55 protein-coding genes (1 of these 55 only partly in view) are annotated in these 55608 nt (G+C 74.4%); 26 read left to right on the top strand and 29 right to left on the bottom strand.

Features of this window, described 5'->3' with window-relative positions; translation table 11 throughout:
• Positions 1–146: 146 nt before the first annotated feature.
• Positions 147–1214, bottom strand: coding sequence for an RNA ligase (ATP) (locus ACGF07_RS12705; protein WP_392897847.1), 1068 nt, complete (start codon positions 1212–1214; stop codon positions 147–149).
• 389 nt (positions 1215–1603) lie between these two features.
• Between ACGF07_RS12705 and modA the strand changes: the two genes are divergently transcribed.
• The 3 genes from modA (at position 1604) to ACGF07_RS12720 (ending at position 4533) form a co-directional block, all read left to right on the top strand.
• The gene (gene modA / locus ACGF07_RS12710; RefSeq protein ID WP_392897849.1) at positions 1604–2458 is read left to right on the top strand and encodes a molybdate ABC transporter substrate-binding protein; all 855 of its coding nucleotides are present in this window, start codon (positions 1604–1606) and stop codon (positions 2456–2458) included.
• 41 nt (positions 2459–2499) lie between these two features.
• Positions 2500–3330 (top strand): ABC transporter permease, encoded by an 831-nt coding sequence (locus ACGF07_RS12715; protein WP_350736545.1) that lies wholly within the window; start codon positions 2500–2502, stop codon positions 3328–3330.
• A 108-nt stretch (positions 3331–3438) separates the two neighbouring features.
• Complete coding sequence (locus ACGF07_RS12720; RefSeq protein ID WP_392897852.1) at positions 3439–4533, top strand: ABC transporter ATP-binding protein; 1095 nt, start codon at positions 3439–3441, stop codon at positions 4531–4533.
• A gap of 10 nt (positions 4534–4543) precedes the next feature.
• On the opposite strand, the gene ACGF07_RS12725 is transcribed toward ACGF07_RS12720, so the two are convergent.
• Together ACGF07_RS12725 and ACGF07_RS12730 are read right to left on the bottom strand one after the other, a co-directional pair.
• A complete protein-coding gene (locus ACGF07_RS12725; RefSeq protein WP_392898250.1) occupies positions 4544–5155 on the bottom strand; it encodes a response regulator in 612 nt (203 codons plus the stop codon).
• An 89-nt stretch (positions 5156–5244) separates the two neighbouring features.
• The gene (locus tag ACGF07_RS12730) at positions 5245–6489 is read right to left on the bottom strand and encodes a sensor histidine kinase (protein WP_392897855.1); all 1245 of its coding nucleotides are present in this window, start codon (positions 6487–6489) and stop codon (positions 5245–5247) included.
• Positions 6490–6664: 175 nt separating this feature from the next.
• On the opposite strand from ACGF07_RS12730, the gene ACGF07_RS12735 reads away from it, so the two are divergent.
• The 3 genes from ACGF07_RS12735 to ACGF07_RS12745 are packed head-to-tail and all read left to right on the top strand — an operon-like array spanning position 6665 to position 9106.
• A complete protein-coding gene (locus tag ACGF07_RS12735; RefSeq protein ID WP_392897858.1) occupies positions 6665–7582 on the top strand; it encodes an ABC transporter ATP-binding protein in 918 nt (305 codons plus the stop codon).
• Positions 7579–8325, top strand: a complete 747-nt coding sequence (locus ACGF07_RS12740; RefSeq protein ID WP_392897861.1) for a hypothetical protein — start codon at positions 7579–7581, stop codon at positions 8323–8325. The genes ACGF07_RS12735 and ACGF07_RS12740 overlap by 4 nt, the downstream gene beginning before the upstream one ends.
• A 34-nt stretch (positions 8326–8359) precedes the next feature.
• On the top strand, positions 8360–9106 hold the full coding sequence (locus ACGF07_RS12745) for a hypothetical protein (protein ID WP_392897864.1): 747 nt from the start codon (positions 8360–8362) through the stop codon (positions 9104–9106).
• A 199-nt stretch (positions 9107–9305) separates the two neighbouring features.
• On the opposite strand, the gene ACGF07_RS12750 is transcribed toward ACGF07_RS12745, so the two are convergent.
• The 3 genes from ACGF07_RS12750 to ACGF07_RS12760 all read right to left on the bottom strand — a co-directional run bounded on the left by ACGF07_RS12750 (position 9306) and on the right by ACGF07_RS12760 (position 11767).
• Complete coding sequence (locus ACGF07_RS12750) at positions 9306–10046, bottom strand: aminoacyl-tRNA hydrolase (RefSeq protein WP_392897867.1); 741 nt, start codon at positions 10044–10046, stop codon at positions 9306–9308.
• A 186-nt stretch (positions 10047–10232) separates the two neighbouring features.
• Complete coding sequence (locus tag ACGF07_RS12755) at positions 10233–10787, bottom strand: hypothetical protein (RefSeq protein ID WP_392897870.1); 555 nt, start codon at positions 10785–10787, stop codon at positions 10233–10235.
• Between the two features lie 50 nt (positions 10788–10837).
• On the bottom strand, positions 10838–11767 hold the full coding sequence (locus ACGF07_RS12760; protein ID WP_350736442.1) for a hypothetical protein: 930 nt from the start codon (positions 11765–11767) through the stop codon (positions 10838–10840).
• A 123-nt stretch (positions 11768–11890) separates the two neighbouring features.
• On the opposite strand from ACGF07_RS12760, the gene ACGF07_RS12765 reads away from it, so the two are divergent.
• Together ACGF07_RS12765 and ACGF07_RS12770 are read left to right on the top strand one after the other, a co-directional pair.
• On the top strand, positions 11891–12262 hold the full coding sequence (locus tag ACGF07_RS12765; RefSeq protein WP_350736439.1) for a YbjQ family protein: 372 nt from the start codon (positions 11891–11893) through the stop codon (positions 12260–12262).
• Between the two features lie 40 nt (positions 12263–12302).
• On the top strand, positions 12303–13490 hold the full coding sequence (locus ACGF07_RS12770; RefSeq protein ID WP_392897873.1) for an NAD(P)-binding domain-containing protein: 1188 nt from the start codon (positions 12303–12305) through the stop codon (positions 13488–13490).
• Positions 13491–13556: 66 nt separating this feature from the next.
• On the opposite strand, the gene paaE is transcribed toward ACGF07_RS12770, so the two are convergent.
• The 8 genes from paaE to ACGF07_RS12810 all read right to left on the bottom strand — a co-directional run bounded on the left by paaE (position 13557) and on the right by ACGF07_RS12810 (position 20844).
• Positions 13557–14795 (bottom strand): 1,2-phenylacetyl-CoA epoxidase subunit PaaE, encoded by a 1239-nt coding sequence (gene paaE / locus ACGF07_RS12775; RefSeq protein ID WP_392897876.1) that lies wholly within the window; start codon positions 14793–14795, stop codon positions 13557–13559.
• Positions 14796–15338: a 1,2-phenylacetyl-CoA epoxidase subunit PaaD gene (paaD, locus tag ACGF07_RS12780; protein WP_392897879.1), complete on the bottom strand. Its 543-nt coding sequence runs from the start codon at positions 15336–15338 to the stop codon at positions 14796–14798. It lies immediately after the preceding gene.
• The gene (gene paaC, locus ACGF07_RS12785; protein ID WP_392897882.1) at positions 15332–16264 is read right to left on the bottom strand and encodes a 1,2-phenylacetyl-CoA epoxidase subunit PaaC; all 933 of its coding nucleotides are present in this window, start codon (positions 16262–16264) and stop codon (positions 15332–15334) included. The genes paaD and paaC overlap by 7 nt, the downstream gene beginning before the upstream one ends.
• The gene (paaB, locus tag ACGF07_RS12790; protein ID WP_217680971.1) at positions 16248–16514 is read right to left on the bottom strand and encodes a 1,2-phenylacetyl-CoA epoxidase subunit PaaB; all 267 of its coding nucleotides are present in this window, start codon (positions 16512–16514) and stop codon (positions 16248–16250) included. The genes paaC and paaB overlap by 17 nt, the downstream gene beginning before the upstream one ends.
• 83 nt (positions 16515–16597) lie before the next feature.
• On the bottom strand, positions 16598–17578 hold the full coding sequence (gene paaA, locus ACGF07_RS12795) for a 1,2-phenylacetyl-CoA epoxidase subunit PaaA (protein WP_392897885.1): 981 nt from the start codon (positions 17576–17578) through the stop codon (positions 16598–16600).
• Positions 17579–17972: 394 nt separating this feature from the next.
• Positions 17973–19346 carry a M20 family metallopeptidase gene (locus ACGF07_RS12800; RefSeq protein WP_350736424.1) on the bottom strand — a complete coding sequence of 458 codons (1374 nt, stop codon included), beginning with the start codon at positions 19344–19346 and terminating at the stop codon, positions 17973–17975.
• Between the two features lie 650 nt (positions 19347–19996).
• Complete coding sequence (locus ACGF07_RS12805; RefSeq protein WP_392897888.1) at positions 19997–20656, bottom strand: response regulator; 660 nt, start codon at positions 20654–20656, stop codon at positions 19997–19999.
• Positions 20653–20844: a hypothetical protein gene (locus ACGF07_RS12810; RefSeq protein ID WP_392897891.1), complete on the bottom strand. Its 192-nt coding sequence runs from the start codon at positions 20842–20844 to the stop codon at positions 20653–20655. Before ACGF07_RS12810 ends, ACGF07_RS12805 begins: the two co-directional genes overlap by 4 nt.
• Positions 20845–21100: 256 nt before the next feature.
• On the opposite strand from ACGF07_RS12810, the gene ACGF07_RS12815 reads away from it, so the two are divergent.
• The 3 genes from ACGF07_RS12815 (at position 21101) to ACGF07_RS12825 (ending at position 23794) form a co-directional block, all read left to right on the top strand.
• Positions 21101–22114, top strand: a complete 1014-nt coding sequence (locus ACGF07_RS12815) for an aldo/keto reductase (protein WP_350736415.1) — start codon at positions 21101–21103, stop codon at positions 22112–22114.
• Between the two features lie 66 nt (positions 22115–22180).
• Positions 22181–22768 carry a TetR family transcriptional regulator gene (locus ACGF07_RS12820; protein WP_392897894.1) on the top strand — a complete coding sequence of 196 codons (588 nt, stop codon included), beginning with the start codon at positions 22181–22183 and terminating at the stop codon, positions 22766–22768.
• A gap of 108 nt (positions 22769–22876) precedes the next feature.
• Positions 22877–23794, top strand: a complete 918-nt coding sequence (locus ACGF07_RS12825; protein ID WP_392897897.1) for an ADP-ribosylglycohydrolase family protein — start codon at positions 22877–22879, stop codon at positions 23792–23794.
• 84 nt (positions 23795–23878) lie between these two features.
• On the opposite strand, the gene ACGF07_RS12830 is transcribed toward ACGF07_RS12825, so the two are convergent.
• Positions 23879–24145, bottom strand: a complete 267-nt coding sequence (locus ACGF07_RS12830; protein WP_350736406.1) for a GlsB/YeaQ/YmgE family stress response membrane protein — start codon at positions 24143–24145, stop codon at positions 23879–23881.
• Between the two features lie 182 nt (positions 24146–24327).
• Here ACGF07_RS12830 and ACGF07_RS12835 point away from each other — a divergent pair, with 182 nt between their 5' ends.
• Complete coding sequence (locus ACGF07_RS12835; protein ID WP_392897900.1) at positions 24328–25578, top strand: glycosyltransferase; 1251 nt, start codon at positions 24328–24330, stop codon at positions 25576–25578.
• Positions 25579–25600: 22 nt separating this feature from the next.
• Here ACGF07_RS12835 and ACGF07_RS12840 read toward each other — a convergent pair whose 3' ends face one another.
• The 4 genes from ACGF07_RS12840 to ACGF07_RS12855 form a co-directional block, all read right to left on the bottom strand.
• The gene (locus ACGF07_RS12840) at positions 25601–27229 is read right to left on the bottom strand and encodes an NCS1 family nucleobase:cation symporter-1 (protein WP_392897903.1); all 1629 of its coding nucleotides are present in this window, start codon (positions 27227–27229) and stop codon (positions 25601–25603) included.
• Between the two features lie 218 nt (positions 27230–27447).
• Positions 27448–28461, bottom strand: a complete 1014-nt coding sequence (locus ACGF07_RS12845) for a TIGR03842 family LLM class F420-dependent oxidoreductase (RefSeq protein ID WP_392897905.1) — start codon at positions 28459–28461, stop codon at positions 27448–27450.
• A gap of 76 nt (positions 28462–28537) precedes the next feature.
• Entirely contained in the window at positions 28538–29968 is a 1431-nt protein-coding gene (hydA, locus tag ACGF07_RS12850) for a dihydropyrimidinase (RefSeq protein ID WP_392897907.1), read from the bottom strand.
• A gap of 11 nt (positions 29969–29979) precedes the next feature.
• A complete protein-coding gene (locus tag ACGF07_RS12855; RefSeq protein WP_350736393.1) occupies positions 29980–30822 on the bottom strand; it encodes a nitrilase-related carbon-nitrogen hydrolase in 843 nt (280 codons plus the stop codon).
• Positions 30823–31227: 405 nt separating this feature from the next.
• On the opposite strand from ACGF07_RS12855, the gene ACGF07_RS12860 reads away from it, so the two are divergent.
• The 9 genes from ACGF07_RS12860 (at position 31228) to ACGF07_RS12900 (ending at position 39180) form a co-directional block, all read left to right on the top strand.
• Positions 31228–31305 (top strand): putative leader peptide, encoded by a 78-nt coding sequence (locus tag ACGF07_RS12860; protein ID WP_350736542.1) that lies wholly within the window; start codon positions 31228–31230, stop codon positions 31303–31305.
• Positions 31306–31538: 233 nt separating this feature from the next.
• Complete coding sequence (locus ACGF07_RS12865; RefSeq protein WP_392897910.1) at positions 31539–32054, top strand: cysteine dioxygenase; 516 nt, start codon at positions 31539–31541, stop codon at positions 32052–32054.
• Positions 32048–32434 carry a rhodanese-like domain-containing protein gene (locus ACGF07_RS12870; protein WP_350736387.1) on the top strand — a complete coding sequence of 129 codons (387 nt, stop codon included), beginning with the start codon at positions 32048–32050 and terminating at the stop codon, positions 32432–32434. The genes ACGF07_RS12865 and ACGF07_RS12870 overlap by 7 nt, the downstream gene beginning before the upstream one ends.
• Before the next feature lie 439 nt (positions 32435–32873).
• A complete protein-coding gene (locus ACGF07_RS12875; RefSeq protein ID WP_392897913.1) occupies positions 32874–33968 on the top strand; it encodes an ABC transporter ATP-binding protein in 1095 nt (364 codons plus the stop codon).
• Positions 33958–34626 carry an ABC transporter permease gene (locus ACGF07_RS12880; protein WP_350736382.1) on the top strand — a complete coding sequence of 223 codons (669 nt, stop codon included), beginning with the start codon at positions 33958–33960 and terminating at the stop codon, positions 34624–34626. The genes ACGF07_RS12875 and ACGF07_RS12880 overlap by 11 nt, the downstream gene beginning before the upstream one ends.
• The gene (locus tag ACGF07_RS12885; RefSeq protein WP_350736379.1) at positions 34623–35300 is read left to right on the top strand and encodes an ABC transporter permease; all 678 of its coding nucleotides are present in this window, start codon (positions 34623–34625) and stop codon (positions 35298–35300) included. Before ACGF07_RS12880 ends, ACGF07_RS12885 begins: the two co-directional genes overlap by 4 nt.
• 49 nt (positions 35301–35349) lie before the next feature.
• A complete protein-coding gene (locus ACGF07_RS12890; protein WP_392897918.1) occupies positions 35350–36294 on the top strand; it encodes an ABC transporter substrate-binding protein in 945 nt (314 codons plus the stop codon).
• A gap of 88 nt (positions 36295–36382) precedes the next feature.
• On the top strand, positions 36383–36973 hold the full coding sequence (locus ACGF07_RS12895) for a hypothetical protein (protein ID WP_392897921.1): 591 nt from the start codon (positions 36383–36385) through the stop codon (positions 36971–36973).
• Positions 36974–37434: 461 nt separating this feature from the next.
• Positions 37435–39180 (top strand): glycosyl hydrolase family 18 protein, encoded by a 1746-nt coding sequence (locus ACGF07_RS12900; RefSeq protein WP_392897924.1) that lies wholly within the window; start codon positions 37435–37437, stop codon positions 39178–39180.
• A gap of 66 nt (positions 39181–39246) precedes the next feature.
• On the opposite strand, the gene ACGF07_RS12905 is transcribed toward ACGF07_RS12900, so the two are convergent.
• From ACGF07_RS12905 to ACGF07_RS12935, 7 genes are all read right to left on the bottom strand, one after another.
• Positions 39247–40584, bottom strand: coding sequence for a multidrug effflux MFS transporter (locus ACGF07_RS12905; RefSeq protein WP_392897927.1), 1338 nt, complete (start codon positions 40582–40584; stop codon positions 39247–39249).
• Positions 40585–40907: 323 nt separating this feature from the next.
• Positions 40908–41390: a hypothetical protein gene (locus tag ACGF07_RS12910; RefSeq protein WP_392897930.1), complete on the bottom strand. Its 483-nt coding sequence runs from the start codon at positions 41388–41390 to the stop codon at positions 40908–40910.
• Positions 41391–41753: 363 nt separating this feature from the next.
• Complete coding sequence (locus tag ACGF07_RS12915; RefSeq protein ID WP_392897933.1) at positions 41754–42632, bottom strand: alkaline phosphatase family protein; 879 nt, start codon at positions 42630–42632, stop codon at positions 41754–41756.
• A gap of 240 nt (positions 42633–42872) precedes the next feature.
• Positions 42873–43247, bottom strand: a complete 375-nt coding sequence (locus tag ACGF07_RS12920; RefSeq protein ID WP_392897936.1) for a hypothetical protein — start codon at positions 43245–43247, stop codon at positions 42873–42875.
• Between the two features lie 73 nt (positions 43248–43320).
• Positions 43321–44508: an acyl-CoA dehydrogenase family protein gene (locus ACGF07_RS12925; RefSeq protein ID WP_350736354.1), complete on the bottom strand. Its 1188-nt coding sequence runs from the start codon at positions 44506–44508 to the stop codon at positions 43321–43323.
• A 126-nt stretch (positions 44509–44634) separates the two neighbouring features.
• Positions 44635–44943, bottom strand: coding sequence for an AzlD domain-containing protein (locus ACGF07_RS12930; protein ID WP_392898252.1), 309 nt, complete (start codon positions 44941–44943; stop codon positions 44635–44637).
• Positions 44943–45767 carry an AzlC family ABC transporter permease gene (locus ACGF07_RS12935; protein ID WP_392897940.1) on the bottom strand — a complete coding sequence of 275 codons (825 nt, stop codon included), beginning with the start codon at positions 45765–45767 and terminating at the stop codon, positions 44943–44945. Before ACGF07_RS12935 ends, ACGF07_RS12930 begins: the two co-directional genes overlap by 1 nt.
• 152 nt (positions 45768–45919) lie before the next feature.
• Between ACGF07_RS12935 and ACGF07_RS12940 the strand changes: the two genes are divergently transcribed.
• Positions 45920–46510: an XRE family transcriptional regulator gene (locus tag ACGF07_RS12940; protein WP_350736346.1), complete on the top strand. Its 591-nt coding sequence runs from the start codon at positions 45920–45922 to the stop codon at positions 46508–46510.
• A gap of 100 nt (positions 46511–46610) precedes the next feature.
• Here the strand turns inward: ACGF07_RS12940 and ACGF07_RS12945 are convergent, their stop codons facing one another.
• Positions 46611–48575, bottom strand: a complete 1965-nt coding sequence (locus tag ACGF07_RS12945; RefSeq protein ID WP_392897943.1) for a cholesterol oxidase substrate-binding domain-containing protein — start codon at positions 48573–48575, stop codon at positions 46611–46613.
• Between the two features lie 397 nt (positions 48576–48972).
• Here ACGF07_RS12945 and ACGF07_RS12950 point away from each other — a divergent pair, with 397 nt between their 5' ends.
• Positions 48973–50379: a class II fumarate hydratase gene (locus tag ACGF07_RS12950; RefSeq protein WP_392897946.1), complete on the top strand. Its 1407-nt coding sequence runs from the start codon at positions 48973–48975 to the stop codon at positions 50377–50379.
• A gap of 87 nt (positions 50380–50466) precedes the next feature.
• Here ACGF07_RS12950 and ACGF07_RS12955 read toward each other — a convergent pair whose 3' ends face one another.
• Positions 50467–50937: an SPW repeat protein gene (locus ACGF07_RS12955; protein ID WP_350736338.1), complete on the bottom strand. Its 471-nt coding sequence runs from the start codon at positions 50935–50937 to the stop codon at positions 50467–50469.
• A gap of 189 nt (positions 50938–51126) precedes the next feature.
• On the opposite strand from ACGF07_RS12955, the gene ACGF07_RS12960 reads away from it, so the two are divergent.
• Together ACGF07_RS12960 and ACGF07_RS12965 are read left to right on the top strand one after the other, a co-directional pair.
• A complete protein-coding gene (locus tag ACGF07_RS12960; RefSeq protein ID WP_350736335.1) occupies positions 51127–51675 on the top strand; it encodes a PadR family transcriptional regulator in 549 nt (182 codons plus the stop codon).
• A 59-nt stretch (positions 51676–51734) separates the two neighbouring features.
• Positions 51735–53471, top strand: a complete 1737-nt coding sequence (locus ACGF07_RS12965) for an acyl-CoA dehydrogenase family protein (protein WP_392897949.1) — start codon at positions 51735–51737, stop codon at positions 53469–53471.
• A 74-nt stretch (positions 53472–53545) separates the two neighbouring features.
• Here ACGF07_RS12965 and ACGF07_RS12970 read toward each other — a convergent pair whose 3' ends face one another.
• On the bottom strand, positions 53546–54241 hold the full coding sequence (locus ACGF07_RS12970) for a response regulator transcription factor (protein ID WP_350736329.1): 696 nt from the start codon (positions 54239–54241) through the stop codon (positions 53546–53548).
• Positions 54242–54544: 303 nt separating this feature from the next.
• Here ACGF07_RS12970 and ACGF07_RS12975 point away from each other — a divergent pair, with 303 nt between their 5' ends.
• Positions 54545–55608: the beginning of an ATP-binding protein gene (locus ACGF07_RS12975; RefSeq protein WP_392897952.1), read on the top strand. It continues 1081 nt past the right edge of the window; 1064 of the gene's 2145 nt are visible here — the first part of the coding sequence; the start codon lies at positions 54545–54547; its stop codon lies beyond the right edge, outside the window.

Genomic DNA, 55608 nt, shown 5'->3' on the forward strand with positions numbered 1-55608 from the left:
ACTTTTTTGGTGGGGTTTGGGGGGGGGGGGGGGGGGGGGGGGGGGGGGGGGGGGGGGCCCCCCCCCCCCCCCCCCCCCCTCCCGTCCCTCGCGCTGACTCGGACCGGGTACCGCCCCCGCTCACTCCAACTCGGCGCCCTCCCCGCTCACTCGAACTCGGTGCCGCCCTTGCGCGTCAGGTAGGCGTCGCTGACCACCTTGGCGATCGCCCGCCCGCCCAGCACCGGGCTCCAGCGCTCCGTCACCGGCCGGATCACCACGCCCTCGCGCAGGTGGAGTCCGCGCCCGGAGTGGGTCTCCTCGCCCTGGGCGTGCTCCAGGACGGTGGCGGTGTCGAACGGCCCGCGCCACAGCTCGGGCACCAACGGAAGTTCGCCCTCCAGCAGTTCGGCGGCCGGCAGCCAGGTCAGCTGTCCGTCGATCACGGCCGACACGTCGAACGCGGCGTACCCGGGCCGCCCGCTGCGCGCGGAGGCCCCGTACGTCAGGTCCTGGACGCCCTCGCCGAACACCTCGCCGAAGATGCCCACCCGCTCGGCGCCCAGTTCCTCGGCCAGCCGGGCCGCCACCGCCGGGATGTCGTACGCGCGCACCGCCCGCCAGTACAGGTTGCGCCCGTCCTCGACCAGGGCCAGCCCCTGGGCGCCGATCCCCTTGGAGGACACCTGCACCTCGCCGGTCGCGGCGGTGTACGTGACCAGGCAGCAACTGCCGTGCAGCTTCTCGGTGAGCACCACGGGCTCCCCCGGCTCGAAGACGTCGGGGTGGCGCTTGAGGTTCTCGACGTCCACCCAGGGCAGCAGGTGCGGTGCGCCGACCACCTCGCCGCTCATCGACGCGGGCACCGGCGGCTGCCACTTGACGATGCCGAGCAGCTCGGCGAAGTCCTCGCCCCGCTCCGCGGCCGCGGCCAGATCGGTGTCACCGAGGGCGGCGGGCCGGCAGACGATGCCCTGGGAGAGCTCCCCGCGCAGCCGTACCGCCTTCACCCGGTCCGCCCGCGAGCCGGCCAGCTTGCCGGTCAGCCCGAGCTCGCCGATCAACTCTGCCGGGAGGACGGCCTGTTCGGGGATGTAGAGGGCGTGGTCACCGCTCCGGTAGGCACCCTTGGCGACCACCGCGCGGTAGAGGCCGACCTGCGCCAGCTCCAGCGCGTCGGCGTTCGGGTGCTCGAGGATGACGAGCCTCTCGGCGGTGACTCGAAGTGTGGACATGCGGGCTCCTCCCCCTTGGCTCGCTCACTGGGCCCGCCCGGCACGACCGCGCTTCGGCCGTACGGCCGGGCTGCGAACACTCTGTCCCCCCGGCCGGCCCCGACGCGACGGGTTTTCCCGGCCGGGCCGAGCCCTGGCACCGCGCCCGACCGCCGCCCGCCGGCGCCTCCGGCCCGAGCCTCCGGCGCCTCCGGCCGAACCGACCGGCCGCCGACGGCCTGCGCCGTTTGAGCCTTCCCACAGCGGCCCCGAGCCCCTCGGTGCAGCCCGTCTGTGCAAAGCGACAGGGGATTTATCACTCGCATTTGCGGCACTATGATCGCCGTAATGGCCGCACCTGCGGCCCGCCCCGCGCCCCTTCCGGCGCGCACCCTGGAGGGGAAGCACCGATGAGCACCCGCACCCACGCCAGCCGCAGACTCGCCGTCGCCGCCGCGGCGGCCCTCGTCCTCGGCCTCGGGGCCACCGCCTGCGGCAGCGGCGGCTCCTCCTCCGCTGCGGGCGGCAGCGCGAGCAGCGCCGGCAGCACGGCTGCCACGGGCAGCGCCACCGGCAGCGTCCCGAAGGCCCACGGCTCCGTCACCGTCTTCGCCGCCGCCTCGCTGAAGGAGACCTTCACCGACCTCGGCAAGAAGTTCGAGGCCGCCAACCCGGGCACCAAGGTCACGTTCAACTTCGGCGGCAGCTCCGCCCTCGCCGCCAGCATCAACTCCGGTGCCCCGGCGGACGTGTTCGCCGCCGCGAGCCCGGCCACCATGAAGACCGTCACCGACGCGGGCGGTGCCGGCGGCGAGCCGAGGACCTTCGTGAAGAACACCCTCACCATCGCCGTGCCCAAGGGCAACCCCAAGCACATCGCGGGCCTGAAGGACCTCACCGCCTCCGGCGTGAAGGTCGCGCTCTGTGCGAAGGAGGTGCCCTGCGGCGCCGCCGCCCAGACCGCGCTGAAGGCCGCGGGCCTCGACCTGACCCCGGTCACCCTGGAGCAGGACGTCAAGGGCGCGCTCACCAAGGTCGAGCTCGGCGAGGTCGACGCCTCGCTCGTGTACCGGACCGATGTGCGCTCCGATGCTGCGAAGATCGACGGCGTGGACTTCCCCGAGGCCGGCAAGGCCGTGAACGACTACCCGATCGCCGCGCTCGCCAAGGCCCCGAACAAGGACGGCGCCGCCGCCTTCGTGGCGTACGTCCAGTCCCCCGAGGCCGAGCAGGTGCTGACCGCGGCGGGCTTCCAGGCACCGTGAGGGAACGCACCACCGCCCGCGACGGCTCCTCGGGCCTGGACGTGCCGGCGACGGCAGGACCCGAACCGGTCCTGCCGCGCCGCCGCCCGGGCGCGCACCGCCTGCCGGTCGCACTGCTGCTCCCGGCACTCGTCGGCCTGGTGTTCCTGATCCTGCCGCTGGCAGGACTGCTGGTCCGGGCGCCGTGGAGCGGCCTGTCCGAGCAGCTCACCAGCGACGCCGTCTGGGACGCCCTGCGGTTGTCGCTGATCTGCGCGACCGCCGCCACCGCGGTCTCGCTGGTGCTCGGCGTGCCGCTGGCCTGGCTGCTCGCCCGCACCGAGCTGCCCGGTCGGCGGGTCGTCCGGGCCCTGGTGACCCTGCCGCTCGTGCTGCCCCCGGTGGTCGGCGGCGTGGCACTGCTGCTGGTGCTCGGGCGGCGCGGGATCGTCGGCTCCTGGCTGGACTCCGCCTTCGGCATCACCCTGCCCTTCACCACCGCCGGCGTCGTGATCGCCGAGGCCTTCGTGGCAATGCCCTTCCTGGTGATCAGCGTCGAGGGCGCGCTGCGGGCCGCCGACCCGCGCTACGAGGAGGCGGCCGCGACGCTGGGGGCGTCCCGGCTGACGGCGTTCCGCCGGGTCACCCTGCCGATGATCGCGCCGGGGATCGCCGCCGGAGCCGTACTGGCCTGGGCCCGGGCGCTCGGTGAGTTCGGTGCGACGATCACCTTCGCGGGCAACTTCCCCGGCCGCACCCAGACCATGCCGCTGGCCGTGTACCTGGCCATGGAGTCCGACCCGGAGGCCGCGATCGCCCTGTCCCTGGTCCTGCTAGCGGTCTCGGTCGCCGTCCTGGTCGGCCTGCGCGACCGCTGGATGTCCACCCCCTAGCGGTCCGAGCGGCCCCGGCGGCCCTCGGCGGCCCGGCGGCCCCGGAACCAGCCCCCGCCCCCTCCCGCACCGCCAGCGCAGAGCCGAAACGCGGAGTCGATGACGACGATGAGCACGTTCAGCACCTCGAGCACGCAGGACGTCCCGAGTCCCGCCCTGGACGCCCGGCTCCGGGTCGACCGCGCCGCGTTCACCCTCGACCTCGCCCTCGCCGCCGCTCCCGGTGAGGTGATCGCACTGCTCGGCCCGAACGGCGCCGGCAAGTCGACCGCACTGCGCGCCCTCGCCGGACTGCTCCCGCTCACCGGCGGCCACCTGTGCCTGGACGGCCGGGTGCTGGAGGAGCCGGCCCGGCGCCTGCACACCCCGGCGGAGGAGCGGCCGGTCGGCGTGGTGTTCCAGGACTACCTGCTGTTCCCGCACCTCAGCGCACTCGACAACATCGCCTTCGGGCCGCGCTGCCAGGGCCGCCCCAAGCGCGAGGCCCGGGCCGAGGCGGCGGCCTGGCTGGACCGGATGGGCCTGGCCGAGCACGCCTCGGTCCGCCCGGGCCGGCTCTCCGGCGGGCAGGCCCAGCGGGTGGCACTCGCCCGCGCGCTGGCCGTCCGACCCCGGCTGCTCCTGCTGGACGAGCCGCTGGCCGCGCTGGACGCCCGCACCCGGCTCGACGTGCGGGCCCGGCTCCGCCGCCACCTGGCCGAGTTCGAGGCGGTGGCGGTACTCGTCACGCACGACCCGCTGGACGCCATGGTGCTGGCCGACCGGCTGGTGGTGATCGAGGACGGCCGGGAAGTGCAGTCCGGGACCCCGGCCGAGGTCGCCCGGCGGCCGCGCACCGACTACATCGCCCGTCTGGTCGGCCTCAACCTGTACCAGGGCCGGGCCGAGGGCACCCGGGTCACCCTGCCGGAGGGCACGGTCGTGGTGACCACCGAGGAGCTGAGCGGCCCGGCCTTCGTGGCCTTCCCGCCCTCCGCCGTGACGCTGCACCGGGACCGGCCGCAGTCCAGCGCGCGCAACCTGTGGCAGCTCCGGGTCACCGGCCTGGACCTGCACGGCGACCAGGTGCGCGCCGAGCTCGCCGGGAGCCTGCCGATGGCCGCCGACCTCACCCCGGCGGCCGTCGCGGAACTGGGGCTGGCTCCGGGGGCGACGGTCTGGGCCTCGGTCAAGGCCACCCAGGCCCACGCCTACCCGGCCTGATCCCGAGCCGTCACGCCGAGGGCTCGACGAACCCCGACTCGTACGCCGCGATCACCGCCTGGGTGCGGTCCCGCGCGCCGAGCTTCGCCAGCACGCTGCTGACGTGCGTCTTCACCGTCTGCACGCCGAGGAACAGCCGCTCGGCGATCTCCCCGTTGCTGAGCCCCCGCGCCATCAGCCGCAGCACCTCCGCCTCGCGCTCGGTCAGTGCCGCCCGGGTCATGGCCGCCCGGGCGGCGGGGTTGCCGTGCCCGGCCGCCAGGCGGCGGATGGCGGCCGGGAACAGCAGCGACTCGCCCGCAGCCGCGAGCCGCACCGCGTGGGCGATCTCGGCCGGGCGGGAGCGCTTGAGCAGGAACCCGTCGGCGCCCGCGCGCAGCGCCTGGTACACGTAGTCGTCGTTCTCGAAGGTGGTCACCACCAGGATCCGCGGCGGCCGCTGCCCCGACCCGTCGGGTCGCAGCAGCTCCCGGGTGGCCGCCAGGCCGTCCAGGACGGGCATCCGGACGTCCATCAGCACCACCTGCGGTCGCAACGCGCGAGCCAGTGCCACCGCCTGCACGCCGTCGGCCGCCTCGCCGACCACCCGCAGGTCGCCCTGGGCCTCCAGGACGGCGCGCATCCCGGCCCGGACCAGGTCCTCGTCGTCGGCGAGCAGGATGTCGGTCGGGCCGCTCGCCGCGCTCCCCCGGCCGTTTCCAAGATCGTTCGTCACGAGCCCAAGCGTAGGGGCAGGCGGACGTCGAGCACCCACGCCCCGTCCCCGTCGGCGGAGGGCCCGGCGGTGGCCTCGCCCCCGAGCAGGGTGGCGCGCTCGCGGATGCCGCGCAGCCCCTTGCCGCCCCTGCGCGGCGTGCCCCGCCCCGCCGCCGGCGCCAGGCGGTTGGCGCAGCGCAGTTCCAACCGGCCGTCCCGGACGGCTATCCGGACGTCGACCGGCTCGCCGGGCGCGTACTTGAGCGCGTTGGTGACGCCCTCCTGGACGATCCGGTAGGACTCCCGGGAGAGCACTCCGGGCAGCGCGCCGGTCGGCACCTCGATGCGCGCCTCGACCGGGTTGCCGGCCGCGCGGGCCGTGTCGAACAGCGCGGGGAGCTGCTCGACGCCGGGCTGCTCGGTGGCCGCGCCGCCGGCGGCTCCCGCCGGGGTCTCGCGCAGCAGGACGAGGGTGCGTTCGAGGTCCTCCATGGCCTGCCGCCCGGTCTCCTCGATGACTTCGAGCGCCTTGGCGACGAAGGCCGCGTCCCCGACCTCCCGCGCGGCACCGGCCTGGAGGACCGTCACCGTCAGCGCGTGGCCGATGGAGTCGTGCAGCTCGCGGGCCAACCGGTTGCGCTCCAGCAGCCGTTCGGCCCGCAGCTCCGCCTCCGCCAGCCGCTCCGCCGGTGACGGCCCCAGCAGCCGCGCGGCCATGGCGAGTTGCAGGCGGCCCGCCCAGACCGCCAGCCAGCCGTAGCCGAACGCCAGGAGCGGGGCCAGCGGGAGGTACCGGAGGGCGTCCGGCCCGGTCAGCAGGTCGAAGGCCGGCGCGAGCCCGAGGACGATCGCGAAGCCGACCGCCGAACCGAGGGCCACCCGTCCGACCAACCAGCCCGCGGTGCGCCGCCGGTCGGTCCAGGTGCGGGAAGGCTCCACGCCGATGTCCTCCTCGCGGTCGGGCACCAGCAGCAGCCGCGCCTGAACGCCCTCGGCCCGGCGCACGGCGGGGACGAGCGCGACCAGCACGAGGAGCACGACGTCCAGGGAGACGGCCTGCACCAGGATCGTGCCGAGGGTCTTGTCGTACGTCCCCGGATAGATCATCAGGATCACGCCGGCGAAGATCCACCCGACCAGCAGGTGCAGCAGCCGGGCGTAGGTGGCACCGGCCACCAGCGGCGCGAGGGCCCTGCGCGGCGCGCCTCCGGGCCGTCCGCCCCGGCGCGGTCGGAGCCGGAACATGGTCTGACGTGGCATCGGGCCATCCTGCCAGCTCGCCGGCGCTGCCGGGTCCCCCGGGGGTTGCCGGGCGCTCCCTCCCCGGAGGGAGTCGCGTCCCCGCCCCGGCGGGATCCGCCCGGCCGCCCGCTCCGGTCGAATGGGACCACCGTCCGGGCCGCGGACGGTGACCACCGCGAGGAGGGAGGCGGCCGTGATCGAGATCCAGGGCCTGACCAAGGAGTACGACGGCCGGCGGGTCGTCGACGACCTGTCGTTCGAGGTCCGGCCCGGCGTGGTGACCGGGTTCCTCGGCCCGAACGGCTCCGGGAAGAGCACCACCATGCGGCTGGTCCTCGGCCTCGACCGCCCCACCGCCGGACGCGCCCTGGTCGGCGGCCGCCCGTACGCCGAACTCGCCACGCCGCTGCGGCAGGTCGGCGCACTGCTGGACGCCCACGCCCTGCACGGCGGCCGGACGGCGCGGGGGCACCTGCGCTGGATCGCCGCGAGCAACGGCCTGCCGCGGCGGCGGGTCGCCGAGGTGCTGGCCCAGGTCGGGCTGACGGAGGCGGCCGAGCGCCGGATCCGGGGCTTCTCGCTCGGGATGCGCCAGCGCCTCGGGGTGGCGGCGGCCCTGCTCGGCGATCCGCCGGTGCTGCTGCTGGACGAACCGGTCAACGGCCTGGACCCGGAGGGCATCCGCTGGATCCGCACCCTGCTGCGCGACCTGGCGGCCGAGGGCCGGGCGGTGCTGGTCTCCTCCCACCTGATGACCGAAATGGCGCTCACCGCCGACCACTTGGTGGTGATCGGTCGCGGCCGGCTGCTCGCGGACGCCGCCACCTCCGAGTTCATCGACCGCCACGGCCGCACCCGGGTCCGGGTCCGCGCCGTGGACGCGGCCAAACTCGCCGCCCTGCTCGGCGGGGGCGGCCACGGCCTCGACGCCGTCGAGGTCGACGGCGGCGCCTGGGAGGTGGCCGGCGCCGAACCCGAGCGGGTCGCGGCGCTGGCCGCCGCCGCCGGCGTGGTGCTGTACGAGATCGCGGTCCAACAGGACTCCCTGGAGGAGGCGTTCATGCGGATGACCGCCGACAGCGTCGAGTACCGCGCGGGGGCCGCCGCATGAGCGCCCGGCCGTCCGCCGTCGACGCCTTCCGGGCGGAGCGGATCAAGCTCACCACGCTCCGCTCGCTCTGGCTCCCACCGCTGTTCGCCGTGCTGCTCGCCGTCGGCACCACCACGGCCGTCGGCGCGGTCCTCGGCGGCAGGGACCGCTCCATCACCGACGACCCGGGCGTCGGCGTCTTCTACGGCCTCAACTTCGGCCAGGCGGCCCTGGTGGCCTTCGGTGTGCTGCTGCTCGGCCAGGAGTTCAACACCCGGATGCTCGACGTCTCGCTCACCGCCGTCCCCCGGCGGGGCCGGCTCTACGGCGCCAAGCTGGCCGTGGGCGCGCTGGTCGGGCTCGGGGCGGGCGCGCTCGGCACGGCGGGTGCCTTCGCCGGGTACGCGGCGACCGTGCCCGGCGCCTGGCACGGCCCCGCCTTCGCCCGGGCGGCCGCGGCCGGAGTGCTGTACCCGGCGCTGCTGGTGGTGTTCTGCCTCGGGGCGACCGCGCTGCTGGGAAACCTGACCGCCGCCATGGGCCTGCTGGGCCCGACGGTGTTCCTGCTCTCGCCACTGCTGGCCGGCGTGCCCGGAGTCCGCCGGGTGGTCCAGTTCCTCCCCGACCGGGCCGGCCAGTACGCGCTGCACTACGCCGACGACCCGCAGGTCGCGTACGGGCACGGGACCGGACTGCTGATCATGGCGCTCTGGACGGCGCTGGCGGCGTACGGCGGCCTGCGGGCCGTTCGGCGGGCCGGCTGAACGCGGGCGGACGACCGATCGAAGGAGAACGAGGATGAGCCTCGGCAACGCCCTGCGCGCCGAACGGATCAAGTTCACCACCCTGCCCTCGCAGTGGGCGGCGCCGCTGACCTCGGTGGTGGTCACCGTCGGGGTGACCGCGGCCGTCAACGCCGTCTACGGCGCGAAGGACCACACCCCCGGCGAGGACCCGGCCGGGGGGATCTACTACGGACTGCTGTTCGGGCACGTGGCCCTGGCCTGCCTGGGAATCCTGCTGATCGGGCAGGAGTTCAACACCCGGATGATCGGCGGCTCGCTCACCGCCGTGCCCCGACGCGACCGGCTCTACGGCGCCAAGCTCGCGCTCGGCGCGGGACTCGGCCTGCTGGTGGGACTGGTGTCGACGGCCGGATCCTTCCTCGCCGTCCGGGAGACCGCGGGGCTGGACCTGTCCACCCCGGGCCTCGGCCGCAGCTTCCTGGCCGGCGTGCTCTACCACCCGATGATGGTGCTGCTCTGCCTCGGACTGACCGCGATGCTCGGCAACTTCAGCGCGGCGCTCGGCCTGCTCACGCCGATGGTGTTCCTCGGCACGACCTGGCTGACCGCGGTTCCCGGCGTCCGGGAGGCCGCCCAGTTCCTGCCCGACCGCGCCGGACTGTACGCGATGCGCACCGCGACCGAGCCGGGCGTCCACTACGGCCACTGGACCGCGCTGCTGATCATGGCGCTCTGGACCACCGCGGCGGTGTACGGCGGGCTGCGGGCGATGCGGCGTTACGAGGGTCCGGGCGCGTAGCGAACGGGGGGGAGACGGGCGCCGGACGGGCGCGGACGCGCGAACAGGCGACCGTTGCCTGTTCGCCCGTCCGGTTCTCCGGCTCTACGGCTCTACGGCTCTACGGCTCTCCGGGCCGTCCGGCTGCCCGGCGCGATCCGCGATCCCGGTTCGCGGGCCCGCCGGCCGCGAACCGGCGCCGGTCGTCAGCCGGCCGGCGTCACCGCAGCGCCGGATGGTCCGCGATCACCGTGCAGCTCCCCGGTGCGATCTCCGTGAAGCCGGCGTCCTGGACCACCGGGAGACCGCTGCCCACCAGATCCGCCCACGCCTCGGCCGGGGCCGTCCGGACGGCGAGCGCGAACCCGGACTCCGCCCACTCCTTGCGCTGCGCGTCGTCGAGCCGCCACCAGGCGAGCTGGGCGGCGTGCCCGGTCTGCGCCATCGTCTTGCCGGCGCTCATCTCCAGCTCCGGGTTGAGCCACAGCACCGGCAGCCCCGGCTCGGGCGCCCCGACCTCGGCCGTCTCCTCCAGGTCCGTCCCGGAGACCTGGAGCTTGGCGAGTTCCTTGGGCCAGCCGTCCAGCGGGATCGGCGGGAACACCCGCACCTCCGCGTCCCCTCCCCGCACGGTGATGCCCGGCAGCTCCCCCGCCCGGCGCCACTCGCCGCCGCGGGCCCGCCGGACGACCTTGCGGATCCGGGCGTCCTCCCACGCCGTGACCCGCTCCGCCCACTCGCCGTCCGCCTCGGTCACCCTCGGGTCGGCGAGCAGCGTGAGCACCGCCCGCGCCGAGGTCTCCAGCGCGTCCGTCCGCCCCGGCGGCGTGGCCTTCTCCAACCGGACGACCAGCGGCAGCACGTACTGCGGCCGCGCGTCGCGGCCCTGGGGAGCAGCGGAGTCGGCGGGCGCCGGAACGTCCTCGGCGGCAGCGGGAACGGGGGCCGGGGCGTCGGGCACCGGGGAGTCTAGCGCTGGGGAGTCGTACGGAGAAGTCACCCGTCCAGGATGCCAGCCCCCCGCCGCCCGCCCCGGTCCGCCCCCGGCCGCTCCGGACCGCCCCGGACCGCCCCGGACCGCGCACGAACCACCGCCGAACCGCCGCCGCGGACCGCCCGGCCCGGCCGTCCGCCGCGCCCCGGGACCTCAGCGCAGCCGCTGCCGCAGTTCGTCCACCGCTGCCCGGATGCCCGCGCTGTAGGCGTCCGCGGGCAGCGCGTCCAGGCTCCGCACCGCCCGTTCGAGCTGCTCGCGCGCCCGCTCCGGCTCACCGAGCTTGAGGTGGTCCGAGGCCAGGTTGAGGTGCAGCGTCGGGTAGAAGGCGCGCACCTGGTGGGCCGACTCGTAGGTGCGGGCGCGCTCGGCGGTCAGCGAGTCGGCAGCCGCGAGCGCCCGCCGGTCCCACTCCAGCTCGGCCCGGGGGTCCTCCTGCAGATCGGCCAGATAGTGCGCCAGGACGCAGCGGTGGAACACGTCCCGTTCTCCCAGCGCGTCCCAGAGCGCCTCGAAACTGGCCCGCGCCTCCGCCGTGCGCCCGCGCTGAGCCGCCTGCACACCGCCCAGTCCGAGGGCGATCCGGGTCAGCGCCGACTCCTCCCCGCCCGGCTCCTGCGAGGACGCGCCCGACGCGCCGGAAGCCTCGGCGGGGCCGGAGGGGCCGGAGGAGGCGGACATGCCGGTCACATGAGACGTATCGGACATGCCCGCAGCCTAACCGCCCGGTCGGTCCGACGCCGCCGCCCGGCCTCCGCTCAGCGCCGGTACCCGCGCTGCGGGTCCCGCTCCTCCGCGTCCTCGTACGTCAGGAACCACCCCTCCGGGTGCGTCGCCGCCAGCAGCAGCTCGGTGCGCTGCTCCGCGCTGAGCTCCGGGTCCCCCTCGTCCGGTCCGTACACGCCGAACAGCTCGTCGTGGCAGCCGTCCCAGTCGTAGTCGTAGAGGTCGGCCGGCAGGTCGCCCATCATGTCGGCCACCGACTCGGGCTGGGAGCCCAGCAGCGCCCGGGCGTCCACCAGCGCCATCCGCAGCGCGATCTCCTCGGCCAGGCAGCGCGGCAGCGGCCACTCGCCGAGCGCGAGGTCGTCGGCCAGGTCGTCGAAGGCCCGGGCCATCGCGCGGCGCCAGCCCCGGTGGAGGTGCCAGGTGCGCTGGGGCAGCCGGGCGAAGACCGTCCAGTCGGCGTCCTCGTCGTCGACCACCGGGTCGTCCCCGTGCTCGTCCAGGTCGTCGTACGCGGCGTCGCCCAGGCCGATCAGCTGGGCGTGCAGCAGGCAGGCGGTGCGCGGGGTGAGCGTCCAGTCGGCGCCCGCGCCACCGTCCTCGTCCTCGCCGTCGAGCGGGAACAGGTCGGCGAAATCCGGTGTGAAGTCCTCGGTGACGCTGATCTCCAGGGTGCCGCCGATCGCCTCGACGCCCGGGATGACGGCCACCAGCCGGTCGGGGTGCAGCAGCGCACCGAGCGCCGCGTTGGCGTCCTCGGCCACCTCGCGCAGCAGTTCGCGGCGCTGGCCGGCCGGGTCGACGCCCGCGAAGTCCAGGTCCTCGACGGCTCTGATCGCGGCCGCGCGCAGTGCCGGCCAGTCGGTGATCCGCAGGCCCAGCACCACCGTCGCCTCGATCTCCGACGCGCCGGAGTACTCCGCCGCGCCCGGCCCCTGCGGATGATCGTTTCGCTCGCCCATGGGGCTACGGTACGGCTTTTCGGCCGCCCGATCACCGGTCTGATCCAGCTTCTCGAGGCCTTCTCGGCCACCCTTGGCCGTGCCTGCCTCACCCGGACGCAGGACCCCGGCAGGATGGGCGGCATGGCTGACATCAACGAGTACGGCGGCGGGCAGGGCCCGAACGCCGACGTCATGGTCGTGACCACCAACGACATCCCCGGTTTCCGGGTCGACCACGTGATCGGCGAGGTGTTCGGGCTCACCGTGCGCAGCCGCCACCTCGGCAGCCAGATCGGCGCCGGGCTGAAGTCGCTGATCGGCGGTGAGCTGCGCGGGCTGACGAAGACCCTCGTGGAGAGCCGCAACGAGGCGATGCAGCGCCTGGTCGAACAGACCAAGGCGCGTGGCGGCAACGCGGTGCTGATGATGCGGTTCGACGTGACCGAGGCGGCGGACGTCGGCACCGAGGTCTGCGCCTACGGCACGGCCGCGGTCATCTCCCCCATCGCCTGACGCCGGGGAACAGTCACCGCCGCCGGGATGTTTCACCGGCGTGACTGTTTACGGTGCAACGAACGGTGCCGGGTCCGGCGCCGCCCCCGAACGCGTGGACGTCCTGGTGGTGGGCGCCGGGCAGGCGGGTCTGTCCGCCGCCTACCACCTGCGCCGCCGCGGCTTCGCCCCGCACCGGGAGGGCGTCGACGGCGGCTTCGTCGTGCTCGACGGCAACGCCTCGCCCGGCGGCGCCTGGGCCCACCGCTCGCCGTCCCTGCGGATGGCCACCGTGCACGGTTTCCACGACCTCCCGGACGCCGAACTGCCACCGGTCGACCCGGAGGCACCCGCACGCGAGGTGGTGCCGGGGTACTTCGCGGCGTACGAGGCCCGGCACGCGCTCCCGGTCGTGCGCCCGGTCTCGGTGCGCGCGGTGCGCGCGGAGTCGGAGCTGCCGACCTCCCGGCTGCTGGTCGAGACCGACCGGGGCACCTGGTCCACCCGCGCGCTGGTCAACGCCACCGGCACCTGGACCCGCCCCTTCCTGCCGCACTACCCGGGGCACTTCGCGGGCCGCCAGCTGCACTACGCCGACTACCGCGGCCCCGAGGAGTTCACCGGTCGGCGCGTCCTGGTGGTGGGCGGCGGCGCCTCGGCGATCCAGGTGCTGTCCGAGGTCGCGGCGGTCGGCGAGACGGTCTGGGTCACCCGCTCCGAACCCGTCTACCACGACGGCCCGTTCACCCCCGAGTACGGACGCGCGGTGGTCGCCCGGGTCGAGGAGCGGGTCCGCCTGGGCCTGCCGGTGCGCAGCGTGGTGAGCGTCACCGGCCTCGGCCCCTCGGTCGCCTACCGGCGTGCCGAGGAGCTGGGCGCGCTGCACCGCCGGCCGATGTTCGACCGGCTCACCGAGCACGGCGTCGCCTGGGGCGACCAGGAGCTGGCGGTGGACGCGATCGTCTGGGCGACCGGATTCCGGCCGGAGGTCGGCCATCTGGCGCCGCTCGGCCTGCGCTCCCCCGGCGGCGGCATCGCGCTCACCGGCACCCGCGCCACCGCCGACCCGCGCGTCCACCTGGTCGGCTACGGTCCGTCCGCCAGCACCATCGGCGCCAACCGGGCCGGGCGCGCCGCCGTCAAGGACCTGGTCAAGCTGCTCGGGGACCCGGCGAAGGAGCCCGGGACGGCACCGGCCGGGCCCCGGTCGGCACCGGCCGGGCCCGGGAGGGCCGCCGTCGCCGTCTGAGTCCCGGCCGCCCGGCAGCTCCCGTTCGAGGGACCCTGCCGGGCGCCGGCTCCCTCGGCGGACCGGTCAGCGGTCGTAGTCGACCGTCACCCGGTCGGTGACCGGGCGGGCCTGGCAGGTGAGGACGTAGCCGGCCGCCAGCTCCTTCTCCTCCAGCGCGAAGTTGCGTCGCATGTCCACCTCGCCCTCGGTGACCAGCGCACGGCAGGTGCCGCAGACGCCGCCCTTGCAGGCGAACGGCAGGTCGGGGCGGGAGCGCTGGGCGCCGTCCAGGATCGAGCGGTCGCGCGGCAGGGTGAGGGTGCTGCCACGGCCGTCGAGGACGACGGTGACCTCGCTGCGCTCTCCGCTGCCGCCCAGGGCGTCGCCGTCCGCGCCTTCCCCGTCCTCGTCGCGCTCGGCGAGCGGCTCGTCCTCGGCGTGGAACAGCTCCTGGTGCACCCGCTCACCGGGCACGCCCAGGTCGGCGAGGAGTTCCTTCGCGTCCGCGACCATGCCGAACGGGCCGCACAGCCACCAGTGCCCGACGCCACCCACGTCCACCAGCGCCGCGAGCAGCGCCCGCACCCGCTCCCCGTCCAGTCGGCCGCTGAGCAGTTCGGCGTCCCTGGTCTCCCGGGAGAGCACGTGGACCAGCTGGAACCGGTCGAGGTAGCGGTCCTTCAGGTCGGCCAGCTCGTCCGCGAACATCACGGTGTCGCTGCGCCGGTTGCCGTAGAGCAGGGTGACGGTGGAGCGCCGGTCGGCGGCCAGGACGGAGGCGGCGATCGACAGCATCGGGGTGATGCCGGAGCCGGCCGCGAGCAGCACGTGGTCGGCGGGGACGCCCAGCTCGGGCGTGAAGAGGCCGGACGGGGTGAGGACCTCCACCTCCTCGCCGGGCCGGGCCTCGCGCACCAGCCAGCGGGAGAACAGCCCGCCGGGCACCTCCCGGACGGCGATCCGCAGCGGGCCGCCGACGGGGGCGCAGATCGAGTAGGAGCGGCGCTCGTCGGCGCCGTCCACCACCTTGCGCAGGGTCAGGGTCTGCCCGGGCCGGAAGGCGTACTCGGCCGCCAGCTCGTCCGGCACCTCGAAGGTCACCGCCACGGCGTCGTCGCAGAGCCGCTCCACCCGGTCGATCCGCAGCCGGTGGAAGGCCGGGCGGCGCGCCGGTCGCACGGCGGACACGGCGTCGAGCGGGTCGACGGCGTCGAGCGCGTCCACGGCGTCCACGGCGTCCACGGCGTCCACGGCGTCGGCAGGGGCCGGGGACGTGGCGGACGCCCCGGACGCTGCGGAGGCGGCTGGAGAGGCGGCGGGCATTCAGATCTCCTTGACGCGTTCGAAGGGCTCACGGCAGGCGCGGCAGCGCCAGAGCGCCTTGCAGGCGGTGGAGCCGAAGCGGGACAGCTCCTCCGTGTCGGTGCCGCCGCACTGCGGGCAGGGCACCGGGACGGCGGCGGCTCCGGTGCGGGCGGGCCCGAGGGTGAGCGGGACGGGACCTCCGGCGGCGGCAGCCGAGCCGGGGCGCGGCGGCGCGATCCCGGCCTCGGCGAGCTTGCGGCGGCCCTCGCGGGTGATCAGGTCGGTGGACCACGGCGGGTCCAGCCGCAGCCGCACCCGGACCTCCGGGTACCCGGCCGCGCGCAGTCGGCGGTCCACGTCGGCGGCCATCTCGGCGACGGCCGGGCAGCCGGAGTAGGTCGGGGTGAGCCAGGCGGTCACCGCGCCGTCGGCGCCGTCGACCTCGACGTCGGCCAGCACGCCCAGGTCCGCCAGCGTGAGCATGGGCAGCTCCGGGTCCGGGACGGCCGCGGCGACCGACCAGGCGAGGTCGCGGGTGGTGGTCCCGGTGCCCGTCACCACGTCGCCCCGGGGTGCGCGCGGGCCACCACCTGGAGCTCGGCCAGCAACGGGCCGAGCGCCTCGGTGTGCACCCCGTCCCGGCCGGCCCGGCCGAGCACGGTGGCCAGCGGCGGGACGTCCGGCACGGTCAGCCCCGCCTCGGCGATGACGGCGCCGAGCGAGCGCAGCACGGGTCCGCGCAGCTCCGCCGGGTCGACGCCGACCCTCAGCTCCACCGGGTGCCCGGTGAACAGCTCCTCCAGCAGCGGCCACACCGCGTCCAGCCCGGCCTGCATCCGCTCCGCCGAGTGCGGCGTGCCGTCGCCGAGCCGCAGCGTCCAGGCGGTGGCGTACTCGCGGTGGTAGGCGAGCTCCTTGACGCCCCGGGTGGCGACCGCGGCCAGTACCGGGTCCGGGTGGCTGCCCAGCGCCTCGTAGAGGGCGCCGCGGGCGGTGGCGAACAGCAGCAGCCGGGCGACGGAGTACGCGAAGTCGCCGTTCGGCGCCTCGACCAGGCGGACGTTGCGGAACTCGTGCTCGTCCCGCCAGTACGCCAGGTCGTCCTCGGTACGGCCGGAGCCGTCCGCCTGGCCGGCCCGGGTGAGCAGCAGGCGGGCCTGGCCGAGCAGGTCGAGGCCGAGGTTCGCGAGCGCGACCTCCTCCTCCAGCTCCGGCGCCCGGGTGCACCACTCGATCAGCCGCTGGGCGAGGATGAGGGCGTCGTCGCCGAGCATCTGGCAGTAGGCGGCGAGGTCGGCGCCGTCCAGTCCGGCGGGCAGGGCGGTGTCCACGCCGAGCAGCGGGTCGGCGAAGCCCGTCCCGTAGGCCCAGCGGCCCTCGCCCTCGGGGCCGGGCGTGGCGTCGGTGAGGCTGAGGTAGACGTGGTCGTCCTCGGTGGACGCGGTGTGGTCGTGCACGGTGGCTCCCCCGTCAGATGTGCGGGACATCCTCGGGGATGTCGTAGAAGGTCGGGTGGCGGTAGACCTTGTCGCCGCTGGGCTCGAAGAACGGGTCACGCTCGTCCGGGGTCGAGGCGGTGATCGCGTCCGAGCGGACCACCCAGAGGCTGACGCCCTCGTTGCGGCGGGTGTACAGGTCCCGGGCGGCGAGCAGCGCCATCCGGTCGTCGGACGCGTGCAGCGAGCCGACGTGGACGTGGTTCAGGCCGCGCCGGGGGCGTACGAACACCTCGTACAGCGGCCAGGCCGCCTTGGCCCCGGCGGTGGGCGCTGCCGGGGATCCGGCCGTGGGCTCTGCCGTGGACCCGGCCTTGGGCTCGGTCACTTTCCGCTCTCCTGTTCGGTGTGCTGCTCGGCGGCGCGCTTGGCGGCGTAGGCGGCGGCCGCCTCGCGCACCCAGGCGCCGTCCTCGTGGGCGGCCCGTCGGCGGTCGATCCGCTGGGCGTTGCAGGGGCCCTGGCCGTGGATGACCCTGGTCAGCTCGGACCAGTCCGGCTCGCCGAAGTCCCAGCCGCCGCGCTCCTCGTTCCAGCGCAGCTCGGGGTCCGGGAGGGTGACGCCCAGGTGCTCGGCCTGCGGGACGGTCATGTCCACGAACCGCTGCCGCAGCTCGTCGTTGGTGTGCCGCTTGATCCGCCAGGCCATCGAGCGGGCGGTGTTCGGCGAGTCGGCGTCCGGGGGCCCGAACATCATCAGCGACGGCCACCACCAGCGGTCGACGGCGTCCTGGACCATCCGGCGCTGGGCCTCGGTGCCGCGCATCAGGGTCATCAGCAGCTCGTAGCCCTGGCGCTGGTGGAAGGACTCCTCCTTGCAGATCCGCACCATGGCGCGGGCGTAGGGGCCGTAGCTGCAGCGGCAGAGCGGTACCTGGTTGCAGATCGCGGCACCGTCCACCAGCCAGCCGATCACGCCGACGTCGGCGAAGGTGAGGGTGGGGTAGTTGAAGATCGAGGAGTACTTCTGGCGGCCGCTGATCAGCTTCTCGGTGAGCTCGGCGCGGTCGACGCCGAGGGTCTCGGCGGCGGCGTAGAGGTAGAGGCCGTGGCCGGCCTCGTCCTGGGCCTTGGCGAGCAGGATGGCCTTGCGGCGCAGCGAGGGCGCGCGGGTGAGCCAGTTGCCCTCGGGCTGCATGCCGATGATCTCGGAGTGGGCGTGCTGGGCGATCTGGCGGATCAGGGTGGCCCGGTAGGCGTCGGGCATCCAGTCCCTGGGCTCGATCCGCTGCTCGGCGGAGATCACCGCCTCGAAGCGGTCCTCCGGCGACTGTGCGGGGATCGCCTCGGTCACCTCTGTTGTCACCACGGTCCCCTCTCGTGTTCCCGCTGCGCTGTCCCGCGCCGGGCTGGCCCGCGCCGGCGCCGGACGCCAACCGACTGACCGTTCGGTCGGTACCATTGTGCGTGGCGAGGCCGCGGGATGGCAAGGGACCGGCGGATCATGGGCGGGCGCACGGGAAACGGATCGCAGCCGACGGGATCCGTACTCCGTCAGCTGCGATCCGTCGACCGCGATCCACGGGCTGTGCGACCCCCTGGCCGTGATCCGCCGACCGCGACCCGTTCGTCCCGATCCGGCCGCCGCGATCCGGCCGCCGCGATCGGTCGGCGCGCTGCCGCCGGCCGTCCGCCCTCGGCGCCGTCGGCCGCCAGGCTTCCCGGCTAGGCCGCTCAGCCCTTCGATTCAGCCCGCCGCCTCAGCCCTCCACGCGGTCCCGCAGCCGCGGCAGCGGCACCGCCAGCAGGGCCGCGAGCAGGGCGATCCGGGGAGCGAGCTGGTCCAGCCGGATGTACTCGTGCCGGGCGTGGGCGCCGGCGCCCACCGCGCCGAAACCGTCCAGTGTCGGCAGGCCCCGCGAGCCCGGCAGATTGGTGTCACCGGCCCCGCCCGCCGGGGCGCCGTCCACCTGCTGCCCGAGCACCGCGGCGAGCGAACGCACGTGCCGCAGCAGCGGGTTGCCGGTCCGCTCCGGCCAGGCCGGGCGGCTGGACAGCACCTCCGTCCGCACCCGCGCGCCGGGTCGCAGCGCGGTCAGCCGGGCGAGGTTGTCCAGCGTACGGCGCTGCGCCTCGGCCGTGGCGAACCGCAGGCCGAGCTCCGCCTCGGCCCGGCCGGCCACCACGTTGGCCCGCGAACCCCCACAGATCCGGCCGGCGTTGAGCTCGGTGCCGGGCTGGCCCGCGAGGCCGCGGACGAGCACCAGCTGGTCGACCAGCTCGTCCACCGCCGACACCCCGTCGTGGGCGTCGTTGCCCGCGTGGGCCTCCCGGCCGGTCACGGTGAGCCGGACCCGGGTGCTGCCGCGCCGCGCCGTCTTCAGCCGGCCGTCCGGATGCGGCGGCTCCAGCCCCAGCACCGCCGCCGCGCCCCGCAGTTGGCGCTCGACCAGGCGGCGCCCGTCCGGACTGCCGACCTCCTCGTCGGAGACCACGACCAGCCGCACGGTGCGGTGCGGCCGCTCTCCGAGATCCGCGAGCAGCGCCAACGCGCCTTCCAGGACGGCGAGTCCGCCCTTCATGTCGACCACGCCGGGCCCGCTGAGCCGGCCGTCCTGCTCGGCGACCGGCCAGTCGGCGAGGGTGCCGACCGGCCAGACGGTGTCGTGGTGGCCGACGATCAGCAGGTGCGGCAGGGTCTCGTCCCGCCCCTGCCACTCCAGCACCAGGTGGTCACCGGCCGGCCCGGGTTCGCGGCGGGCGGTGGCCCCGGTGGCCCGGAAGCCGGCCGCCAACTCCTCGGCCAGCGCGTCGAGTCTGGGAGCGTCCCCGCTCGGCGACTCGATCCGGGCCAGGTCGGCGCAGCGCCGCCGGACGGCCCCGGCGAGGGTGCGGGCTCGGGCGCTGAGCGCCTGCGGAAGACCGGGCAGCGCCGCGGTCGCGGAGGTGGAGGCCGGCGCGGCGGAGGTCCGGGCGGCGGAAGTCGGGGTCGCGGGCGCGGAGGTGGGGGACGTCGGGGTCGCGTGAGCGGCGAGGGAGTCGGCGCCCGGGGAGACCGGAGCCGTCACCGGGACGCGCTCGGGTTCGGCGGTGGCACCCGGTGCGTCCGCCGACCCGACGATCTGGGGACTCAACGCTCGCCTCCGCGGCCGCCGCCGGTATTCAGCGGCCGTACCGGCCGGCCGCTCCCGCCCCGGTACCAGGCCCGTACGGACCCCACCGGTCGGCCGGGGTGATGGACGGCCGGTCGGAACGGCCCGTCTGGCCCAAGTGCGGTGGAACGGCTGGGCGGCGTGCCTGGCATGGTGTCCTCCTCGCTCGATCCGGCGCCCCGGTACGCCCGGGGCGCCGTGCACGGCGGCTTCCTGGAGTCGGGCGCAGAGGCCGGACCGCCGCAGGGAAGCCGAGATGTGAGCCTAGAAGAACCGTTCGGTTTCCTGCGAGGTGGCCCTGCTCCCAGCGTGCCGGTACCGGCCCCGGCCTGGGACACCCGTCGGACAACGGCGGCGGACGCTCGGCACTCGGGCCCGGATCGGCGCGCGGACGCGGTCGCCGGATCGCGCCCATCTCCACCATGGACCCGCCGCCCGGGTTCGGCAGCGCAAACCGCCAAGGCACGGCAATTCCACGCCGGATGGGTGACAGCGGCTCAGCGGGCGGTACCAACCGGGGGCACGCGACGGCTCAGGGAAGCCCGGACCGCCGCCCGGCCCGCCGCCGGGGACCCGTCCGTACGGACACCGTCCGACGCTGCGCCCCGCCCCGCCCTTCCGAGCGCCCGCCGTCAGACGCCGTCCGCGATCAGCCCGGCATCCCGCGCGAGCAGCGCGGCCCGGACGCGGTCGTCGACACCGAGCGCGGTCAGGATCCGGCCGACGTGCGCCTTGACGGTGCACTCCCGCATGCCCAACGCGCCCGCCATCTCGGCGTTGGACAGCCCGTCGGCGAGTTCGCGGAGCACGTCGGTCTCTCGCGGGGTGAGGCCGGCGATCCGGCTGCGGGCGGTGACCGACCCGGGCGCGGCGACGCGGTGGTAGCGGTCGATCAGCCGCAGCACGGCGGCCGGGTGCAGCATCTCCTGGGCGCCGCAGACCACGTGGACGGCCCGGGCGAGCTCGGCGGCCGGGGTGTCCTTGGGCAGGAAGCCGTCGGCCCCGGCGGCGAGCGCCCGGTACACGGACTCGTCCGGATCGGCGGTGGTGAGCACGATGACCCGCGGGCCGTCGGGCAGTTCGCGCAGCCGCCGGGTGGCGGCGATGCCGTCGAGCCCGGGCATCCGGAGGTCCATCAGCGCGACGTCGATCCGTCGGCCCCGGGCGAGTTCCACGGCCCGCAACCCGTCGGCGGCCTCGGCGACCACGGTCAGGGACGGGTCCTGGGCGAGGCGGTCGGCCAGGGCGAGACGCACCGGCGCGTCGTCGTCGACGACCATCGTGCGGATCATGCGGCGTCCTCGGGCTGGAGGTCGGTGGCGGCGGGGCCGAGGCCTGCGGGGCTGATGCCCGCGGGGCCGAGGCCTGCGGGGCTGGTGACCGCGGGGCCGGCGGCCAGGGCGGCGGCCCGGCAGAGGATTCGGCGGTCGGCGGTCCGGGGTCGGCCGGGGCCCGACCGGCCGAGCGGACCTCTGCGCACCGGCCCCCTCCCCTCACCCGTTCACCGACCGGTCCGCTCGATGCTAGGGCCCGTCCTCGGACCCCGCAGGCGGAGCTTCGAAGTCGGGCCCCCGCCGGGCGGCGGCGCGGCACCGATCGGGGACGGGTTTCAACGTTCATCCGACAAAGGACAGCGAACAGACTTTGAAATCTGTTCGCGGTGTGTCACAGTGGTGAGACCGGAGTCACACCGCCCCGGCGCCACCCGGCGCCGCACGTCCGCCCCTGGAGTACTCATGGCTGCGACCACCCGTCCCGCACAGCGCGCGCTCGGCACCTCCGGGCTCGTCACCTCCGCCCTCGGCCTCGGCTGCATGGGCATGTCCGACCTGTACGGACCGGCCGACGAGGCGGAGAGCATCGCCACCATCCACGCCGCCCTGGACGCCGGGATCACCCTCCTCGACACCGGCGACTTCTACGGCATGGGCCACAACGAGCTGCTGATCCACGAGGCGCTGCGCGGCCGCGACCGCGAGAGCGTGCAGATCAGCGTGAAGTTCGGCGCCCAGCGCGACCCGCACGGCCAGTGGCTCGGCTACGACGCGAGCCCGGCGGCCACCAAGACCGCGCTCGCCTACACCCTGCGCCGCCTGCGCACCGACCACGTCGACGTCTACCGCCCGGCCCGCCTCGACCCGAAGGTCCCGATCGAGGAGACCGTCGGGGCCATCGCCGACCTGGTGAAGGCCGGCTACGTCCGCCACATCGGGCTGTCCGAGGTCGGTGCCGACACCCTGCGCCGCGCCGCCGCCGTCCACCCGATCAGCGACCTCCAGATCGAGTACTCGCTGCTCTCCCGCTCCATCGAGGACACCGTGCTGCCCGCCGCCCGCGAACTCGGCATCGGCGTCACCGCGTACGGCGTGCTCTCCCGCGGCCTGCTCAGCGGCCACTGGAACCCGGAGCGTCCGCTCGACGGGACCGACTTCCGCGGCCGCAGCCCCCGCTTCCAGGGCGACAACCTGACCCACAACCTCGCGCTCGTCGAAGCCCTGCGCCGGGTCGCCGGCGCCAAGGACGCGAGCGTCGCCCAGGTCGCCATCGCCTGGGTCGCCTCGCGCGGGGCGGACATCGTGCCGCTGGTCGGCGCCCGCCGCCGGGACCGCCTGACCGAGGCGCTCGGCGCGCAGGACCTCACGCTGACCACGGAGGACCTCGCCGCGATCGAGGCGGCCGTGCCCGCCGGTGCCGCCGCCGGCGACCGGTACGCTGCCGCGCAGATGGCCCATCTGGACAGTGAGCGCTGACCGGTCCGGCACCGAGCACCACCCCGAGCACCACCCGACCGCACGACCCTAAGGACGGCCCTCCCCGTGACCACGGACACCGCACTCACCGCCGAGCAGATCCTGATCGCGGCGGAGGACGTCCTCCGGCGGTTCGGCCCGGCCAAGGCCACCGTCGTGGACGTCTCCCGCGAGCTCGGCGTCAGCCACAGCAGCGTCTACCGGCACTTCCCCAGCAAGGCCGCCCTGCGCGAGGCGGTCACCCAGCGCTGGCTCGACCAGGCGCACCACGAGCTGGAGACGATCTCCCTCGACGGCGGCGCCGCCGCCGAACGCCTCAGGCGCTGGCTGACCGCGCTGTTCGCGGCCAAGCGGAGGAAGGCGCTGGACGACCCGGAGCTGTTCGCCACCTACATGGTGCTGGTGGCGGAGAACAGCGGCACCGTCGCGGCGCACATCGACACCCTGGTCAGGCAGATCGCGCAGATCGTCCAGGCCGGCGTGGACGGCGAGGAGTTCGCGCCCGCCGACGTCCTCGCCACCTCCCGCGCCGTCTTCGATGCCACCGCCCCCTTCCACGACCCGGCCTATGCGTCCACCTGGTCCGAGCCGACGGCCGACGAGCGCTTCGAGGCCGTCTGGAAGCTCGTGCTCGGCGGCCTGAAGGGGAACTGACGCCACGCCACACACACGTTGACGGCGGCCGGGGTGGTATCCGGTCGCCGGCAGCCCGCCCGCCGGGCAGACCGGCGGGCACACCGTCGACCCCACCTGGAGGATGACATGCGAGCGGCCGACCCGGCCCTGGACAGCCTGCAGGGGCTCGCCCTCGGCGACGCCTTCGGCGACCGGTGGTTCTCCGTCCCGATCGACGAGCTGTCCGACGCACTGGCCGTCCGCACGCTCCGCCCGGCGCCCTGGCCCTGGACCGACGACACCGCGATGGCCCTCGTCCTGGTCCGCCACCTGATCACCTGGGGCGAGGTCCGGCAGGACGCGCTGGCCGGGGACTTCGCCGCGGAGTACGGCCGGGAGTACCACCGCGACTACGGTCCGGCGATGCACCGGGTGCTGCGCGGCATCGGCTCCGGCGGGGACTGGCGCGCCATCACCTCGAGCCAGTTCGAGGGCCACGGGTCGTACGGGAACGGCGCCGCGATGCGGGTGGCGCCGCTGGGCGCCTGGTTCGCCGACGACCTGGACGAGACCGTGCGGCAGGCCGAACTCCAGGCACTCACCACGCACTTCCACCCCGAGGCGGTCGCCGGGGCGGTGGCGGTCGCGCTCGCGGCGGCGCTCGCCGTCCGCACCCGGGGCCGGCGCGCCCCCGGTCGGGCGGAACTGCTCACCGAGATCGCCGGGCGGCTGCCGGACAGCGAGGTCCGCTCCGGCCTGCGGATCGCGGCCCGGATGCCCGACCGCACCAGCGTCCGGCACGCGGCCGCGGTGCTCGGCTCCGGGCTCCTGATCTCCGCCCCCGACACCGTCCCGTTCGCCCTGTGGTCCGCCGCCGGGCACCTGGACTCGCTGCCCGAGGCGATCTGGCACACCGTGGCGGGCGGCGGCGACACGGACACCACCTGCGCCATCGCCGCCGGGGTGGTCGCCGCCCGCACCGGGCTCGCCGACGTCCCGCCGGCCTGGCTGGCCGCCCGCGAGGAACTGCCGGACTGGGTCGCCGAGGTGTCGACCTCCTCCTGACCGGCCTGCGCCGGAGGTCGGAGGTACGGGCCGGCCCCTCCCCCCGAAGGGGCCGGCCCTGTCAGGGGGTCCGCAACCGGGGCGTCACCGCCGCGAGTTGCCGAAGACCAGCCGGTAGGCGATCAGCAGCACCAGCGCCCCGCCGATGGCCGACACCCAGGTCGGACCGTCGAAGAAGCGCGCCGAGATCGACCTGTGCAGGAAGTGCGACGCGATCCAGCCGCCGACGAAGGAACCGGCGATGCCGATCAGGGTCGTCACGATCAGACCGCCCGGGTCCCTCCCGGGCAGCAGCAGCTTGGCCAGGGCACCCGCCACCAGGCCCAGCACGATCCACGCGATGATGCTCATCCGTCCGTCCCTCCCGTCCACGGCGCGGCGGCCCCGTCCCGCGCGCTCTGCTCCGAAGGACGCCGCCGTCCGCGGCCCGGTTCCGCCGCCCGGGACGGGGTGCTGCGATCCGGCCGTGCCCGGCCGACCGGTCCGCGCGTGGCGTTCTTCCGGCGGACCGCCCGCGTCGCGATACTGCGGCCATGCGCATCCTGATCGCCGCCGCCGGCTCCCGGGGCGACGTCGACCCCTTCACCGGGCTCGGTGTCCGCCTGCGCACGGCCGGGCATCAGGTGGCCGTCGCCACCCACGCCACCTTCGCCGAGTCGGTGCGGGCCGCCGGGCTGGAGTTCCGCCCGCTGCCGGTCGACCCGCGCGCCGAACTCGCCTCGGCCGGAGGCCGGCGGCTGCTGCGGGCCGGCAGCGGGCCCCGGGCCGTCCTGCAGCTCCTGCGGCTGGGCCGGAGGTTCATGCCCGCCCTCGGCGAGGGCATCGCCGAGGCGACGGCGCTCGGCACCGATCTGCTGCTCACCACGAGCACCACCGGCGCACTCGGGCAGGTGGCCGCCGAGGCGGCCGGCGTCCCCACTCTCGGACTCCACCTGCAACCGCTCTCCCCCACCGCGGAGTTCGCCCCCGCCGTCACCGGCACCCGGTCACTCGGCGGGCCCGGCAACCTGCTCGCCGGGCACGCCGTCCAAGCCGCGACCGACCAGTTGTTCGCCCCGGCCGTCCGCGCCCTGCGGCGACAGCTCGGGCTGCCGCCGCTGGGCGTCGCCCGCGCCCGGCGCGACCAGGCCGTGCTGCACGGCTTCTCGCCACGGGTCGTCCCCCGTCCCGGCGACTGGCACCCCCGACTGGACGTGGCCGGCTACTGGTGGCCGCCCGAGCGCACCGACTGGCAGCCGCCCGCCCGGTTGCTCGCGTTCCTCGCCGCCGGTCCGGCGCCGGTCTTCGTCGGCTTCGGCAGCCTGGTCGTGCCCGAGCCCGAGCGGCTCACCCAGGCCGTCCTCGCCGCCGCGCGGATCGCCCGGGTGCGCGTGCTGCTGCAGTCCGGCTGGAGCGGGCTGGCCGCCGAGGACTCGGAGTCCGTACTGACCATCGGCGACACCCCGCACGAGTGGCTGTTCCCCCGCACCGCCGCCGTCGTCCACCACGCGGGTGCGGGCACCACGGCCGCTGTCCTCCGCTCCGGCACCCCGACCGTCCCGGTGACCGCCCAGCTCGACGCCCCCTTCTGGTCCGCCCGCCTGACCGGGCTCGGTGTCACCCCCGGTCCGGTGCCGCTGCGCACCCTCACTCCCACCCGGCTGGCCGCCGCGGTCCGCCGGACCGTGGACGACCCCCGCTACCGCGCCCGGGCCCGGGCCGTCGCCGAGGCGCTCGCCGCCGAGGACGGGGCCGCGAAGGTCCTGGCCGCGGTCGAGCGGGAGGGTGCGGCGTCCGCCGGATGACGAGGGCCCGCCGGCGGAGCGCTCAGCTCTCGTCCGTCAGCGCTTCGTCCGGCACCCGCCCGACAGGCCCCCGGCGCGGGCCGGCGGCATCCGCCGCGTGCCGCCCCGGTCCCCGCCGCCGGCCGCCCGGCACCCCGCTGAGCAGCAGGTACAGCACCGAGGCCGCCGCGAAGCCGACCGCCCAGCCGTAGTCGGCGAGCGGCTTGAGGACGGGGACGAGCCCGTCCACCGGGAACGGGCCCTGCTTGACCCCGTGCCCGTCGACGGCCGAGTACGAGCCGCCGACCGCCAGCAGGCCGCCGACCAGCAGCGCGACGACCGCTCGCCAGTTCCACCCGGCGGCGTACCAGTACGCGCCGAACGGCCGGTAGAGGTCGGCGAGTCGGAGCCGGGTGCGGCGCAGGACCCAGTAGTCCGCGATCAGCACCCCGGCGACCGTGCCGAGCAGGCCGCCGACGACCCCCAGCCAGACGAAGATGTACACGTGCGGGTCGGCGATCAGCTTCCACGGGAAGATCGCGATCCCCACCACCCCGGTGATCAAAGCCCCGGTGCGGAAGTTGACGAACCGGGGCAGCAGGTTGGCCAGGTCGTAGGCCGGGGAGACGACGTTCGCGGCGATGTTCACCGACAGCGTCGCGACCAGGACCGTCACCAGCGCGAACAGGACGGCCGCCGGGTTCTCCATCTTCGCCGCCAGCTCGATCGGGTCCCAGACCGGCACTCCGTAGACCGCCTCGGAGCCCGAGGTGACCAGCACCGACAGCAGGGCGAAGAGCGTCATCGTGGTCGGCAGGCCGAGCGCCTGCCCGCGTATCTGGGCCCGCTGGCTGCCGCCGAAGCGGGTGAAGTCCGGGATGTTCAGCGACAGCGTCGACCAGAAGCCGATCATGCCCATCAGGGACGGGAAGAAGACCTTCCAGAACCCGCCGCCCCACCCGAGCCGCGACGGCTGGGAGAGCAGCGGCCCCAGCCCGCCCGCCTTGACGGAGATCCACACCAGCAGCGCCAGCGCGCCGACGACGACGAACGGCGCCGCCCAGTTCTCGAAGCGCCGCAGCGCCTCCATCCCGCGGGCGATGATGACCATCTCGATCAGCCAGAACACCAGGAAGGACAGCCACTGCGTCCACGGGTGGCCGCCGAACTCCGCTGCGGTGCGCCAGCGTTCGCCGAGCAGCCGGCCCGCCAGCAGGAAGATCCCCTCCCCGCCGATCCAGGTCTGGATGCCGAACCAGGCGCAGGCCACCGCGGCCCGGAGGAGCGCGGGCAGGTTGGCACCGCGCAGGCCGAAGGAGGCCCGGGCGAACACCGGGAACGGGATGCCGTACTTGGTGCCGGCGTGGCCGGAGAGCAGCATCGGGACCAGCACGACCAGGTTGGCGAGTGCGATGGTGAGCACCGCCTGCTTCCAGTCCATGCCGATCGCGACCAGGCCCGAAGCCAGCGTCCAGGAGGGGATGTTGTGGGCCATGCCGACCCAGAGCGCCAGGAAGTTGTAGGTGGTCCAGGTGCGCCGTCGCACCGGGACCGGCCTCAGGTCCTCGCTGGTGAAACCGTTCGGAGGCAACTCACCGGCGGCCGGGTCGAGTTCGACCCGGCCGTCGGGGTGCTGCAGCTGGCTGCCGCCGCTGGTCGCGGTGTCGGTCATGGGCAACTCCCGTCTGATGCGCGGGGATCAGCGGATGGAGCACTCGGTGGAGCAGCGGAAGGACCGTTCCGGGGGCGGCCCGGAGGGGACGGTCCGGCCGCGGCGGCCCGGCGGTGGCGGGCCGCACAGCAGCGGTGGCGGATCGGGCGGGGTGACGGATCGGGCGGGTGGCGGATCAGGCGGTGGTGGATCGGAAGCGGTGGATCAGAAGCGGTGGGTCAGAGGTGGGGGATCACGTCCGTCCCGTAGGCGTCGATGGTGCTCTCGACCGCGTCGTGCATGGCGTAGACGGCGAACTGGTCGACGCCCAGCGAGCGGAGCTCCGCCAGCCGGGCCCGGTGGGCCTCCACCGGGCCGAGCAGGCAGAAGCGGTCGACGATCCCGTCCGGGACGAAGGCCGTGTCGGGGTTCCCGGCCCGGCCGTGGTGGCTGTAGTCGTAGCCCTGGCGGTCCTTGATGTAGTCGGTGAGCGCGTCGGGCACCAGGTCGGAGTGCTCGCCGTAGTGCGCGACCAGGTCGGCGACGTGGTTGCCGACCATCCCGCCGAACCAGCGGCACTGCTCCCTGGCGTGGGCGAGCGCGTCGGGCGAGTCGTCGGCGGTGACGTACGCGGGTGCCGCGACGCACACGGTGACCGAGGACGGGTCCCGGCCCGCGTCGGCGGCAGCGGCGCGGACGGCCTTGACCATGTACTCGGTGAGGTACGGGTCGGCCAGCTGCAGGATGAACCCGTCGGCCTGGCGCCCGGTCAGCGCGAGCGCCTTCGGCCCGTAGGCGCCCATCCACACCGGCAGCGCGGCGCCGGGGCGCACCCAGGGCAGGTGCATCTCGGTGCCGTCCACCTCGACGGTGCGCCCTTCGGCCAACTCCTTGATGGCGTGCATGGCGTGGGAGAGCCAGTCGAGGGTGGCGGGCCGGCGTCCGGCGACCCGCATGGCGGAGTCGCCGCGGCCGATGCCGCAGACGGTGCGGTTGCCGTACATGTCGTTGAGCGTGGCGAAGAGGGAGGCGGTGACCTCCCAGGTGCGGGTGGAGGGGTTGGTGACCATCGGGCCGACGGTCAGCCGCTCGGTCTCGGCGAGGATGCGGCTGTAGATGACGAAGGGCTCCTGCCACAGCACGCAGGAGTCGAAGGTCCAGCCGTGGCTGAACCCGGCCCGCTCGGCGCGGATCATCCGGTCGATGAGCAGGCGGGCGGGCGGGTCGGTCTGCAGGACGAGGCCGATGTCCATGGGTGCTCCGGGAGGGGTGGGGAGGGCGCCCGGGGCCGACGCGCACCGCGCGGCCCCGGGGCGGGAGGGGAGGGGGTCAGGTCAGGTACTGGCAGGTGTCGCGGCGCAGGAAGGCGCCGTGCCCGGCGCGGCCGAGCCAGCGGCCGTCGTCGAGGACGACGGTGCCGCGCGAGAGCACCGTCCGGGCCCGGCCGGTCAGTCGGCGGCCCTCGTATGCCGAGTAGTCCACGTTCATGTGGTGGGTGGCGGCGGAGACGGTCTGCACCGCGGTGGGGTCGTAGACCACCAGGTCGGCGTCGGCGCCCGGGGCGACGGTGCCCTTGCGCGGGTACAGGCCGAACATCCGGGCCGGGGTGGTGCAGGCGATCTCGATCCAGCGGCGCCGGCCGATGTGCCCGTCCACCACGGCCTGGTGGAGCAGGTCCATCCGGTTCTCCACGCCGGGGAGGCCGTTGGGGATCTTCGAGAAGTCGCCGCGACCGAGCTCCTTCTGGCCGACGTAGCAGAACGGGCAGTGGTCGGTGGAGACCACCTGGAGGTCGTTGGTGCGCAGTCCGCGCCAGAGCGCCGCCTGGTGCTCGCGGGGCCGCAGCGGCGTGCTGCACACGTACTTGGCGCCCTCGAAGCCGTCCGCGCCCTCCTCGGCGAGGTTGTCGGTGGAGAGGAAGAGGTACTGGGGGCAGGTCTCGCCGAAGACGTTGAGCCCGGTGTCGCGGGCCCGGGCGAGTTCCTCCAGGGCGGAGGCGGCGGAGACGTGCACCACGTACAGCGGGCTGCCGGCGACCTGGGCCAGCTTGATCGCCCGGTGGGTGGCCTCGGCCTCCAGCAGCTCGCGGCGGACCTCGCCGTGGTAGCGGGGGGCGGTGCGCCCGGCGGCGAGGGCCTGTTCGACCAGGACGTCGATGGCGATGCCGTTCTCCGCGTGCATCATGATCAGCCCGCCGTTGGCGGCACCGCGCTGCATGGCGCGCAGGATGCGGCCGTCGTCGCTGTAGAAGACGCCGGGGTAGGCCATGAACAGCTTGAAGGAGGTGGACTCGCCGGAGTCGACGAGCGCGTCCATCTCCTTGAGGACGGCGTCGTTGACGTCGGAGACGATGGTGTGGAAGGCGTAGTCGATCGCGCAGTTGCCCTCGGCCTTGGCGTGCCAGGTGTCCAGGCCCTCGCGCAGTGAGCCGCCGACGGGTTGGACGGCGAAGTCCACGATGGTGGTGGTGCCGCCCCAGGCGGCGGCGCGGGTGCCGGTCTCGAAGGTGTCGGAGGCCGCGGTGCCGCCGAAGGGCAGTTCCATGTGGGTGTGGGCGTCGACGCCGCCCGGGATGACGTACTGGCCGGTGGCGTCGATGACGGTGTCGGCGGTCCAGGCCCCGGCGGCCGCGCTGCCGGTGGCGGCCAGGGCGGCGATGCGCTCGCCCTCGATCAGGACGTCGGCGTGGAGCTCGTCGGTGGCGGTGATGACGAGGCCGCCGCGGATGACGGTGCGCTGGTGCGGGTCGCGGGTGGTCATCGCGGTGCTCCTCAGGCCTCGGCGAGCGGTCCGTAGGCGTCGGGGCGGCGGTCGCGGTAGAACTGCCACTGTTGGCGGACCTGTTCGATCAGGTCGAGGTCGAGGTCGCGGACGACGAGTTCCTCCTCCTTGTCGGAGGCGACGTCGCCGACGAACTGGCCGCGCGGGTCGACGAAGTAGGACGTGCCGTAGAAGTCGTTGTCGCCGTACTCCTCGGTGCCGACGCGGTTGATGGCGGCGACGAAGTACTCGTTGGCGACGGCGGCGGCGGGCTGTTCGAGCTGCCACAGGTAGGCGGAGAGGCCGCGGCTGGTGGCGGAGGGGTTGTAGACGATCTGCGCGCCGGCCAGGCCCAGGGCGCGCCAGCCCTCGGGGAAGTGGCGGTCGTAGCAGATGTAGACGCCGACCTTGCCGACGGCGGTGTCGAAGACGGGCCAGCCGAGGTTGCCGGGCTTGAAGTAGTACTTCTCCCAGAAGCCCTTGACCTGCGGGATGTGGTGCTTGCGGTACTTGCCGAGGTAGCTCCCGTCCGCGTCGATCACGGCGGCGGTGTTGTAGTAGACGCCGGTCTGCTCCTCCTCGTAGATCGGCACCACGACGACCAGGCCGAGTTCACGGGCGAGGTCCCGCATCCGGCGCACGGTCGGGCCGTCGGGGACGGCCTCGGCCCAGCGGTAGTGCTCGGGCTCCTGCACCTGACAGAAGTACGGGGAGTTGAAGACCTCCTGGAAGCCGATGATCTTCGCGCCCTGGGCGGCGGCCTCGCGGGCGTACCGCTCGTGGAGTGCGATCATGCTCTCCTGGTCGCCGGTCCAGCGGGTCTGGACGAGCGCGGCACGGACGATCTGCGACATGGGTACCTCCGCAACTGCGCGGTCCGGCCGGAGGGCCGGGCCCGCGGTCTGAGGGTTGACGGGGCGGGTCTCACCTGCGGCCCCGCGCGGGACCACAGCCGGTCTACGTGCGTAGAAAGCGGTCTGTCGACGGTAGGCCGGGCTTCGGTGGCCTGACAATACGTCGGCGGTAACGCGTCTGGGGCGATCTCGTTACGCGGACACGCGGGCGGTCGTGGGTGGGATGAAAGGCTCATCTACCCCGCTGGTGCGCTTCTCACTCATGGGCGGCGCTCCCTGCTCGCCCGAGCGACGGCGGCCGGGCCGCGCCGCCGGACGCCGGCCGCCGGGCCGAGGATGAACGGGCTGCAACAAGCCGGTGTCCCGGCTTGACTTCCTCCGACGTGCTCGGAAAGGATCCGGTGCATGGAATCGGGCACCACTCTGGTCTGCCGCCTGCACGTCGACCTGCGACGCCAGGCGAGTTCCATCTGTGCCTGTTGACCCTGCCCCTTCCCGCCGGTCCCGCCCTGTGACGTCCGCCAGGGCCCGCGCCGCGCACCCGTACCCGCAGTTCTGACTCCCGCCCGCCCGACGGCAACCGCGCGCCGTGCCCGGTGGTGCCGGGTGGCACCGCCGACCCGCCCCGGCCGGGCCGCACCGCCACCGGCACCCGCCACCACCGCCGCGGACCGGGCGCACCCCGCCGACGTTCCCGCCGCACCCGAGGACGCCCCATGAGCCTGCCCCTCGCCCCCGAGACCCCGGCCCCCGCCACCGGGACACCGCCCACCGACGACCCGCTGAGCCCGCGGGCCCTGCGCGGCATCGTCCGCGAGCTGGCCGAGCAGCCCGAGCAGTGGATCCACCTGGTCCGGCTCTCCACCGAGGAGCGCTGGTACCGGCGCCTGGTGGCGGAGGCCGACCACGAGGTGTGGCTGATCAGCTGGCTGCCCGGGCAGTTCACCGGCTTCCACGACCACGGCGGCTCGCGCGGCGCGTTCACCGTCGCCCTCGGCGAGTTGGAGGAGCTGTCCCTCGGCGGCCCGGACCAGGGCCTGCTGATCCGCCGGGTCCCGGCCGGCACGGCCCGCGCCTTCGGCCCGGAGTACGTGCACGACGTCCGCAACACCGCCTCCGGACCGGCCGTCACCCTGCACGCCTACTCGCCCCCGCTCAGCTCCATGGCGCACTACGATCTGCGGGCCGGCGGGCTCGTCCGCACCTCGCAGGAAGGACCGGAGCAGTGGTGACCACGATCGACGACCTGGTGGCACGGGCCCGGGAGGGCGTCCACCGCCCGCAGGCCCGGGAGGCGCACCAGGCGCAGTTGCGGGGCGCGCTGCTGGTGGACATCCGCCCCGCGGCGCAGCGGGCGGCCGAGGGCGAGATCCCCGGCTCGCTGGTCATCGAGCGAAACGTCCTGGAGTGGCGGCTCGACCCGACGGGCAGTCACCGCATCCCCGAGGCCACGGGTTACGACATCGAGGTGATCGTGGTCTGCTCCGAGGGCTACGCCTCCAGCCTGGCCGCCGCCTCGCTGCGCGAGCTGGGGCTGCTCCGGGCGACCGACCTGGACGGCGGCTTCGTCGGCTGGGCGGCCGCCGGACTGCCGACCCGCCCCGGCGGCTGAGGGCCGGCGGCTGCCGGGGCGGGCGGCCGTCGGGGACCCGGGTGCGGCCGAGCGGATCGGCAACCCGTCGCGACGCTCGCCCCGAGGTGAACTGACTGACCGTCGGCGCGGCGGAGAACGGCTCGATCCGGGCTGGATCCGGTGCCGGGCCGAGGCCGACCCGGGCTCGACGGCGTGTGCCGTACGGTAAATCACGGACAGGAGATGACGCAGGTCATAGTCTGATCAGAGTTTCCGCCGGTCTGAAGCTGGGCAGCCACGCGGGCGGAAGAACGCCCGGGCGGTCGGAGCCGCCGCCAACCGGACGACCCGACCGTACGACCCCGACCGACCAGCCCGACCCTCGGCCCGAGCACACGGCCCGACCGAACGACACAGACCGAACGACCGAACGACACAGACGCCGCCACCCCGGGGCGCCCTGACGAGGAAACACCCCGTGATCAGATTCGACGGCGCCGGCAAGCGCCACCCCGACGGCACCATCGCCGTCGAGGGCCTGGACCTGGAGGTCCCCACCGGTCGGATAACCGTCCTGGTCGGACCGTCCGGCTGCGGCAAGACCACGCTGCTGCGCATGGTCAACCGGATGATCGAGCCCACCTCGGGCCGGGTCCTGCTGGACGGTGCCGACGTCGCCGGCCTGGAGCCCGCCAAGCTGCGCCGCGGCATCGGGTACGTGATCCAGCAGGCCGGGCTCTTCCCGCACCGCAAGGTGATCGACAACATCGCCACCGTCCCCTACCTCCTCGGCTGGGACCGCAAGAAGGCCCGCGCCCGGGCCGCGGAACTGCTCGAACTGGTCGGGCTCGCCCCGGAGACCGCCAAGCGCTATCCGTTCCAGCTCTCCGGGGGCCAGCAGCAACGGGTCGGCGTGGCCCGCGCGCTGGCCGCCGACCCGCCGGTGCTGCTGATGGACGAGCCGTTCAGCGCGGTCGACCCGGTGGTGCGGGCCGGGCTCCAGGAGGAACTGCTGCGGCTGCAGTCCGAACTGCACAAGACGGTGCTGTTCGTGACCCACGACATCGAGGAGGCCGTCCGGCTCGGCGACCAGGTCGTGGTGCTGCGCGAGCACGGCCGGATCGCCCAGCTGGCCGACCCGCACACCCTGCTCACCGCCCCCGCCGACGACGGCGTCGCCGCCTTCCTCGGCCGCGACCGCGGTCTGCGCGGTCTGGGGCTGCGCCCCGCGAGCGGCGTCCGGCTGCGCCCGCTGGGCGAGGCCGTCCGGTACGACGGCTGGGAGTTGACCCTGGACGACGAGCTCCGCCCGATCGGCTGGATCGACCGCGGCGCCGTCACCGCCGGCCTGCAGCCGGTGGCCGCCTACCACCCGGACCGCGACACGCTGCGCACCGCCCTGGACGCCGCCGTGCTCTCACCGGCCGGGGTCGCGGTGGCGCTGGACGCCGAGGGCCGGGCGGTGGGCACCGCGAACCGCGAGGCGATCCTCGCCGCGCTCGCCCCCGCCGACCGGCCCGAGGGCACCGCCCGGAAGGACATCGGGACGGACGGAGCCGACGGTGGACGATGAACCGATCGTCCGCTGGTACTGGATCGGCGACCACCTCGGCTACCTCGGGCACCTGCTCGCCGACCACGCCCTGATCGCCCTGGTGCCCGTCCTGATCGGCCTGCTGCTGGCCGTCCCGCTCGGTCTGGCCTGCGCCCGGTTCCCCCGGCTGTACCAGCCGCTCTCCGCCGTCTTCAACATCGTCTACGCACTCCCCTCGCTGGCCGTGTTCGTGGTGCTGATCCCGTACACCGGGCTCGCCACCCAGGCCACCGTGATGATCCCGCTCACCTTCTACGCCCTCGCCGTGCTGCTGCCGACCACCGTGGACGGGCTGCGCGCCGTGCCCGAGGCCGTCCGGCAGGCGGCCACCGCGATGGGCTACGGGCCGTGGCACCGGCTGACCGCGGTCGAACTGCCGGCCGCCACGCCGTACCTGATCGCCGGGCTGCGGGTCGCCGCGGTGTCCAGCATCTCGCTGGCCAGCGTCGGCGCGCTGGTCGGGCGCGGCGGCCTCGGCTACCTGTTCATCGACGGCTTCCAGCGGACCTTCCCGACCCCGATCGTGGCGGGCATCGTGTTGATCGCCGTGCTCGCGCTGGCCGTCGACCTGCTGCTGGTGGCCGCGCGGCGGCTGCTCGCGCCGTGGGCCGTCCGGGAGAAGGGGGCGGGCTCGTGAACTGGCTCGACTGGCTGAGCGACTTCTTCTCCGCCCCGGACCGCCGCAGCGGCCCGGACTCGATCGTGCACCGGGTGAGCGAGCACCTGCTGCTCTCCGGCGAGGCCCTGCTCTTCGCCGCCCTGCTGGCGGTGCCGCTCGGTCTGCTGATCGGCTACACCGGACGCGGCGTCACCGCCGTCACCGCGCTGGCCGGCGCCGCCCGTGCGCTGCCCACGCTCGGCCTGGTGACGCTGGCGGTGCTGCTCGCCGGGGTCGGCGACACCGCCGTGCTGGTCCCGCTGGTGGCGCTCGCCGCCCCACCGCTGCTGGTGGCGGCCGTCGAGGGCGTGCGGGGCACCGATCCGGACGTCCGGGACGCCGCACGCGGCATCGGGCTGACCCACCCGCAGGTGCTCTTCCAGGTCTGCCTGCCCTCGGGGGCGCCGACCCTGCTCGCGGGCTTCCGCACGGCGACCGTCCAGGTGATCGCGACCGCCACGGTGGCCGCCTATGTCGGCCTCGGCGGCCTCGGCCGCTACGTGATCGACGGCCTGGCCACCCGCCAGTACGCGGTGACCGTGGGCGGCGCCCTGCTGGTGGTGCTGCTGGCGGTCGGCGCCCAGCTGTTCTTCGCCCTGCTGGCCCGGTTCGCGCTCCCGCCCGGGGTGCGCGCCCAACGCCAGGCCCGTTGAGGCCCTCCTCCCCATCCGCTCCGGAAGGACAACTGTCACCATGTCGACGATGAAGAGAGGCCGGCGCGCCGTCCTCCTCGCCACCCTCGCCGCGCTCGCCCTGGGCGCCACGGCCTGCGGCTCCTCCTCCAGCAGCAGCAACCCGCTCGGCGGCGGTTCGAGCTCCGCGGCGGGCGCCGGGGCCACCGGGGCCGGTGGCGGCTCCGGCTCGACGGTCGTGGTCGGCTCGGCGAACTTCCCGGAGAACGTCCTGCTCGGCTCGATCTACTCGCGGGCGCTCAAGGCCAAGGGCGTCAAGGTCCAGGAGAAGTTCAACATCGGCAGCCGCGAGGTGCTCTACGGCCAGCTGCAGAGCGGCAACCTGACCGTCCTGCCCGAGTACAACGGAGCGCTGCTCGCCTACCTGGACTCCCGGGCCACCGCCGTCACCACCCAGGACGTGAACGCGGCACTGACCAAGGCGCTGCCCGCCTCGCTGGGCATCCTCGACTCCTCCCCCGCCGAGGACAAGGACTCGCTCAGCGTCACCCAGGAGACCGCCGACAAGTACAACCTCAAGAGCATCTCCGACCTCGCCGCCAAGGCCGGGGAGTTCACCATCGGCGGCCCGCCGGAGTTCAAGTCCCGCCGCGAGCAGCAGTTCAAGGACGTCTACGGGCTGACCTTCAAGGAGTGGAAGCCCACCGCCGACACCACGGCGAACGCGCTCAAGGACGGCGGCGTCCAGGTCGGCAACGTGTTCACCACCGACCCGAAGATCGTCCAGTACAAGCTCGTCCCGCTGACCGACCCGAAGAACGTCTTCGGGGCGCAGAACGTCACCCCGCTGGTCAACAAGGCGGGTGTGGACGCCACCGCGACGGCGGCGCTGAACGCGGTGTCGGCCAAGCTGGACACCGCCGGACTGACGGCGCTGATGAAGCGGGTCGCGGTCGACAAGGAGGACCCGTCGACGGTGGCCGAGGACTGGCTGAAGGCCAACGGGCTCGCCTGATCCGACGGGACGCGCGGGCAGGGCCCGCCGCCCCCGGCCGGGCGGCGGGCCTTCCCTTCGGCGCCGCGAACATGACAGTGTGGCGCCCATGCGCACTCGTCTCCTCGCCGCCACCCTCACGGCACTCGCCGCGGTGAGCCTCGCTGCCTGCTCCAGCTCGGGATCGGGCGCAGGCTCGGACAAAGCCACCACCGCGGCCGGTTCCCCCACCTCCGCCGCCGCGGCCGCCGCCTCGAGCGGCTCGCCCGCCTCGCCCGGCTCGACCCCCGCAGCCCCCGCACCGTCGGGGACCGGCGCCGCGGACGGTACCACCGGAGCGCCCGCCGGCTCCCCGCCCGGCGCCTCCGCGCCCGGCCCGGACGCCTCGGCCCCGGCCAAGCCCGCGCCGCCCGCCGACGCCGGGCTGCCCCCCAAGCCGGACGCCGACGCCACCGGCAAGGTCGTGGCGGCACTGAACGCGATCGACCCGGCGATCGTCGGCGGCAAGCCCGACCAGGCGGTGGAACAGGCGCGCAAGCAGTGCCAGTCGATGTACCAGTTCCCCAAGGACACCGCGAAGCTGGTCGAACTGGCCGATCGGAACTTCACCTCGCCCGACCACCCGCAGGGTTTCGGCCCCGACACCGCCGCGAAGATCAACGACGCGCTGCGCGCCACCCTCTGCCCGTCGCCGCGGTAGGAGCTTTCGCCCCAGAACCGCCCAGCCCCTGGAACCGCCCGGCGTCCTGAGCGCCGGGCAGCCGTGGCCGCGCCCCGCCCGCCGGGTGCGCGGCCACCGGCGTTTTCCGGCTCGTCCGCCGCCTTCGCCGGCCCGGGCCGTATGCTGACGAACAGTTAGGTCTCTTGACAGACCTATGGTCTAGTCCAACCATATGCATGTCGATCCGACCGGAATGCACTGTGGGGGTGTGTCCACCGGCGGCTGAGGCACCGCCCTGCCCCGCTCCGCCCCCGCCGCGTACGGCGTGCGCACGTGCGCACCGTCGCCCGCCTCCGCGCGAGTGGCGGGCACCCGTACACCCCCGTGTCCGCACCGAGAGCCGGACCGGGGCCCGCCCGGCCGACCCCACACGGCCGCCGACGCCCCGACCGCGCCCGATTTCCCCAACGCCCTGCCCCACCACGCCTGTTGGAGGACCCATGCGTCTACGCAGAACCGTCCAGGCCGCGCTGACGGCCTGTGCCACCCTGGCCGCCTCGGCCGGACTGGTCGCCGCCGGAACGGGCAGCGCCCAGGCCGCCACCCCGCTCCCCAGCCGGGTGTTCGCCCCCTACTTCGAGGCCTGGACGGGCCAGAGCCCCGCCACGCTGGCCTCGCAGTCCGGCGCCAAGTACCTGACCATGGCCTTCCTTCAGGCCGCCACCAAGGGCTCCTGCACGCCGTACTGGAACGGCGACACCTCGATGCCGGTCTCCTCCTCGACCTTCGGCTCCGACATCGCCGCCATCCGGGCCAACGGCGGGGACGTCATCCCCTCCTTCGGCGGCTACACCGCCGACAACACCGGCACCGAGCTGGCCGACAGCTGCACCGACGTCAACCAGATCGCGGCCGCCTACGAGAACCTCGTGACCACCTACGACATCAGCCGGATCGACCTCGACATCGAGGACAACTCGCTGACCAACACCGCCGGGATCGACCGCCGGAACAAGGCCATCAAGCTGGTGCAGGACTGGGCCGCGACCAAGGGCCGCACCGTCCAGTTCTCGTACACGCTGCCGACCACCACCAGCGGTCTGGCCGACAACGGTCTCGCGGTGCTGAGGAACGCGGTCAGCAACAACGCGCGGATCGACGTCGTCAACATGATGACCTTCGACTACTACGACGGCGCCACCCACGACATGGCGGCCGACACCCAGACCTCCGCGCAGGGCCTGTACAACCAGCTCGCCAAGCTCTACCCGTCCAAGACCCCGGCGCAGCTGTGGGGTTCGATCGGGATCACCGAGATGGTCGGCATCGACGACTACGGCGCGGCCGAGACCTTCACGGTGGCGAACGCCGCCACGGTCTACAACTGGGCGGTGTCGAAGGGCATCAACACGCTGTCCTTCTGGGCGCTCCAGCGCGACAACGGCGGGTGTCCGGGCAAGGGCGGCGACGACTCCTGCTCCGGCATCAGCCAGAACACCTGGGACTTCACCCACACCTTCGCGCCCTTCACCAGCGGCTCGACCACGACCAACGACTTCTCGGTCGCGGTGAACCCCGGCTCGGGCACGGTCAAGGCCGGTTCGTCCACCTCCGCGAGCATCTCGACGGCGGTGACGGCCGGTTCGGCGCAGAGCCTGAGCCTCTCGGTGAGCGGCACCCCGTCGGGCGTCACGGCCGGGGTCAGCCCCGGCAGCGTCACCGCGGGCGGCAGCGCCACGCTCACCGTCTCCACCACCTCCGCGGCCGCGCCGGGCACCTACCCGCTGACCGTGACCGCCACCGGGCCCTCCGGCAGCCACAGCACGAGCTACTCGCTGACCGTGACCGGGACCGCCCCGTCCACCGGCCTGGTCAACGGGGACCTGGAGACCGGCAGCCTGGCGCCCTGGACCTGCCAGAGCGGCGGGGGCGTGGTCTCCAGCCCGGTCCACGCCGGCTCCCACGCCCTCCAGGCCGCGGCCGGCGCGAGCCAGACCGGTGAGTGCGGGCAGAGCGTGACGCTGAAGCCCAACACCAGCTACACCCTGAGCGGCTGGGTGCAGGGCAGCTACGCCTACATCGGCGTCAGCGGCGGCGCCACCGCCAGCACCTGGACCCCGGGGTCTTCCGGCTGGACCAAGCTGTCCGTGCCGTTCACCACCGGCGCCTCCGGCACCGTGACGGTGTACCTGCACGGCTGGTACGGGCAGGGCAGCGTCTACGGGGACGACTTCTCGGTCGCCTGACGGTCGAGGCCGGGCAGCGGGAGTTGCCACGGGTGACGGCTGGCGGGTCTCAAGGCCTGTCAGCCGTCACCCGTTCGCCGTTCCCCCTGCCCCGCCGCCCGTCCGGCGTCCGGCGCCCGCCGTGGTCGTCGCCGTCGCCGTCCGGCACAGGCACAGCGTCACGTACGCCAGCAGCGCCAGCACCCCGCACGCAAGCACCACCACCGCCAGCAGCACCGCCGACGGCCGTCCGCCGAGACTGCTCAGCGGTGCGACCAGCGCGCCGCACAGGAAGTTGCCGGTCCCCAGCAGCGCCGAGGCCGTCCCCGCGACCCGCGGCTCGACCAGGCTCAACGCCTGGGCCGCCGCGTTCGGCAGGACCACCCCGAGACCGCCCATCAGCACGAAGAGCGGCACGCAGAACCCGACCAGCCCGAGGTCCCACACGCCCGTCAGCAGGACCAGCGCCACCCCCGCCGCCAGCACCACGGCAAGGCCGCCCAGCATCAGCGCCCGCGCCGTGAACCGCGCGGCCAGCACCCGCCCGTTCAGCTGGGTCACGACGACGATCGACAGCGAGTTCATCCCGAACAGCAGGCTGTAGGTCTGCGGCGAGACCTGGTACACCTGCTGCAGCACCGTCGACGACCCGCTGATGTAGCCGAACAGCGCGCCGAAGGACAGCGAACTGGTCAACGCCAGCCCCAGGAAGGGCAGTCGGCGCAGCAGCCGCCCGATGGTCCGCAACGCCGCGCCCACCCCGCCGCCGTCCCGGGCCTGCGGCGGCAGCGTCTCGCGCAGCGCGCCGAACGCGGCCAGGGCGAGCAGCAGGCCGAGGGCCGTCAGCGCGCCGAAGGTGCCGCGCCACGAGGTGAAGCGCATCAGCTGGGCACCGATGATCGGGGCGAGGATCGGCGCCAGTCCGGATATCAGCGCGATCGAGGCGAGGAAGCGCAGCATCGCCACGCCCTGGAAGCGGTCCCGGGCGACGGCCCGCCCGATGACCAGCCCCGCCGAGCCCGCCGCGCCCTGGACGAAGCGGGCGGCGATCAGCACCGCCAGGTCCGGCGCGAGCACGCACACCACGCTCGACACCGTGTAGACGACCAGTCCCACGAGCAGCGGCGGGCGGCGCCCGAAGCGGTCGCTGAGCGGACCGAACAGGAGCTGGCCGGCCGCGACCCCGAACATCGAGGAGGTGAGGGTGAGTTGGACGGCCGCGGGTTCGGCCGTCAGGTCCTCGGCGATCGCGGGCAGGCCGGGGAGGTAGAGGTCGGTGGTGAGCGGGCCGAGGGCGGCGAGGCCGCCCAGGACCGCGATCGTCGCCCGGCCGGCAGCGGCCCGGCCGATGACGGAGGAGGTTCCGGGCGGGGCTGCGGGAGCGGTCGACGTGTCGCCGCCGGGGCCGACGGTCGGTCCTGGCATGGCTCTCCTCGGGGACGCGATGACGGGGATTCGTTCGCGATCCGTCCTATCGCAGTCCGGCCGGAAAGACGACGGCGGGGGCGTGCCCGGGTCGCTCCTCCCGGCGGCCGACGGCCACCCGCCCGTGGTCCGCGCCACCCGGTTCGCGCGGCGCGCCTCCTACCGCGATCCCCACCGCCTGCGCCGCGCGCCGCGCCTGCTGACGTACGCCACGCCTGCTGCCGCGCGCACGACGACGGCCCGCCCGCACCTTCCGGTGCCCGGCGGGCCGCTTCACGCCCGGCCGGGACGGCTGATCCGGGGTCGGCGTCCGGCCGGCGGCCTCAGTCCTTGGCGACGCGCTCGGCCCGCAGGGCCGCCTGCAGGGCCGCGCCGTCCTGCCACGCGAAGAGCTGGTTGCCGGTGAGGGTCACGTCGTAGTGCCCGCAGGTGCCGGACACCTTGGCCGCGACGTCCTCCGGGAACCAGCCGGCCCTGAGCGAGACCGGGATCGGGTGCGGCCCCTTCCCCGGCGCTCCGGCGGTGCAGCCGGCGGGCAGTCGGCCGTCGGGGAGGGTGGCGCGCAGCAGGCGGTCGTCGCCCGTGGTGGACATCAGGTACTTCACCGAGGAGGCGTTGTCCGGCAGCCAGGACGGCATCGAGCGGCGGTCGGCCTTGGCCTGGGAGCCGCTCTCGTACGAGGCCTGCTCCTGGTGCCGCCCGTCCCACCACTCGGACACGCGCGGGCCGACTGCCACGGCCGCCACGGCGACGGCCATGCCGGTACCCGCGACTCCCAGCGCGACCTTGCTCACGATGCCCTTCATGTCCGACTGCCCTCTCGTGTCCGGTGCCGATGTGTCGGTTTCCGGCGGGCCGTCACCGGCCCCGCCGGACCCGTCCCGCGGAGCTGTCCGCCGTCCGGGTGTCCCTATCGTGGCCCGGGCGGCACCTTCGGATCGTCACCACGAGGTCGTGGCCTCGACTCCGACCCACGGGGTAGCGTCTCCACCTTCAGGCGTACGTCCGGCCGCCCTGCCCCTGGTTGGCCGCTCGGGCTCGCGATCGAGCCTGACCCCATCGCGCGCCCGCCGCAGCCCCGCCTGCTGCACTCGGAGCAGGCGCCACCTTCGAAGCAGCTCCACCGGACGGACCCACCGGACCGACCCGCCGGACGGCGCGGCGACAGGTCAGGACAGCGCGGGCACCGGCCGGGCCACCGGGAAGGGCCGCCCGTCGAGGGTCCAGTGCGGATCGATGGGGCGCAGCAGGGAGGCGTACACCTGGGCGGCGACGTCGGGGTGGCGGATCTCCCCGGTGGGCGGCCCGGCCGGGATGCCGTGCCCGGCGCAGGCGATCCAGGCGGTCCGCTCCTCGCCGCTGCGGCCGCCGTGGCCGCCGGCGTCGACGTGTCCGTGGTCGGTGACGACGATGACGGTCCACTGCTCCTCGGCGTGGGTGGACCGGCCGCGGACGGCGTCGAGCAGCCGGCCGAGGCGCTCGTCGGCGGTGCGCATGGAGGCGCGGTACTCCTCGCCGCAGCCGAGGAAGTGGGCGGTCTCGTCGACGGCGCCGAGGTAGACGAAGGAGGCCTCGGGGTCGGCGGTGGAGAGGACGTGCACGGCCTCCCGGGTGACCTCCTCGTCGACGGCCTCCCAGGCCTCGGGGGTGTCCTCGGCCGGGGCGACGTACGAGAGCCTGCCGGGAGCGCGGAACAGCGGACCGCCGGACTCGTTGATCATCAGCGGGTCCCAGCCGGCCGCGACGAAGGTGCGGCGGCGGTCGCCGCGGTTCAGGCGGGTCGCGAAGTCGGGGAAGACGTCGAGCCGGTTGCCGGCCAGGTGGTTGCCCCAGACGCCGTGCTTGGCGGGCTCGACGCCGGTCACGATGGTGGCCCAGCAGGGCCCGGACATGGTGGGCGTGGTGTCCGCGACGGTCACCGGCACCAGGAATCCGGCCTCGGCGACCTCCTGGAGCCGCGGCATCGCCACCTCGGCCAGGTAGTCGTGGCGGACTCCGTCGATCCCGACGACCAGCACGCGGGGACGGGGCCACGGGGCTGCGGACATGGTGGGGCTTCCTTTCGGTCGTGCACGCCCGGCCGCGCCCGCCGAGGGCGCCGCCGACCGCGCCATGCTTCACGGCCTGCCGTACCGCCCGGCATCGTCGCATCGAACAGCAGGTGTCCGGGAGGTGTCGGGAAGCCGGAAGGCCGCCGCCGGAGGGCCCCCGGTGCTCCGGTGCTCCGCCACCGCGGCGCCCAGGCGCCCCCCCTCCCCCTCCCCCTCCCCCGTGACCGCACCCGTCGTTCAGGCCTGTGGCCGGAACTCGTGGACGACTTCGATCCGGCCGACGATGTGCCGGTTGAACTCCGCCAACTCCTCCGCCGGGACCCAGAGCTCGAGGATCGTCCGACCGCCCGCCCGTTGCACGGGGTAGCGGGCGAGGAAGTCGCTCTCGACCCTGAAGCGCGTGGCGTAACCGGCACCGGAGGCGGGCACGTTCCAGTCGCGGGCGATCCGGATCGCGTAGTCCTCGTTGAGGACGGGATAGAAGATCGGCTGCTCGGGCAGCCGGGGCGGCCAGGCGCGCCAGTCGGCGGCCTCGACCAGCGCCAGCTCCTCGGGGCCGGTGGGGCGCCAGAGGGTGGTGGTCGGGGGCGTCGGGGTGTCCTGGCCGTTCATGGCGGGAACGGTAGCCGGGCCGACGGGGCCCGGCCACCGGGTTTCCGCTGGTCGCCGCGGGCCTGCGGGGCCGTCAGCGGTAGGCCGACTCGCCCGTGATGGCCTCGCCGAGGACCAGGGTGTGGATCTCGCTGGTGCCCTCGTAGGTGAGCACCGACTCCAGGTTGTTGGCGTGCCGCAGCACCGGGTACTCGGTCGTGATACCGTTCGCGCCGAGGACGGTCCGGGCGCTGCGGGCGACCTCCAGGGCGGTGCGGACGTTGTTCAGCTTGCCGAAGCTGATGTGCGGCGGGCGGGCCGCACCGTCCTCCTTCAGCCGGCCGATCCGCAGGGCCACCAGGTAGGCCTTCTCGACCTCGAGCATCATCTCGACCAGCTTCTGCTGGGTGAGCTGGAACCCGGCGATCGGGCGGTCGAACTGGATCCGGGTCCTGGCGTAGTCGAGGGCGGCGGTGTAGCAGTCGCGGGCGGCGCCGACGGTGCCCCAGAGGATGCCGTAGCGGGCCTCGTTGAGGGAGGAGAGCGGTCCGCGAAGTCCGGTGACCCCGGGCAGGACGGCGTCGGCGGGCAGCACCACCTCGTCGAAGGCGAGCTCGCTGGTGACCGAGGCCCGCAGGGAGAGCTTGCCGTGCACGTCGGTGGCGGTCAGGCCGCGGGTGCCGCGCTCGACGAGGAAGCCGCGCACGCCCTCCTCGGTCTGCGCCCACACCACGGCGACGTCGGCGATGCTGCCGTTGGTGATCCACATCTTGCTGCCGGACAGCACCCAGTCGCCGTTCGGGCCGCCCTTCCGGACGGCCCGGGTGCGCATGTTGGCCGGGTCCGAGCCGAAGTCGGGCTCGGTGAGGCCGAAGCAGCCGATCAGTTCGCCGGCCGCCATGCCGGGCAGCCAGCGCTGCTTCTGCTCCTCGGAGCCGAAGGCGTGGATCGAGCGCATCGCCAGCGAGCCCTGGACGGAGACGAAGCTGCGCAGCCCCGAGTCGGCCGCCTCCAGTTCCATGCACGCGACCCCGTAGGCCACGGCGCCGGCGCCCGCGCACCCGTAGCCGTCGAGGTGCATGCCGAGCACGCCGAGGGCACCGAGTTCGGGGGCGAGTTCACGGGCCGGGAAGACGCCGCGCTCGAACCAGTCGCCGATGTGCGGGCGGATCCGGTCCTCGGTGAACGCGCGGACGGTGTCACGGATCAGCCGCTCCTCGTCGGAGAGGAGGTCACCGACGGCGAGCAGGTCGGACGGGTCGATCCGGGGCGGCTTCGTCATTGAAGCTCCTTGTACTCTCAGCGGGATACCGGGGAGTATCCCGCAACCGGCCCGACCTCGGGCGGCCGCGAAGGCGTGAGGAAGACGACACGGGCCGGGGTGCGCCCGGGCAGGTCCAGCCCGGCCTCACGCCACGCCGCACAGCCGCAGCAGCGCGGCGGTGGCGGCGCCCGCGACGACCACCACCGGGAACGGGGCCCGGCGCCAGGCGAGCACCCCGGCGACCAGGACGCCCGCCGGCCGCGCCCACCCGGCGAAGCCGTGGCCCTGGGTCAGCGCGCCGGTCGCCACCAGGGCGACCAGCAACACCGCCGCCGCGACGGCCAGCAGGTGCCGCAGCCGCTCGGACAGGGCCAGCCGGTGCCCGAGGAGCGGCCCGGCGATCCGGTAGGCGTACGTCCCGGCCGCGAGCAGCAGGATGGCGTAGAGCGGCATCATCGGACCTCTCCCTTCGCGGCCCCGACGGCCGTCACGGCACCCCCGGCCGCCGTGGCACTGTCGGCCGCCGTGGCAGTGTCGGCCGTCGCGGCACCCCCGGCACCCTCGGCAGACGTCCCGGTGGTCCCGGCGGCCCCCGAGGACGCGTCCCCCGCTCCCGGCCGCCCGGCGAACAGCAGCCCGACCAGCGCCAGCAGCACCGGCAGCCCGGCCGGCAGGTACGGAGTCGCCCCGACGGCCACGACCGCGCCCACCAGCGCCGCCGTACGGGTCCGGCGGTCGGTGAGCGAGGGCAGCACCAGCGCGAGCAGCACCGCCGGGAAGGCCGCGTCCAGGCCCACCGCGTCCGTGTCCCCGATCAGCCCGCCCGCGAGCGCCCCGAGCGCCACCGCGAGGTTCCACACCACGAACAGTCCGACGCCGCAGATCCAGTAGACCGCCCGGCGCCGGCGCGGCTCGTGCTGCTGGAGCGCGAACGCGGCGGTCTCGTCGGTGAGCAGGTGCGCGCCCAACAGCCGCTGCCACCACGGGCCTCGGAGGACATCGCCGACGGCGAACCCGAACGGCAGCATCCGGGCGTTGAGCACCAGCCCGGTGGCGACGGCCGCGAGCGCGCCGCCGCCGGACAGCACCACGCCGACGGCCGCGAACTGCGAGCCGCCCGCGAAGACGAGGACGGAGAGCGCGATCGGCACCCAGATGGGCAGGCCACCGGAGATGCTGATCGCGCCGAAGGAGGCGCCGACCAGGGCGTCGGCGAGACAGACGAGAGCGATGTCACGAAGCGTGGCACGCTCCACTGTTCGGACTAGCGAACGCATGTACAACAGGGTGAACCCCGCAGCGCCGTTCGTCAAGGCGAACGAACCGGACGACAAGACGAACGGTCGGGGCGCTCGCGGCCGACCGTGGCAGCATGAACGGCACCAACCACCGCATCCGAGGGAGCCGGAAGAAAGCGTGAGTGGCGAGCATGAGTGACCAGACCGCCCAGCCCGCGGGCGTCAACGGGTCCGGCACGGAGCTGATCGGCCAGATCGCCGCCTCCATCCGGCGCGAACGCGAACGCAGCGGGCTGTCGATGACCGAGCTGGCCCGGCGCGCGGGCATCGCCAAGTCGACGCTGTCGCAGCTGGAGTCCGGCGCGGGCAACCCCAGCGTGGAGACGCTGTGGGCGCTCGGGGTCGCGCTCAACGTGCCGTTCAGCCGGCTCGTCGACCCGCCGCGCCCGACCGTCAAGGTGCTCCGGGCCGGGGAGGGCCCGGTCACCCACTCCGAGCAGGCCAACTACGCGGCGACCGTACTGGCCTCCTGCCCGCCGAACGCCCGGCGCGACATCTACCGGATCGAGGCCCAGCCGGGCGAGACCCGGGCCTCCGACCCCCACATGCCCGGCACCGTCGAGCACGTGATGATCGGCTCGGGCCGGGCCCTGGTCGGCCCGGCCGAGGCGCCGGTCGAACTGGGCCCGGGCGACTACATCAGCTACCCGGGCGACGCCCCGCACGTGTTCCGCGCGCTCGACCCGGACACCCTCGCGGTGATCGTGATGGAGCACATCTGACCGTCGGCCGGCCCGGGACGGCCCGGGGCTGCGCCTAGCACCATCGCGCCGCCCGGTTCGGGGGCGCGCCCCGCCCGGTCCGGGGGGCCGCCCCGGCCGGCTACCTCAGCAGCCCGTCCAGGAACGGGTTGCCGAACACCCGGTGCGGGTCGTACCGGTCCAGCACGGCGACCGCCTCGTCCCAGCCCGGCCCGCCGCCGGACCGCAGGCTGTCCGGGATGACCCGGCCGATCACGTCCGGGTCGGACCAGGCCGCGTCGGCGGTGTAGGCCCAGCCCTTGGACCACTCCACCCGCAGGCCCGCCCGGGTGCCGTCGAAGGTCCGCAGCAGCCACTGCTCGAGGTCGCGGGCGAAGCGTTCCAGGCCGGGGGTGCCGGGGAAGGCCAGCACGTCGAGCCAGATCGCGGTGTCCCAGTCGGGCTGGTCGGCCCGGGGCCGCAGCGCGGACAGCAGCGGGGGCCGGGCACCAGGGACGCCCGCGTACCCGGGGTCGTCCAGGCCGGTGACCCGGATCTCCACCGCGCCGTTCACCGGGAACTGGCCCCGGGCCTGGTACTCGGCGAGCAACTTTCGGTACTGGTCCGCGAATTCACTGACCACCCACTGCAGGTCGGCGCGCGCGGCCAGGACCGCGTAGCCGTTGGCGGTGACCCGCAGGGTGGTGGGCCGGACGTACTGCAGCAGGGCGCGCGACGGGCCCCAGAGGTCGGAGCGCAGTCCTCCGGCGAGCAGGTGGGTGATCAGGTCGCCGGTGAGCAGGTCGCGCAGCAGTCCGCCGGAGAGCAGGACGTCGGTGAGGTCGCCGGTGAGCGCCACCTTGGCGACGAGGTACTGGAGTTGGCCGAACAGCGGGGCGGAGGCCCAGGCGCCGCCGACGATCTGGCCGGCCAGCCGGGCCACCGGCTCCGGGACGTTGTCCGAGAAGGGGTAGTTGTACGGCTGGTCGACGGCCCGGGAGGCGAGCGGCTTGGTCGGGGTGACGGTCCAGGTCTTGAGCCACGGGTACTCGGTGTAGGCGAACCAGATCGCCTCGACCCGGCCGTCCCGCTCGACGAAGTCGGCGAGGGTGCGCGGGCCGGCGCCGCCCGACGGACCGCCACCCAGCACTCCTCCGAGCACTCCCCCGAGCAGGCCGCCGCCGCTGCCGGAACCGCCGCCGGAGCCGGGCCGGGCGAACAGTTCGGAGGCCGGGATGTCGAGCCGGCTGACGCAGCGCAGCGGCCGGTCGGCCCCCGCCCGCAGCACCACCTCGGTGAGGAAGGCCCGTCCGAGGTGCACCAGGAAGGCGGCGCTGTCCGCCTCGGCGCGGTCGAAGGTGCGCAGCGCGTAGCGGCCGGTGGCGGGGTCGAGGACGACAGCGGTGAGCCGGACCACCTGGTTGCTGACCGACCCGTAGCCGTGGCCGTCCGGCAGCAGCTCGCCGCCTGCGGGGGCGGCCGTGCCGTGGCCGCCGATGGCGAGCACGCCGCCCACGGTGAGGTCCCCGGGGGCCGGGCAGGCCGTCAGGCCGAGGCCGCGGTCGGCGAGATGGGCGAGCAGCGCCTCCATGCTCGCGCCGGTCTGGGCCCGGACGGTGGTGGCTGAGTCGGCGGTGAGCGCGGTGAGGTGCCGGCTGGTGTCCAGGAGCAGGACGCGGGCGTCCTCCGGGGTGCCGTCGGCGACGGTGAGCGGCGCCCAGGTGTGCCGGTAGCCGGTGGCGCGCAGCCGCCAGCCGTTGGCGTGGGCCCAGTCGGCGAGCGCCGGCACCTCCTCGGGGGTGCGCGGTGCGCAGGTCCACAGCTGGTCGGTGCGGATCTCGCCGGACCAGTTCTGGAAGACCCGCTGGTAGAGCTCGGTGCCGGCGGGCAGCCCGGGCGGTACGGGCGTGGCGGCCTCGGCGCCGTCCGGACCGACGGTGCCGCGCAGCAGCCAGGCCGCGCCGCCGAGGGCCGAGGCGCCGAGCAGCTGCCGCCGGCTCAGGCCGCTCCCCCGGCCGGGGGCCTCCCCGCCGCCACGGCCGCGCCGGCCCCGGCCCGGGCCGTCCGCCTCGCCGTCCCCGTGCCGTTCCGTCCGCCCTGTGGCCATCCCGGTCCGCCCCCTCCGCCCCCGCACTGGTGCCCCCGGGCCGCGCCGCGGCGCCTCGGGGGTGGGCCGGTGTCCGCCCGGCCCCGCCCAGGAGCGTACGAAGCACCGCACAGCCGTCTGAGCGAACCGGCCGGGATGTCACTCCTTCGAGTGATCATGTGACGAACGGCTGCGAACCTCACCCGCGGAGGCAGGGGGTCAGTGGTAGCCGGTGGCCCAGTGCCCGGCGCGTGGTACGGCTGCCGGATCGGTCGTCCGCGGGTGGAATACCCGGGGCCCGCGCGCGGCTGCCATGATCGGCAGACCGGAGGATCGGCGGACCGACGGGCCGCAACGGATCCGTCGGCCGGTGACCCGTGACCGGGCCGATCGGCCCGTACAGGAGGTGCAGCGCGCGATGGGTGACGAGCGGGAGAGGCCGCAGGAGTACCGGGTCGAGCACGACTCGATGGGCGAGGTGCGGGTGCCGACCGCCGCGAAGTGGCAGGCGCAGACGCAGCGGGCGGTGGAGAACTTCCCGGTGTCCGGCCAGCGGCTGGAGCGCGCGCACATCGCCGCGCTGGCCCGGATCAAGGCGGCCGCGGCCCGGGTGAACGCCCGCCTCGGGGTCCTGGACGAGGAGACGGCCGCGGCGGTCGCCGCGGCGGCCGAGGAGGTCGCGGACGGCCGGTGGGACGACCAGTTCCCGGTGGACGTGTTCCAGACCGGCTCCGGCACCTCGTCCAACATGAACGCCAACGAGGTGATCGCCACCCTGGCGAGCGAGCGGCTGGGGCGGCCCGTCCACCCGAACGACCAGGTGAACGCGAGCCAGTCGTCCAACGACGTGTTCCCGTCCTCGATCCACATCGCCGCGACCGCCGCCGTCACCCACGACCTGATCCCGGCCCTTGAGCACCTGGCGGAGGCCCTGGAGCGCAAGAGCGTCGAGTTCGCGCAGGTGGTCAAGTCGGGCCGCACCCACCTGATGGACGCCACGCCCGTCACCCTCGGCCAGGAGTTCGGCGGCTACGCGGCGCAGGTGCGGCACGGGCGGGAGCGGCTGCTGGCGACGCTGCCCCGGGTCGCCGAGCTGCCGCTCGGCGGCACGGCGGTGGGCACCGGCATCAACACCCCGCCCGGCTTCCCGGCGGCCGTGATCGAGGAGGTGGCGCGCGCCACCGGCCTGCCGCTGACCGAGGCCCGGGACCATTTCGAGGCGCAGGGAGCGCGCGACGCGCTGGTCGAGCTGAGCGGTCAGCTGCGCACGGTGGCCGTCGGGTTCACCAAGATCGCGAACGATCTGCGGTGGATGGGCTCCGGCCCGCGCACCGGCCTCGGCGAGATCAACCTGCCGGACCTCCAGCCGGGTTCGTCCATCATGCCGGGCAAGGTGAACCCGGTGCTGCCCGAGGTGGTGCTGATGGTCGCCGCCCAGGTGGTGGGCAACGACTCGACGGTGACGCTGGCCGGCGCGAGCGGCAACTTCGAGCTGAACGTGATGCTCCCGGTGATCGCCCGCAACGTGCTGGAGTCGGTGCGGCTGCTCGCCAACAGCGCCCGGCTGCTCGCGGACCGGACGGTGGACGGCATCACCGCCAACGTGGAACGGGCACGGGAGTACGCGGAGTCCTCGCCCTCGGTGGTCACGCCGCTGAACCGGTACATCGGGTACGAGGAGGCGGCGAAGGTCGCCAAGCAGGCGCTGGCCGAGCGGAAGACGATCCGTCAGGTGGTGCTGGAGCGCGGGTACGTCGAGCGGGGCGACCTCACCGAGGAGCAGCTCGACCGGGCGCTGGACGTGCTGCGGATGACGCACCCGTAGGGCCGGCACGACCGTTCCCGGGCGGACGTGCGCCGGGGCGCGGGGGGCTCGCGCCCTCCGTGCCCCGGACACGGGCTGCGGGGAGGTTCAGCCCTTGGCGCGGCCGGCGCGGCCGCGCCGCATCGCTGCTCCGTTCGACGTGATCGTCGCCATCGAGATCGCCGCGAGGCCGAGCAGGAACATCACCGCACCGACGATGACGCAGGTGACGATGTTCTTGCCGTGTGCGACGGAGCCCGAGACGGCCCAGGGGGAGATGATCGTCCACACACCGAGCGCGGCGGCCGCCCAGGCCCGTGCGTGTGTCCGTTCGTAGGCCGAGCCGTAGCCGGCCATCAGCAGCGTGTAGGCCAGGCCCACGATCAGGCAGGTCACGGTCAGCGTGCTGAACGCGGTGAAGCCGACGATCCACGGCGACGCCGCGAGGAAGAGGCCGGCCAGGACGGCCAGGGCTTCCACGCCCTGGGCCCGCGGGGTCGAGGTGACCCGCTCGTAGTGCTCCCGGAGTTCGACGATGTCCGGGTGGTGCTCCATGCCGGTCGGCATATGGGTTGCCACCGATACCACCTCCTGTGGTTCCGGACCATGGAAGGGGGGTCATGCCCCGTACCCATTCTGGCTCTTCTCCATGGTTTTGCACCTGATAGTCGGGAATGACCGATAACCATCCGGTCACGCCGGTGAGCTGCGTCTCACCACTCCGCGGGCCCATTGCCTATGCAACTCGTTGCATAGCAGGATGCGGGCATGGCACTGGAGCACGCGATCCTCGTCTCGCTGCTGGAGCAGCCCGGCTCGGGCTACGAGCTGGCCCGGCGCTTCGACCGGTCCATCGGCCGCTTCTGGACCGCCACCCACCAGCAGATCTACCGGGTGCTGCGGCGGATGGAGGCGGACGGCTGGATCGCCGCGCAGGAGGTCGCCCAGGACGGCCGCCCGGACAAGAAGGTCTACTCGGCGGCCGGGCCCGGACGGGACGCGCTGGCCGCCTGGCTGCGCGAGCCGGTCGAACCGGAGACCGTGCGGCACGAGCTCGCGGTCAAGATCCGCGCCGCCGCCTTCGACGACCCGGGCGCCCTGATCTCCGAGGTCGAGCGGCACCGCGAGAGCCATGCCGCCCTGCTCGCCCGCTACCTGCACGGCGAGCAGCGGGACTTCCCCGACCTCTCCGCACTCGACACCCGGCAGGAGCTCCAGCACGTGGTGCTGCGCGGCGGCATCGAGTACGAGCGGATGACCCTCGCCTGGCTGGACGACGTGCTCGCCACGCTGCGCCGCCTCTCCGCCGGAGGCTGACGGCCGCCGGGGCCCGCAAGGCGGTCCCCGCAGGCCGGCCCGACCACCGCCGGTACCCCATGCCACTCCCCACCCTCGACCCCCGGGAGCCCGTGATGCTCTTCAACCCGCGCACCTACGACCCCGCCCAGTTCGACGAGCCGACCCGCCGTCTGCTGCGCGCGACCGTCGACTGGTTCGAGTCCCGCGGCAAGAAGGCGCTCATCGACACCTACATCGACCGCAGCTGGTACGCCGACTTCCTCGAGTTCGCGGCGGAGGAAGGCCTGTTCGCGGAGTTCCTGACCCCCACCGCGGCCGACCCGGCCAAGCGCTGGGACACCGCGCGGATCGCCGAACTGAACGAGATCCTCGGCTTCTACGGCCTGGGCTACTGGTACACCTGGCAGGTCACCATCCTGGGCCTCGGCCCGGTCTGGCAGAGCGAGAACGAGGCCGTCCGGGCCCGCGCCGCCCGGCTCCTCGCCGAGGGCCACGTGATGGCGTTCGGCCTGTCCGAGCGCACCCACGGCGCCGACATCTACTCCACCGACATGATCCTCACCCCGGACGGCGAGGGCGGCTTCACCGCGACCGGCTCCAAGTACTACATCGGCAACGGCAACGTGGCCGGCCTGGTCTCGGTCTTCGGCCGCCGTTCGGACGTCGAGGGCCCGGAGGGCTACGTCTTCTTCGCCGCCGACAGCCGCCACGAGGCGTACCACCTGGTCAAGAACGTGGTGAACGCCCAGATGTACGTCAGCGAGTTCCGGCTGGAGGACTACCCGGTCCGCGCCGAGGACGTGCTGCACACCGGCCAGGCCGCCTTCGACGCCGCGCTGAACACCGTCAACGTCGGCAAGTTCAACCTCTGCACCGCCTCCGTCGGCATCTGCGAGCACGCGATGTACGAGGCTGTCACGCACGCCCACAACCGGGTCCTGTACGGCCGGAAGGTGACCGACTTCCCGCACGTGCGGCGGGAGTTGACCGACGCGTACGCCCGCCTGGCCGCGATGAAGCTGTTCAGCGCCCGGGCCGTGGACTACTTCCGCACCGCCTCCCCCGAGGACCGCCGCTACCTCCTCTTCAACCCGATGACCAAGATGAAGGTCACCACCGAGGGCGAGAAGGTCATCGACCTGATGTGGGACGTCATCGCGGCCAAGGGCTTCGAGGCGGACACCTACTTCGACAAGGCCGCCAAGGACATCCGCGGCCTGCCGAAGCTCGAGGGCACCGTGCACGTCAACCTGGCGCTGATCCTCAAGTTCATGGGCAACTACCTGTTCGCGCCCGCCGACTACGCGCCGGTGCCGACCCGCCTGGACGCCGCCGACGACGCGTTCCTGTTCCGCCAGGGCCCGGCCCGCGGCCTCGGTGCGATCCGCTTCCACGACTGGCGCGCCGCCTACGACCGCAACGCCCAGCTGCCGAACGTCGCCCGCTTCCGCGAACAGGCCGACGGCTTCTGCGAGTTGCTGCTCAAGCACGCGCCGAGCAAGGAGCAGCAGGCCGACCTGGACTTCCTGCTGGAGATCGGCCAGCTGTTCGCGCTGATCGTCTACGGCCAGCTGGTGCTGGAGCAGGCCGAGCTGACCGGCCTGCCGGCCGACGTGCTGGACCAGGTCTTCGACGCGCTGGTCCGCGACTTCTCCGCGCACGCCACCGAGCTGCACGGCAAGGCGTCGACCACCGAGGAGCAGGCCGCCTGGGCGCTGGCGAACGTGCGCCGCCCGGTCGCGGACGCCGAGCGCGCGGCGAAGGTCTGGGCGCGGGTGGAGGCGCTCTCCGGCGCGTACGAGATGCAGCCGTAGGGCCCGTACCCGCAGGACCCCGGGGGTGCCGGCCGGCGGGCCGGCACCCCCGGATCACCGGTGCCCGGGCGGGCTCACTGCTCCCCGAGCCCCATGTCGCGCGCCCGGGCGACCGCCTCGGCCCGCGTGGCGACGTGCAGCTTCTCGAAGATGTGGGTGACGTGGTTGCGGACGGTCTTCTCCGCGACCACCAGCTCCCGGGCGATCCGCCGGTTGTCGTAGCCGCGCGCGACCAGGTCCAGCACCTCGGCCTCGCGGGCGGTGAGCTCGGGGAAGAGCTGCCCCGCCTCGCGCATCCTCGCCCCGGCGAGCAGGGCCGTGATCCGCCCGGCCACCTCGCCGCCGAACACGGCGCCGCCCGCCGCCACGGTGCGGACCGCGTGCAGCACCTCCTCCCGCCCGGCGCCCTTGACCAGGTAGCCGCGGGCACCGGCCTGGAGGGCGGCGAGCAGGTTGCCGTCGTCGTCCGACATCGTCAGCATCAGGACGGGCGGCGCCGGCTCCCCGGCGGAGAGCCGGCGCACGGCCTCCAGCCCGGAGCCGTCGGGCAGCGAGAGGTCCATGACCACCACGTCGGGGCGGTGGCGCTCGACCGCCTCCGGCACGTCCGCGACCCGCTCGGCCTCGGCCACCACGGACACGCCCTCGGCACTCTCCAGCGCCGCCTTGAGCCCCTCCCGGAACAGGGGGTGGTCGTCGACGATCAGCACACGGACGGACGGGGCCTGGCCCGCCGGGTCCGGAGGTGCCGCCGGCTGCTGTTCATCCACCCGGCCGACACTAGCAGCGAAGCTGCGGTGACTTTCCGTGACATGCTCGGAACGTCGTCCGCACGGCGGGGCGAGGCGGGCCCCGGCGTCCCGCACGGGATGCGTGACCGCTGCCTCAGGCGCCCGGGACACCGGGCGGCCGAGACTGGAGCGACCGTGCGGGACCCGCCGACCGGCGGTCCGTCCCGCCGAGGACCGCCCGGAGGGCTGCCGGGGTACCGCCCGGAGGACCGCCGGGCCTGCCGCCGCCCCGCCGGGATCCGTCCCGACCGATCCGCTCCGGTCCGTCTGCGAGGTGGTGCCATGACCACGGTGACCGTTCCCCGGCGCCGCACACCGGCCGAGAGGCAGCTCACCGCCGCGGCGGTGGCCACGGCGGTCTGCCTCGTCGTCGCCACGCTGTGGACCTGCTACGTGCTCGTCCACCTCGGCGAGCCGGGCGTCTCCCGCCCCCGGGACCTGCTCGCCGTGCTCGTCTACGCGCTGCCGACCGCGGGGGCGGGGATGTTGCTGCACGCCCACCGCCCGGGCAGCCCGCTCGGCTGGGTGCTGCTCGTCTACGCGCTCACCCTGGTGCTGCCGTACGCGGCGGACGCACCCGTCTGGGTGGAGGTCACCGATCCGGGCATCCTCGGCGCGACCGCCGCCTTCGACGCGCTGTGCCTCGTGGTGAACGTGACGCTGTTCTACACTCTGCCGCTCTGGCTGCCGGCCGGCCGGCTGACCACCCGGCGCTGGTGGTGGTACATCGGTGCCGTCGCGCTCTGGGTGATTCCGGTGACGGCCTGGACCCTGGACAGCGCCACCCTCCACGGGCGGCCCAACCCGCTGGCCGGCAACCCGCCCGGCCACCTGTTCCGCACCGTCGTGAACACCCTCTGGGACCACGACCTGCTCATCGGCGAGTGCCTGGTCGCGCTCGCCTCCGCGGTCCTGCTGGTGCGGCTGCTGCGACCGGCCGGTCCGCAGCCCGGCACCGTCGAGGCCGGACGGCACCGGCTGCGGGTGGCGGCGATGCTCGGCGCCTACCTGCTGTGGGCCGGGGCGCAGGACTTCTACGAACGCACGCTGACCGAGCACTACTGGCTCAGCTACTCGCTGTTCGCCGCCGCTGGGGCGGTCTGGGCCGTCGGGATCGGCCTGCTGGTGATCCGCGACCACGGCTGGCGGCTGCACCGGGCGGCGCGCAGCGTGCTGATCGGGCTGCTGCTGGCCACCGGCGTCACCGTGCTCTTCGTGGCCGCGGCCGCGCTGCTCTCCAGCTGGCTGCTGCCGGGGCGCGGCGGGGCGGCGCTGCTGCTGATCGCGCTGGTCTACGCGCTGGGCGCGGCCCTGCCGCGAGCGGCCCGACGGACCGTGTCCCTGGT

Source organism: Kitasatospora sp. NPDC048194, assembly GCF_043202455.1.
GTDB lineage: Bacteria > Actinomycetota > Actinomycetes > Streptomycetales > Streptomycetaceae > Kitasatospora.

Bases quoted from the DNA above. Each gene is read 5' to 3' on its own strand.
- ACGF07_RS12705 (WP_392897847.1), bottom strand. From the start codon at position 1,214: ATGTCCACACTTCGAGTCACCGCCGAGAGGCTCGTCATCCTCGAGCAC.
- modA (WP_392897849.1), top strand. From the start codon at position 1,604: ATGAGCACCCGCACCCACGCCAGCCGCAGACTCGCCGTCGCCGCCGCG.
- ACGF07_RS12720 (WP_392897852.1), top strand. From the start codon at position 3,439: ATGAGCACGTTCAGCACCTCGAGCACGCAGGACGTCCCGAGTCCCGCC.
- ACGF07_RS12725 (WP_392898250.1), bottom strand. From the start codon at position 5,155: ATGCGCGCCGTCCTGGAGGCCCAGGGCGACCTGCGGGTGGTCGGCGAG.
- ACGF07_RS12730 (WP_392897855.1), bottom strand. From the start codon at position 6,489: ATGCCACGTCAGACCATGTTCCGGCTCCGACCGCGCCGGGGCGGACGG.
- ACGF07_RS12740 (WP_392897861.1), top strand. From the start codon at position 7,579: ATGAGCGCCCGGCCGTCCGCCGTCGACGCCTTCCGGGCGGAGCGGATC.
- ACGF07_RS12745 (WP_392897864.1), top strand. From the start codon at position 8,360: ATGAGCCTCGGCAACGCCCTGCGCGCCGAACGGATCAAGTTCACCACC.
- ACGF07_RS12755 (WP_392897870.1), bottom strand. From the start codon at position 10,787: ATGTCCGATACGTCTCATGTGACCGGCATGTCCGCCTCCTCCGGCCCC.
- ACGF07_RS12760 (WP_350736442.1), bottom strand. From the start codon at position 11,767: ATGGGCGAGCGAAACGATCATCCGCAGGGGCCGGGCGCGGCGGAGTAC.
- ACGF07_RS12765 (WP_350736439.1), top strand. From the start codon at position 11,891: ATGGCTGACATCAACGAGTACGGCGGCGGGCAGGGCCCGAACGCCGAC.
- paaE (WP_392897876.1), bottom strand. From the start codon at position 14,795: ATGCCCGCCGCCTCTCCAGCCGCCTCCGCAGCGTCCGGGGCGTCCGCC.
- paaC (WP_392897882.1), bottom strand. From the start codon at position 16,264: ATGTCCCGCACATCTGACGGGGGAGCCACCGTGCACGACCACACCGCG.
- ACGF07_RS12805 (WP_392897888.1), bottom strand. From the start codon at position 20,656: ATGATCCGCACGATGGTCGTCGACGACGACGCGCCGGTGCGTCTCGCC.
- ACGF07_RS12815 (WP_350736415.1), top strand. From the start codon at position 21,101: ATGGCTGCGACCACCCGTCCCGCACAGCGCGCGCTCGGCACCTCCGGG.
- ACGF07_RS12825 (WP_392897897.1), top strand. From the start codon at position 22,877: ATGCGAGCGGCCGACCCGGCCCTGGACAGCCTGCAGGGGCTCGCCCTC.
- ACGF07_RS12830 (WP_350736406.1), bottom strand. From the start codon at position 24,145: ATGAGCATCATCGCGTGGATCGTGCTGGGCCTGGTGGCGGGTGCCCTG.
- ACGF07_RS12835 (WP_392897900.1), top strand. From the start codon at position 24,328: ATGCGCATCCTGATCGCCGCCGCCGGCTCCCGGGGCGACGTCGACCCC.
- ACGF07_RS12840 (WP_392897903.1), bottom strand. From the start codon at position 27,229: ATGACCGACACCGCGACCAGCGGCGGCAGCCAGCTGCAGCACCCCGAC.
- ACGF07_RS12845 (WP_392897905.1), bottom strand. From the start codon at position 28,461: ATGGACATCGGCCTCGTCCTGCAGACCGACCCGCCCGCCCGCCTGCTC.
- hydA (WP_392897907.1), bottom strand. From the start codon at position 29,968: ATGACCACCCGCGACCCGCACCAGCGCACCGTCATCCGCGGCGGCCTC.
- ACGF07_RS12855 (WP_350736393.1), bottom strand. From the start codon at position 30,822: ATGTCGCAGATCGTCCGTGCCGCGCTCGTCCAGACCCGCTGGACCGGC.
- ACGF07_RS12860 (WP_350736542.1), top strand. From the start codon at position 31,228: ATGGAATCGGGCACCACTCTGGTCTGCCGCCTGCACGTCGACCTGCGA.
- ACGF07_RS12865 (WP_392897910.1), top strand. From the start codon at position 31,539: ATGAGCCTGCCCCTCGCCCCCGAGACCCCGGCCCCCGCCACCGGGACA.
- ACGF07_RS12890 (WP_392897918.1), top strand. From the start codon at position 35,350: ATGAAGAGAGGCCGGCGCGCCGTCCTCCTCGCCACCCTCGCCGCGCTC.
- ACGF07_RS12895 (WP_392897921.1), top strand. From the start codon at position 36,383: ATGCGCACTCGTCTCCTCGCCGCCACCCTCACGGCACTCGCCGCGGTG.
- ACGF07_RS12900 (WP_392897924.1), top strand. From the start codon at position 37,435: ATGCGTCTACGCAGAACCGTCCAGGCCGCGCTGACGGCCTGTGCCACC.
- ACGF07_RS12905 (WP_392897927.1), bottom strand. From the start codon at position 40,584: ATGCCAGGACCGACCGTCGGCCCCGGCGGCGACACGTCGACCGCTCCC.
- ACGF07_RS12910 (WP_392897930.1), bottom strand. From the start codon at position 41,390: ATGAAGGGCATCGTGAGCAAGGTCGCGCTGGGAGTCGCGGGTACCGGC.
- ACGF07_RS12915 (WP_392897933.1), bottom strand. From the start codon at position 42,632: ATGTCCGCAGCCCCGTGGCCCCGTCCCCGCGTGCTGGTCGTCGGGATC.
- ACGF07_RS12920 (WP_392897936.1), bottom strand. From the start codon at position 43,247: ATGAACGGCCAGGACACCCCGACGCCCCCGACCACCACCCTCTGGCGC.
- ACGF07_RS12925 (WP_350736354.1), bottom strand. From the start codon at position 44,508: ATGACGAAGCCGCCCCGGATCGACCCGTCCGACCTGCTCGCCGTCGGT.
- ACGF07_RS12930 (WP_392898252.1), bottom strand. From the start codon at position 44,943: ATGCCGCTCTACGCCATCCTGCTGCTCGCGGCCGGGACGTACGCCTAC.
- ACGF07_RS12935 (WP_392897940.1), bottom strand. From the start codon at position 45,767: ATGCGTTCGCTAGTCCGAACAGTGGAGCGTGCCACGCTTCGTGACATC.
- ACGF07_RS12940 (WP_350736346.1), top strand. From the start codon at position 45,920: ATGAGTGACCAGACCGCCCAGCCCGCGGGCGTCAACGGGTCCGGCACG.
- ACGF07_RS12945 (WP_392897943.1), bottom strand. From the start codon at position 48,575: ATGGCCACAGGGCGGACGGAACGGCACGGGGACGGCGAGGCGGACGGC.
- ACGF07_RS12950 (WP_392897946.1), top strand. From the start codon at position 48,973: ATGGGTGACGAGCGGGAGAGGCCGCAGGAGTACCGGGTCGAGCACGAC.
- ACGF07_RS12960 (WP_350736335.1), top strand. From the start codon at position 51,127: ATGGCACTGGAGCACGCGATCCTCGTCTCGCTGCTGGAGCAGCCCGGC.
- ACGF07_RS12965 (WP_392897949.1), top strand. From the start codon at position 51,735: ATGCCACTCCCCACCCTCGACCCCCGGGAGCCCGTGATGCTCTTCAAC.